This window comes from Agrobacterium sp. rho-8.1 (assembly GCF_033957725.1).
GTDB lineage: Bacteria > Pseudomonadota > Alphaproteobacteria > Rhizobiales > Rhizobiaceae > Agrobacterium.
Genome location: NZ_CP192789.1, coordinates 805,080 through 862,750 on the forward strand (window position 1 = coordinate 805,080; position 57,671 = coordinate 862,750).

At 55.8% G+C, this 57,671-nt stretch carries 52 protein-coding genes (2 of these 52 cut by a window edge); 29 read left to right on the forward strand and 23 right to left on the reverse strand.

Features of this window, described 5'->3' with window-relative positions:
- A protein-coding gene (hisC, locus tag RMR21_RS18615; RefSeq protein ID WP_498670924.1) for a histidinol-phosphate transaminase crosses the window boundary here: on the reverse strand, positions 1-887 show its 5' portion. The gene continues 220 nt to the left of window position 1, outside the view; only the first 887 of its 1,107 coding nucleotides appear in the window; its start codon is at positions 885-887; its stop codon lies beyond the left edge, outside the window.
- A gap of 83 nt (positions 888-970) precedes the next feature.
- Complete coding sequence (locus RMR21_RS18620; RefSeq protein WP_498671807.1) at positions 971-1,732, reverse strand: class I SAM-dependent methyltransferase; 762 nt, start codon at positions 1,730-1,732, stop codon at positions 971-973.
- A 93-nt stretch (positions 1,733-1,825) separates the two neighbouring features.
- On the opposite strand from RMR21_RS18620, the gene gloB reads away from it, so the two are divergent.
- Positions 1,826-2,596 carry a hydroxyacylglutathione hydrolase gene (gene gloB / locus RMR21_RS18625; protein ID WP_498670925.1) on the forward strand — a complete coding sequence of 257 codons (771 nt, stop codon included), beginning with the start codon at positions 1,826-1,828 and terminating at the stop codon, positions 2,594-2,596.
- A complete protein-coding gene (locus RMR21_RS18630; protein WP_498670926.1) occupies positions 2,596-3,027 on the forward strand; it encodes a cupin domain-containing protein in 432 nt (143 codons plus the stop codon). Before gloB ends, RMR21_RS18630 begins: the two co-directional genes overlap by 1 nt.
- 11 nt (positions 3,028-3,038) lie before the next feature.
- Here the strand turns inward: RMR21_RS18630 and RMR21_RS18635 are convergent, their stop codons facing one another.
- Positions 3,039-3,812 carry a DUF3108 domain-containing protein gene (locus tag RMR21_RS18635; RefSeq protein WP_498670927.1) on the reverse strand — a complete coding sequence of 258 codons (774 nt, stop codon included), beginning with the start codon at positions 3,810-3,812 and terminating at the stop codon, positions 3,039-3,041.
- A gap of 252 nt (positions 3,813-4,064) precedes the next feature.
- Here RMR21_RS18635 and rpmB point away from each other — a divergent pair, with 252 nt between their 5' ends.
- From rpmB to RMR21_RS18655, 4 genes are all read left to right on the forward strand, one after another.
- Positions 4,065-4,367, forward strand: coding sequence for a 50S ribosomal protein L28 (gene rpmB / locus RMR21_RS18640; RefSeq protein WP_498670928.1), 303 nt, complete (start codon positions 4,065-4,067; stop codon positions 4,365-4,367).
- Between the two features lie 111 nt (positions 4,368-4,478).
- Entirely contained in the window at positions 4,479-5,114 is a 636-nt protein-coding gene (locus RMR21_RS18645; RefSeq protein WP_498670929.1) for a queuosine precursor transporter, read from the forward strand.
- Between the two features lie 218 nt (positions 5,115-5,332).
- A complete protein-coding gene (locus RMR21_RS18650; protein ID WP_498670930.1) occupies positions 5,333-5,767 on the forward strand; it encodes a helix-turn-helix domain-containing protein in 435 nt (144 codons plus the stop codon).
- Positions 5,768-6,440: 673 nt separating this feature from the next.
- The gene (locus tag RMR21_RS18655) at positions 6,441-6,668 is read left to right on the forward strand and encodes a hypothetical protein (RefSeq protein ID WP_498670931.1); all 228 of its coding nucleotides are present in this window, start codon (positions 6,441-6,443) and stop codon (positions 6,666-6,668) included.
- A 40-nt stretch (positions 6,669-6,708) separates the two neighbouring features.
- On the opposite strand, the gene RMR21_RS18660 is transcribed toward RMR21_RS18655, so the two are convergent.
- The 4 genes from RMR21_RS18660 to RMR21_RS18675 form a co-directional block, all read right to left on the reverse strand.
- A complete protein-coding gene (locus RMR21_RS18660) occupies positions 6,709-8,541 on the reverse strand; it encodes an alpha/beta fold hydrolase (RefSeq protein ID WP_498670932.1) in 1,833 nt (610 codons plus the stop codon).
- Positions 8,542-8,673: 132 nt separating this feature from the next.
- Complete coding sequence (locus RMR21_RS18665) at positions 8,674-9,912, reverse strand: glycosyltransferase (RefSeq protein WP_498670933.1); 1,239 nt, start codon at positions 9,910-9,912, stop codon at positions 8,674-8,676.
- Between the two features lie 90 nt (positions 9,913-10,002).
- Positions 10,003-11,076 (reverse strand): glycosyltransferase family 4 protein, encoded by a 1,074-nt coding sequence (locus RMR21_RS18670; RefSeq protein ID WP_498670934.1) that lies wholly within the window; start codon positions 11,074-11,076, stop codon positions 10,003-10,005.
- Entirely contained in the window at positions 11,073-12,179 is a 1,107-nt protein-coding gene (locus RMR21_RS18675) for a glycosyltransferase (protein ID WP_498670935.1), read from the reverse strand. Before RMR21_RS18675 ends, RMR21_RS18670 begins: the two co-directional genes overlap by 4 nt.
- Positions 12,180-12,489: 310 nt before the next feature.
- Here RMR21_RS18675 and RMR21_RS18680 point away from each other — a divergent pair, with 310 nt between their 5' ends.
- Together RMR21_RS18680 and RMR21_RS18685 are read left to right on the forward strand one after the other, a co-directional pair.
- Entirely contained in the window at positions 12,490-13,725 is a 1,236-nt protein-coding gene (locus RMR21_RS18680; protein ID WP_498670936.1) for a glycosyltransferase, read from the forward strand.
- A gap of 123 nt (positions 13,726-13,848) precedes the next feature.
- Positions 13,849-15,147, forward strand: coding sequence for an O-antigen polymerase (locus RMR21_RS18685; RefSeq protein ID WP_498670937.1), 1,299 nt, complete (start codon positions 13,849-13,851; stop codon positions 15,145-15,147).
- Here RMR21_RS18685 and RMR21_RS18690 read toward each other — a convergent pair.
- From RMR21_RS18690 to RMR21_RS18730, 9 genes are all read right to left on the reverse strand, one after another.
- Positions 15,144-16,064, reverse strand: a complete 921-nt coding sequence (locus RMR21_RS18690; RefSeq protein ID WP_498670938.1) for an ATP-grasp fold amidoligase family protein — start codon at positions 16,062-16,064, stop codon at positions 15,144-15,146. The genes RMR21_RS18685 and RMR21_RS18690 overlap by 4 nt on opposite strands.
- A gap of 56 nt (positions 16,065-16,120) precedes the next feature.
- Entirely contained in the window at positions 16,121-17,413 is a 1,293-nt protein-coding gene (locus RMR21_RS18695) for a lipopolysaccharide biosynthesis protein (RefSeq protein ID WP_498670939.1), read from the reverse strand.
- 9 nt (positions 17,414-17,422) lie between these two features.
- Positions 17,423-19,483, reverse strand: a complete 2,061-nt coding sequence (locus tag RMR21_RS18700) for a Wzz/FepE/Etk N-terminal domain-containing protein (protein ID WP_498670940.1) — start codon at positions 19,481-19,483, stop codon at positions 17,423-17,425.
- Positions 19,464-19,640 carry a hypothetical protein gene (locus RMR21_RS18705; RefSeq protein ID WP_498670941.1) on the reverse strand — a complete coding sequence of 59 codons (177 nt, stop codon included), beginning with the start codon at positions 19,638-19,640 and terminating at the stop codon, positions 19,464-19,466. The genes RMR21_RS18700 and RMR21_RS18705 overlap by 20 nt, the downstream gene beginning before the upstream one ends.
- A gap of 93 nt (positions 19,641-19,733) precedes the next feature.
- Positions 19,734-20,693: a Csu type fimbrial protein gene (locus RMR21_RS18710; protein ID WP_498670942.1), complete on the reverse strand. Its 960-nt coding sequence runs from the start codon at positions 20,691-20,693 to the stop codon at positions 19,734-19,736.
- On the reverse strand, positions 20,690-23,140 hold the full coding sequence (locus RMR21_RS18715) for a fimbria/pilus outer membrane usher protein (protein ID WP_498670943.1): 2,451 nt from the start codon (positions 23,138-23,140) through the stop codon (positions 20,690-20,692). Before RMR21_RS18715 ends, RMR21_RS18710 begins: the two co-directional genes overlap by 4 nt.
- Positions 23,112-23,831, reverse strand: a complete 720-nt coding sequence (locus tag RMR21_RS18720; RefSeq protein ID WP_498670944.1) for a fimbrial biogenesis chaperone — start codon at positions 23,829-23,831, stop codon at positions 23,112-23,114. The genes RMR21_RS18715 and RMR21_RS18720 overlap by 29 nt, the downstream gene beginning before the upstream one ends.
- Before the next feature lie 20 nt (positions 23,832-23,851).
- Entirely contained in the window at positions 23,852-24,349 is a 498-nt protein-coding gene (locus tag RMR21_RS18725) for a Csu type fimbrial protein (RefSeq protein WP_498670945.1), read from the reverse strand.
- Positions 24,350-24,650: 301 nt separating this feature from the next.
- Positions 24,651-25,199, reverse strand: a complete 549-nt coding sequence (locus tag RMR21_RS18730) for a cupin domain-containing protein (protein ID WP_498670946.1) — start codon at positions 25,197-25,199, stop codon at positions 24,651-24,653.
- Between the two features lie 145 nt (positions 25,200-25,344).
- Between RMR21_RS18730 and aptA the strand changes: the two genes are divergently transcribed.
- Entirely contained in the window at positions 25,345-26,679 is a 1,335-nt protein-coding gene (gene aptA, locus RMR21_RS18735; RefSeq protein ID WP_498670947.1) for an omega-aminotransferase AptA, read from the forward strand.
- 159 nt (positions 26,680-26,838) lie between these two features.
- Here the strand turns inward: aptA and RMR21_RS18740 are convergent, their stop codons facing one another.
- Positions 26,839-28,221: an FAD/NAD(P)-binding protein gene (locus RMR21_RS18740; RefSeq protein ID WP_498670948.1), complete on the reverse strand. Its 1,383-nt coding sequence runs from the start codon at positions 28,219-28,221 to the stop codon at positions 26,839-26,841.
- A gap of 312 nt (positions 28,222-28,533) precedes the next feature.
- Here RMR21_RS18740 and repA point away from each other — a divergent pair, with 312 nt between their 5' ends.
- The 5 genes from repA (at position 28,534) to RMR21_RS18765 (ending at position 34,039) form a co-directional block, all read left to right on the forward strand.
- Positions 28,534-29,751, forward strand: a complete 1,218-nt coding sequence (gene repA, locus RMR21_RS18745) for a plasmid partitioning protein RepA (RefSeq protein ID WP_498670949.1) — start codon at positions 28,534-28,536, stop codon at positions 29,749-29,751.
- On the forward strand, positions 29,748-30,761 hold the full coding sequence (gene repB, locus RMR21_RS18750; protein WP_498670950.1) for a plasmid partitioning protein RepB: 1,014 nt from the start codon (positions 29,748-29,750) through the stop codon (positions 30,759-30,761). Before repA ends, repB begins: the two co-directional genes overlap by 4 nt.
- Before the next feature lie 192 nt (positions 30,762-30,953).
- Entirely contained in the window at positions 30,954-32,222 is a 1,269-nt protein-coding gene (repC, locus tag RMR21_RS18755) for a plasmid replication protein RepC (protein ID WP_498670951.1), read from the forward strand.
- Between the two features lie 97 nt (positions 32,223-32,319).
- Positions 32,320-32,934, forward strand: coding sequence for a biliverdin-producing heme oxygenase (locus RMR21_RS18760; RefSeq protein ID WP_498670952.1), 615 nt, complete (start codon positions 32,320-32,322; stop codon positions 32,932-32,934).
- Between the two features lie 115 nt (positions 32,935-33,049).
- A complete protein-coding gene (locus RMR21_RS18765) occupies positions 33,050-34,039 on the forward strand; it encodes a Bug family tripartite tricarboxylate transporter substrate binding protein (protein ID WP_498670953.1) in 990 nt (329 codons plus the stop codon).
- A 31-nt stretch (positions 34,040-34,070) separates the two neighbouring features.
- Here RMR21_RS18765 and RMR21_RS18770 read toward each other — a convergent pair whose 3' ends face one another.
- The 3 genes from RMR21_RS18770 to RMR21_RS18780 all read right to left on the reverse strand — a co-directional run bounded on the left by RMR21_RS18770 (position 34,071) and on the right by RMR21_RS18780 (position 38,186).
- Entirely contained in the window at positions 34,071-34,736 is a 666-nt protein-coding gene (locus RMR21_RS18770; protein ID WP_498670954.1) for a GntR family transcriptional regulator, read from the reverse strand.
- A 103-nt stretch (positions 34,737-34,839) separates the two neighbouring features.
- Positions 34,840-36,798, reverse strand: coding sequence for an acetate--CoA ligase (gene acs, locus RMR21_RS18775; RefSeq protein WP_498671809.1), 1,959 nt, complete (start codon positions 36,796-36,798; stop codon positions 34,840-34,842).
- A gap of 53 nt (positions 36,799-36,851) precedes the next feature.
- Entirely contained in the window at positions 36,852-38,186 is a 1,335-nt protein-coding gene (locus RMR21_RS18780) for an SLC13 family permease (protein ID WP_498670955.1), read from the reverse strand.
- Between the two features lie 193 nt (positions 38,187-38,379).
- Between RMR21_RS18780 and mdcA the strand changes: the two genes are divergently transcribed.
- The 11 genes from mdcA to RMR21_RS18835 all read left to right on the forward strand — a co-directional run bounded on the left by mdcA (position 38,380) and on the right by RMR21_RS18835 (position 49,181).
- Complete coding sequence (gene mdcA, locus RMR21_RS18785; RefSeq protein WP_498670956.1) at positions 38,380-40,011, forward strand: malonate decarboxylase subunit alpha; 1,632 nt, start codon at positions 38,380-38,382, stop codon at positions 40,009-40,011.
- A gap of 9 nt (positions 40,012-40,020) precedes the next feature.
- The gene (gene mdcC, locus RMR21_RS18790; RefSeq protein ID WP_498670957.1) at positions 40,021-40,350 is read left to right on the forward strand and encodes a malonate decarboxylase acyl carrier protein; all 330 of its coding nucleotides are present in this window, start codon (positions 40,021-40,023) and stop codon (positions 40,348-40,350) included.
- On the forward strand, positions 40,347-41,228 hold the full coding sequence (locus RMR21_RS18795; protein WP_498670958.1) for a biotin-independent malonate decarboxylase subunit beta: 882 nt from the start codon (positions 40,347-40,349) through the stop codon (positions 41,226-41,228). The genes mdcC and RMR21_RS18795 overlap by 4 nt, the downstream gene beginning before the upstream one ends.
- On the forward strand, positions 41,225-41,938 hold the full coding sequence (locus tag RMR21_RS18800) for a biotin-independent malonate decarboxylase subunit gamma (protein ID WP_498670959.1): 714 nt from the start codon (positions 41,225-41,227) through the stop codon (positions 41,936-41,938). Before RMR21_RS18795 ends, RMR21_RS18800 begins: the two co-directional genes overlap by 4 nt.
- Positions 41,925-42,572 carry a malonate decarboxylase holo-[acyl-carrier-protein] synthase gene (gene mdcG, locus RMR21_RS18805; protein WP_498670960.1) on the forward strand — a complete coding sequence of 216 codons (648 nt, stop codon included), beginning with the start codon at positions 41,925-41,927 and terminating at the stop codon, positions 42,570-42,572. Before RMR21_RS18800 ends, mdcG begins: the two co-directional genes overlap by 14 nt.
- A complete protein-coding gene (gene mdcB, locus RMR21_RS18810; RefSeq protein ID WP_498670961.1) occupies positions 42,569-43,435 on the forward strand; it encodes a triphosphoribosyl-dephospho-CoA synthase MdcB in 867 nt (288 codons plus the stop codon). Before mdcG ends, mdcB begins: the two co-directional genes overlap by 4 nt.
- A complete protein-coding gene (locus tag RMR21_RS18815) occupies positions 43,432-44,346 on the forward strand; it encodes an ACP S-malonyltransferase (protein ID WP_498670962.1) in 915 nt (304 codons plus the stop codon). The genes mdcB and RMR21_RS18815 overlap by 4 nt, the downstream gene beginning before the upstream one ends.
- A gap of 186 nt (positions 44,347-44,532) precedes the next feature.
- The gene (locus tag RMR21_RS18820; protein WP_498671813.1) at positions 44,533-46,716 is read left to right on the forward strand and encodes a TonB-dependent siderophore receptor; all 2,184 of its coding nucleotides are present in this window, start codon (positions 44,533-44,535) and stop codon (positions 46,714-46,716) included.
- A 125-nt stretch (positions 46,717-46,841) separates the two neighbouring features.
- Entirely contained in the window at positions 46,842-47,723 is an 882-nt protein-coding gene (locus RMR21_RS18825) for a helix-turn-helix transcriptional regulator (RefSeq protein WP_498670963.1), read from the forward strand.
- A 182-nt stretch (positions 47,724-47,905) separates the two neighbouring features.
- Positions 47,906-48,244, forward strand: coding sequence for a BON domain-containing protein (locus RMR21_RS18830; RefSeq protein WP_498670964.1), 339 nt, complete (start codon positions 47,906-47,908; stop codon positions 48,242-48,244).
- 301 nt (positions 48,245-48,545) lie between these two features.
- Complete coding sequence (locus tag RMR21_RS18835) at positions 48,546-49,181, forward strand: outer membrane protein (RefSeq protein ID WP_498670965.1); 636 nt, start codon at positions 48,546-48,548, stop codon at positions 49,179-49,181.
- A gap of 70 nt (positions 49,182-49,251) precedes the next feature.
- Here the strand turns inward: RMR21_RS18835 and RMR21_RS18840 are convergent, their stop codons facing one another.
- Positions 49,252-49,623, reverse strand: a complete 372-nt coding sequence (locus tag RMR21_RS18840) for an ArsR/SmtB family transcription factor (protein WP_498670966.1) — start codon at positions 49,621-49,623, stop codon at positions 49,252-49,254.
- A 518-nt stretch (positions 49,624-50,141) separates the two neighbouring features.
- Complete coding sequence (locus RMR21_RS18845; RefSeq protein WP_498670967.1) at positions 50,142-51,053, reverse strand: helix-turn-helix domain-containing protein; 912 nt, start codon at positions 51,051-51,053, stop codon at positions 50,142-50,144.
- A 501-nt stretch (positions 51,054-51,554) separates the two neighbouring features.
- Between RMR21_RS18845 and RMR21_RS18850 the strand changes: the two genes are divergently transcribed.
- Genes RMR21_RS18850 through RMR21_RS18865 form a run of 4 tightly spaced genes read left to right on the forward strand, consistent with a single transcriptional unit; the run spans position 51,555 to position 56,180 of the window.
- Entirely contained in the window at positions 51,555-52,559 is a 1,005-nt protein-coding gene (locus RMR21_RS18850) for a sugar ABC transporter substrate-binding protein (protein WP_498670968.1), read from the forward strand.
- A gap of 34 nt (positions 52,560-52,593) precedes the next feature.
- Positions 52,594-54,150, forward strand: coding sequence for a sugar ABC transporter ATP-binding protein (locus RMR21_RS18855; RefSeq protein ID WP_498670969.1), 1,557 nt, complete (start codon positions 52,594-52,596; stop codon positions 54,148-54,150).
- A complete protein-coding gene (locus tag RMR21_RS18860) occupies positions 54,140-55,174 on the forward strand; it encodes an ABC transporter permease (RefSeq protein WP_498670970.1) in 1,035 nt (344 codons plus the stop codon). The genes RMR21_RS18855 and RMR21_RS18860 overlap by 11 nt, the downstream gene beginning before the upstream one ends.
- A 1-nt stretch (position 55,175) precedes the next feature.
- Positions 55,176-56,180, forward strand: coding sequence for an ABC transporter permease (locus RMR21_RS18865; protein ID WP_498670971.1), 1,005 nt, complete (start codon positions 55,176-55,178; stop codon positions 56,178-56,180).
- A gap of 24 nt (positions 56,181-56,204) precedes the next feature.
- Here the strand turns inward: RMR21_RS18865 and RMR21_RS18870 are convergent, their stop codons facing one another.
- A protein-coding gene (locus tag RMR21_RS18870; RefSeq protein ID WP_498670972.1) for a primary-amine oxidase crosses the window boundary here: on the reverse strand, positions 56,205-57,671 show its 3' portion. The gene runs 528 nt beyond the window's last position; the window shows 1,467 of its 1,995 coding nt (coding positions 529-1,995); the start codon falls outside the window, past its right edge — the gene reads right to left on this strand; it ends in the stop codon at positions 56,205-56,207.

Consider the following 57,671-nt stretch of genomic DNA (forward strand, 5'->3'; position numbering starts at 1 on the left):
AGGCCAAGGTCAGTGAACGTCTGCGTCAGCTTTTCCAGCCATTCGAGATTGTGGGACACCGCCTTCTGCATGAAAGCCTGATCGCGGATGGCGGCGGCACCAGCTGCAATGGCGGGCGCGTTCATGTTGAAGGGACCACGCACGCGGTTCAATGCATCGATAATGGCAGCAGGGCCGTACATCCAGCCCACGCGCAGCGCCGCAAGACCGTAGACCTTGGAAAATGTGCGCGTCATGACGACGTTGGCATTGCCGGAAACCAGCTCCAGTCCTGCCTCGTAATCGTTCTTGCGAACATATTCGGCATAGGCCGCATCCAGCACCAGAATGACGTGCTTCGGCAAGCCAGCCTGAAGGCGGCGCACTTCGGAGACCGGAACATAGGTGCCTGTCGGATTGCCGGGATTGGCGATGAAAACCATCTTGGTCTTGGGCGTCACGGCGGCCAGGATTGCGTCCACGTCGATGGCGCAGTCTTTTTCCTTGACCGTGATGGCACTTGCCCCGGCACCCATGATCTGGATTTTGTAGACCAGAAAGCCGTGTTCCGTGATGATCGCCTCATCCCCTGCCCCCAGATAAACGTGGCACAACAAACCCAGCAGTTCATCGGAGCCGTTTCCGCACAGGATGTTGGAAATGTTCAGCCCATGCACGTCGGCAATGGCTTGGCGCAAGGCAGTCGCCTGTCCGTCCGGATATATCTCAAGGTTGGAAGCCGCTGCCTTGAAGGCGTCGATAGCCTTGGGGCTTGCACCTAGCGGCGTTTCGTTGGAGGAAAGCTTATAGACCTTGGCCACGCCGTCCACATGCTCTTTACCGGGAACGTAAGCGGCAATATCCAGAATACCTGGACGCGGGACAGGTTGGTTAAGCTCTGCACTCATTTCATCGACCCTTGGAACAGCGCCGGAAAACCCGGCCACACAATGCCGCAGGCATTAGACTGGAATGGGCCGTTTGTCGAGCGTCAGCGCGGCTTGCGCAGGTCCTTTCCCGTTCTGGCAGTCGGCATGCCTTGCGGCGCAAGCACCGGGACAAACACCCGGCGCGACGCCCTTTGGGTGACGGGCAGCCCCTGATAGAGTCGCTTTTGTGCCTCAACGACAATCACCCCAGAAAAGACCGGCCACAGCTTTCGTCCCGTGGTTTCCAAAAACCGGCGGAAGCGCAGGACGGACCTCACCTTGGAGGGGGGAAAAAACAAGGCTTCGGCAGATGCTCCCGGCGTAAAGTTCGTTTCCCGCAACAGTCCGGTGAGTTGCCCGCGCGAGTAAGGGCGACCGGAGCCGAAAGGCGTATGCTCCATCCGCGCCCATACGCCGCGCCGGTTCGGTACAACGATAATGAGCCGCCCGCCGGGAGCCAGAACGCGCCACAATTCTTTCAGTGTCTCACGCGGATTTTCCGCGAACTCCAGCGAATGCACCATCAGGATACGGTCTATGGACGAATCCGGCAACGGCAACTCCTCGTCAAACACAAGCGCCGTCGACGACCGTTCACCGGCGGGCCAGTTCACCGCCCCCTGCCCTGCCGGCATAAAAGCGAATGTTCTCTCGGTGTCATGGCGGAAGCGGTCGAGAAACGGAACGGCGTAGCCGATGCCCACCAACCGCTCATCCGGCAGGCTCGGCCACAGCGTCGATAGCGCCATGGTGATCGCCTGCTCGGCGGAGCGACCGAGGGGAGAATGATAAAATTCGCGCAGATCGACTATATCGGTGTTCATGAAGGGAATGTAGCAGGCCACGGTTGGACTTCAAGGCGCCAAGGCCTACATTGCAAAGCGGATGATCTGAACGCTGAAAAAGGAAGACGAAACATGAAGCCGTTGGAAATAGAGGTCTTTTCGTGCCGCAACGATAATTTCGGTGTTCTGCTGCATGATAGCGAAACAGGCGCTACCGTTTCGATCGACGCACCCGAGGAAGCACCCATCATTGATGCACTCGACCGGCGCGGATGGACGCTCAGCCATATCTTCACAACGCACCATCACCAGGACCACGTCGAAGCCAATCTCGCGCTGAAGGAAAAATTCGGCTGTACGATTTACGGGCCGCATGATGAGGCGATCGCCATACCAGGCCTCGACACATCTGCCGCAGATGGCGATGAGTTCAACTTCGCAGGCCACACGGTACAGATCATCGGCACGCCCGGGCATACCGCCGGACATATTTGCTACTACCTGCCCGACGACGCCCTGCTGTTTGCCGCAGACACATTGTTTGCAATGGGCTGTGGACGCCTGTTTGAGAGACCAGCTGCAGATATGTGGCAGTCGTTTCAGAAACTGATGGCGCTGCCGGATGACGTCAGCGTCTATTTCGGCCACGAATACACTCTGTCCAATGCCCGTTTCGCCGTGACCATAGATCCTGACAATTCCGTACTACGGGGCCGTGCCCGCGAGATCGAAGCCTTGCGAGCCAAGGGGCAATTCACCATTCCCACGACCATCCTGCTCGAAAAACAAACCAATCCCTATATGCGCGTCGCCGATCCTGCCATCCGGAAGCATCTTGGCCTCACAGGGGCCACGGATGCCGAAGTCTTTGCAGACATCCGAACGCGTAAGGATAATTTCTGATGCCCCAAGCCCTATCGGCGCAGGCGATCATTCATGAACTGAAACTCGAACCACACCCGGAAGGCGGATTCTACCGGCAAACCTTCCGGGATGCTGATGACAGTCACCGTGGATATTCGACAGCGATCTATTATTTGCTGGAAAAGGGGCAACGCTCCCACTGGCATCGCGTCATCGATGCTGCCGAGATCTGGCATTATTACGCCGGTGCGCCATTGATTCTTCACCTGAGCAAGGATGGGAAAACCATTGAGACAGTGACACTTGGAGCATCCCTGTTTGATGGAGAGAGGCCGCAAGCCATCGTTCCCGCCAATTGCTGGCAGGCGGCAGAAAGCCTGGGCGACTTTACGCTTGTCGGCTGCACCGTCGCACCCGGCTTCGTATTCGACAGCTTCGTGATGGCTCAGCCCGGCTGGTCGCCGGGCTGAAACGGCCAGGTTCATCCGCCGTATTTGGTCGCCGTGATGTAAACCTGTCCGACCCTGGTCGGTATGCGCGCATAGACAGGTGCGTACACATCCATGTTGCTGGCCTTGGCAAACCAGATTTCCATGGAAATCGACTTCAGATATTCGATGTCCTTACGACCCTTGCGAAAACCTGACCTCGGCACATAGCGGGCATTGCAGACGATCGCATCGCCTGTGAAACCGTCCGTGGTGAAAGGCTTCGTGCCGCCCGAGCTCAAGACCAGATCAAGCCGGGACTCACCGTCATAAATCGGCAGACGGCTGGGGCAAATACGCCCTCCGACAGGAAACAGCAGCCCGGAGATCGGATCAAGGACCGAACGTAAATCCCGATCTTTGACATCGACCCAGTTGTCGGGTCGCGGCTTCGGCTCCGGCTTCACCGTCGTCGATGTGACGTTTCCATTGCGATATTGGACATCATAGGTGCGAGTTCGCTTACCATCCTTATAGACCAGCGAATATTCGTTGGCCTGCATACGGTTTCCACGCTTTGCACCCGATACGTTGGTGTTTCCGGAAATATCTTTCAGAACGCTGGCAACGCCTGCAGAGCTGAAGGAACCGGTAATGGAATAGGCTGCGCCCGTCATACGGGTCGAGAAGTTCGCCCGGGCGATGGGCAAAATGCCCAGATTGATGCTGTACTCGCTGTCATGGCGTGTTTCTGCTGCCAGACTCGGCGAAATGCTTGCAAGTGTCACGACGACGGCCGTGAAAAACCTTTGTGCTTTGACATTCATTCGGGTAACACCTCGACAGGCAGGGAAGGCCGCCTTATACCGCGATGATATACGCCGAGTTATGGCAATAAAATAGCGGAGCGATAGGGAAATCCAGTGAATTTACTCACAAAAAAGCGTGGGCGGGTTGACTGATGATCCATGCCTGACTATAGAACCGCAACTTTCCAATCATTGCCAGTTGGATTGCTCACCGGATTTTGCCGGATAGCGAACCGCTGGTGAAACAGACGATAACAAATAGGTGTACCCATGTCCCGTGTATGCGAATTGACCGGCAAGGGCGTCCAGACGGGCAACAACGTCAGCCACGCCAACAACAGAACCAAGCGTCGGTTCCTTCCGAACCTCTGCCAGGTTACGTTGATTTCCGATTCTCTCGGCCAGCGCTTCCGTCTGCGTGTTTCCGCAGCTGCTCTGCGCTCCGTCGAGCATCGTGGTGGCCTCGACCTGTTCCTTCTCAAGTCCAGCGAAGGCGACCTTTCGATGCGCGCTCGTTTGCTGCGTCGCCAGATTGCCAAGAAGACTGTTGAAACAGCTGTTGCTGCTGCCTAATTAGCGGCGACGACATCACGAACTTTCAAAAGGCTTGAATGGCTGTTGCCGCTCAAGCCTTTTATTTGTTTTCATTTCGCTCCAACTGGTGGCATCACCCAGGATAAAAAAATGCCCTATCAGCGCTTTATGCTTGTCTATGTCCTGCTCATGACCGCCGTCGTCGTGGCATCGAACATCCTTGTCCAGTACCCGTTATCGGGAACGTTCCTCGGCATCAATCTCGGCGATCTTCTCACATGGGGCGCTTTTACCTATCCGGTTGCGTTCCTCATCACGGATCTGACCAACCGCCAGTTTGGTCCAGCCACTGCACGGCGGGTCGTCCTGGCGGGGTTCGTCGTCGGGGTTTGCCTGTCGTTCTGGACATCGATCCCGCGCATTGCGGTCGCATCCGGCACCGCCTATCTGATCGGCCAACTTCTCGATATCTCGGTCTTCAACCGGCTTCGACAGCAAAGCTGGTGGCGAGCGCCGTTGGCAGGTTCCATGCTGGGCTCGGTCCTCGACACCGCACTCTTCTTCTCCATCGCCTTTGCCGCAACCTTCTCGTTTGTCGGCCCCAACGATGCCTTCGCCATCGAGCAGGCACCGATCCTTGGCATCTTCGCCAGCGCAGCACCGCGTTGGGTTTCATGGGCGCTGGGCGATCTCACAGTGAAGATAATCGTCGGCCTTGTCATGCTTTTGCCCTACGGAGCATTGATGACGAGATTGAAGCCGATGCCAACGACGAAACTGCGCTAGTTGGCAAGACCCAAAATCTGGGGCTTGCCCGGCCTGATCTCAAGCCGTCATCTTCCCGCCCAAGAACAAGCTGATCAAATTTAAGCCGTCGTCTTCGTCCCAAGTAGGGCGATTGTTTTTGGAATACACCGCATGGGCCCAATTTTGCCGACCCTTTGCGCTCACTCAAGTTTCGGCAATCCCTGTACATAGCCTTAGGCTTCGGAGTTACGCATACCATGAAAAAATCCCCCAACGATATCGACATCCACGTGGGTTCTCGTATTCGCCTGCGCCGCGTCATGCTCGGGTTAAGTCAGGAGAAACTGGGCGATGGACTTGGCATCACATTCCAGCAAGTTCAAAAATATGAGAAGGGCACGAACCGGGTCGGCGCCAGCCGCCTGCAGCACATTTCCGAATTGCTGGATGTACACATCTCCTATTTCTTCGAGGGAAGCCCCGGCTCCGCGGACGATAAGCCACTGGCGGAACCCAGCCAGCTCTCGCAGTTCATGAATTCCAAGGAAGGCATATCGCTGGCGCGGGCGTTTTGCACGATAGAAGACGGCCGCGTTCGCAGGCGCGTTCTGGAGCTCGTCCAGTCGCTCGGAAACAGCAGCACATCCGATACGCAAAAGACTAGCGAGACCTCTGCATCCTCCCCACACTAGATGAGTTCGAAAGATTGGGGCTGGCCGCATGGCATGACCTCCAAGTGATTTTGACGGCTATCGAAGACCTCATCCGGGCCAAGCTTCTAAAATCTTTCCCCGTTACCATCGTAACGGGGAGCTAAGCTTGCGTGTGGCCAAGACAGCGTATTTCGCTGAGAAAGCCCTGTAGGAGTATGTGCTTTTTCAGAGGCTTCAAAGAAGCTCTGTCATGTCGGCCTTTTCATGTTCAGGTCGACGAAAACATTGGTGCGATGTCACGAGCCGCAACCATTGCCAACATGCTAGCGCCCCTTCGCAGATAGGTGATAAACCCGCCACAGCGGATTATCCTCTGTCTGACGAGGAGTGTCCGAAGCAGCTTGACAATTCTCGTCCAATACGTGCAGTATTTTTATAGACAACCTCAGGCTATGATTTGGAATTTTGGTCGACTGTCATCTCCAATCAGGAGTAATAGCGAAAGCGAATAGGCAGAATTTTGTCTTGAAGCCAAAATCATCGCTGAGAAACCGTCGGGATAACGTAAAAACGGCATCCCTCGTCGTTTTGGGCTTTTCACAGAACTGAAATTTAGATTAAAAACTTCAAGCATAACGTGTGTGATGATATTAAAACGCGCAGAAGGCGGCCTTGCTCTATAGATGTCGTCGAAACCGATAACGATGAGTGTATGATGACCGACGCCCAAATCAATGAACGCCAGGAAGAATTCCTCACCCTTATCAACATGCTGACCTATGCCGAGGGCGCCGCTGAAACGCTCGGCGCGGCATCAGCAACCTGGTATATCGATGTCGCAAAACAAGCTCTTCGGTCTGCCTTGCAAAACGAGATGGAGATGAACATGACCCATGCAGATATCGTCAATCTCGCATCGGTCCGTGCTGGCAACTGCTGATTTTCCCTCGGCACGTTCGGATTGCTGAGAGCGAAAGGTCCTAACTGGCGGGTGGAAACCGGAATGCGATCATTTCCACTTCCTGTGCCCACGCATGGCGCGCTTCTGCGGTGGTCAGGTTATGGTCGGAATCGGCAATGAATGCGATGCGGGGATTTCCATAGCGACAACTGAGCATACGTCCGCACGGACCGAAGTTCGTCTCCAACATCGCCGCGCCGATATCGCCTTCAGTAAAGACGACGGTCATTTGTGTGTTGTTTGCGGCGATCGACCTAAAATCTCTGGATATGGCTTGAAAGCGCGGAGACAGGAATGGAAAACGCACCATCAACGGCGTTGCAAATGAAATAGCCTTGCCGACGATCATCGCCCACAGATTGGTCACACCGTTCCTGATCCGAACTTTTCCGCTGAAAACCTTCAGCCAGAAGCCGCCACTTACCAGTTTTGCCCCATAGCTCGCCAATGGCTGTCGAGACGAGATCAGCAATGCCTCCACATCAGCGTGTGGCGGAATATAGAAATCAAAAACGTTGACAGCAACCACGCCGCTGAACCTTGGGTCACGCACACCGCTTTGGAACGCGGCCCATCCACCACTGCATCGACCCGTTACCACAACCGGGAAAAGATGGCGTTGCTCCAGAAAATCTGTCGCGGCCACCACATCTTCCAATTGGCCCTCGCTGTAAATGATCTGTTCCGGACGGGTGGGAACCATGGGGCTATCAGCAATATTGGCCATATCGAACCGCAAGCTGGCAATACCGGATTTTGCGAGCTCCCGGCAAAGCTGGGCGCTGATGCGTCCCCAGCCGGACGCCCGCTCATAGCCCGTGGGCAGGACCAGAACTGTCGCGCCCTTGCGTGGGCCGATCGGCTCTGCCAGCACGCCGTATAGGCGATCATCTTCACCAAAGCGAACAGGTGTCTCCGTAAAGCCGCTGCCTTTCAGGGCCAAGGGCGTTGGAACTGGCAGATTTCCCGCCCCAACATGATCGGTCGTTACCTTCTCTGCTACATCTTTCGCCCACCCGGCCAGCGTTTCGATCGCGGCTACTGGCGGTACGGAAAACAGAACGTCGCGGATAAAGTGATCATATCCTTCGAAATCGGTGGATCGAACTTCTACGCCCAGTGTGCGGATGTGTTCGGCAAAATCCATATCCGTATGGCGGTTTTTCTGCTTGAGCAGCAAAATATGGGGGGCGGGGGCTTTCGTCGTGGCCGAAATATTCACGTCTCGCAGCCCCTTGGCCACGTTTTCAGGAATGACCTGCTCACCCATGGCAGGGCCTGATGCCGAATGACGTCGGTGGAGCGCGCCCTGATTGGCAATCTTGCTCAAGGCGACGAATTCGCGGAGCCAGTGACGCCCCGACAGAGCCGGTGCAGCAAGTGCAACTCCTCGAATATCCGAAATGTGTTCCGCAGCCCGCCACGCAAGCGCGCCACCGATACCGTGTCCGATCACAATGAGATGCTTGGCGCCGGACAACTCCTTGAGCTTTTGAGCAGCAGCAGCAATGGTGTCGAGCCAGACGTCAAGCCCACTGGCATAGTCCGGGTGATCCAGTGCGTCACCCGTACCGGGATAATCGAATCGCATGCTCGCCATGCCCCGCCTGGATAGGTCGACGGCCAGTCGTTGCCAGAATTTGCGGGCGCACAATTCCTCAAAGCCCCACGAACCAACAAACAGAACGGATGTATTGGTCGACACCAGCGAACCGGACCGCGGGTTCTCTAGCAAAGTGCAAGCATCAGAGGGCCTGAAGAGGCCGACCGTGTCAGAAAAGGTGACTGGGTAGTCAGCAGAGATTTGCACGTGTTTCCCCTTTAGGCCGTGCATATCAAAACCGGCATTCATCTATCTCTCCCCCTCTTTACCGACACTCCCACAGCATATCAATTAGCTTATGATCACTTAAGCATTACTTGAGATTACATGTCGATCATGAGAAGTATCAGATAAATTTGGTGCAGCGGTCTGCTTTTTTGCTTACTCTTTCACGGCAGCGGCGACCAGAATATCGTTTAGCCTGCGATAATAACCGGATGATTCTGACGTACCTTTGAAACCCGCAATACCCGGGAAATGGATATTCCGCTCCTGCCACCAACGTGCATGACCGATGTTCAAAGCACGATCCATCACCTTGATGAGACTATCGTCCTCATCAGGATCGTAACACCAACCCGTGCCCAAGTCCCTCAAAATTTCGGGCGTCCCGCCGCGCTCGGTACCGATAACTGGCACGCCATAGGTGGCGGCTTCCATGAGGATCAGGCTTTGCGGTTCGTGCCAACGCGATGGCAAGACAATGACATCCGCCATTTTGTAAACGTCTTCCGGCGGCACAAAGCCCAGGAAGCGGATGGGCGATGTGCCGGCTAAAGACTTTAGATGCTGCACGTAGTCTTCACGCCCTCGCCCACCAATCAGAAGTGTTGCCTTTTCAGACTGCGGTAATCTGACGAATGCGCGGATCAAGTCCTCGATGCCCTTCTCTTCCGCCAGAGCGCCAAGATATCCGAAGGTAAAGTGCTCGCTTGTTCCACTTTTCCGGCCAAACAGGGATGCATCGAACGAAGCCTCGCTACGGTTGGCGTTGATAAGCACATGCCAGTCTGCTTTCGGCAAAACACTGTTTTGCAAAAACCGCTGCCGCAGAGCGTCACTCACTGAAATGGCCGTCACACCATTGCCATCGCTGGACTTGGTGCGGGCGGTCAGGACGCGACACTGCAGGCACGGCTTTTCGCAATTGCCCGATCCGCGAAACATGCTCGATTTGGGACATAATAGCGCGTAATCATGCAAATGCAGGCAAAGCGGAATGCCGAGCGCACTCGTGGCTTCAAAGAGAGCCGGCTGCATCCGTGCAGAATTGTGGGCGTAGACAAGATCGATCTGCTCCCGCACCAGCAACTCTTTGACATCCTTAGCCGACGTCGCACCGAGCGCGCTGCGGATGTGCCAGACCAGTTTGGTCATTGTGCCGACAGCGGGTTTGCGTGGGCCGGGAAGGTAACTGTTGTGCCAGTTGACGCGCAGAACACGGATACCATCGTCATTCACCGTTTCACCGGGTGGCGCGATCTCGTCGCCTTCCAGCCCCAAAGACAGGATGATGACATCGTGATGACGCGAAAGTTCGGCGGCGCAAACGCGGGCTACAATCTCTGCGCCCCCCTCTTCCTGGGGTGCGAATGTTTGAGCAACGATACAGATCTTCATCGGCTTCGCAGTTTCTCCACCACGCACCCATATTCGGCGGAGCCGAAACGCTGCTCGTGGCATATTGTATCATAACATGTGAACATAGCATCAAAGTCCTGAGACTGCGTGAATCAGGCATTGCGCACTTTTGTCCCACGAGAATTCCCTGGCACGCGCGTGGCCGCGCGCAATCAGTTCACTTCGCAGTCCAGCATTTGCGGCCAGATGGGAAACGGAATGCGCGATCTCCTGCACGCTTTCTGGATTGAAATAAACCGCGGCGTCGCCACACACCTCGCGCGCCGGCTCGATATTCGATGACAAAACCGGGCAGCCGAGAAGCATTGCTTCTAAAGGTGGAATGCCAAACCCTTCGTAGAGGCTGGGGAACAGCAATGCGGCAGCGTTGCTATAGAGTGCGACGATCTCTTCATCGGAAAGACGACCCGTGAAAACGACCCTGTCACTATTGACCGGCGCCGGGCCCTGTGGACCGTTATGAAAAACAGCGGACGCAGCGGCGCCGACGATGACGAAGCGTGGGGCAGCATTGCCAAGGGTCGCCATCGCCTCTATCGCGCGGACAAGGTTCTTGTTGGGTGTCGGTGAACCGACAAACAACACATAATTACACGGCGTCAGCCCCAGTCGCGCTACCACCGTCTCATCGGACGCTATGGCGGCCATGTGTTCACAGCTGTTGGAAATGATCGCAACGTTTTCCGCTCCAATTGTCTCGCTCAGCTCGCGCCGTGAAAACGCCGATACCGTTGCAATGCGTCCGCGACGGGCAAGGCACTTTCCCAAGGTACTATGAACCGTACGGTAGGAGCGGGAGAAATTCTCCGGTGTGCGAAATATCATCGCATCATGAATAACCGTCAGGCTTTTGCCGTGCAGCACAGGACCGCTGTTGCACAGATTGATCAACCGACCGTGACGGGACGCAGCAAAAAGCTGCGTCTGCTCCCATAAATGCCCCGAAAAAGAACCTATTTTCTTCTGGCGTATGGAAGACAGCGTCATATCGACGGTGGCCGTTTCGGGAGTAATCAGCGTCCACTCGTCCTTGCTTCCGGTCAACGTCAAATGGCGGTCCAGCGCTTTGACGATTTCGCGCGCGAAACGCTGCACACCACTGGTTTTCTGAGTGAGAAACCGGCCGTTGATAAAATGCTTCATGCGATTTTGCGACTTTCTGCCGGTGCTTCCTTCACAATGTCTCGGTAAAGCTGCATGAGTGTGCTGTTGGTCCGTTCGCTTCTATAGCGTTCAATAAAGCGTGCGTAGCCTGCAGATCCCATCCGCGTCCAGTCTTCTCGTCCATGCGATGCGATCGCGGTTGCAAGGGCATCGGCGTCGCCGGCTGGAAATAGGACTCCGGTCTGCCCGTCCAGCACCACAGATTGCAGGCCACCCACGCGCGATGCGATGACCGGTTTATGCGCGCGCATCGCTTCCAGCGCGACTAGGCCGAAACCTTCCCACCGAGACGGCATCGCCACCACATCGCAAACAGCCAGATGCCCCGCAATATCCTCCGACGACCTCCATCCCAACAACTCCACATTGGCGGGCAGTGCCTCGGTCAGATTATTCCTAGTCGTGACATGTGCCCCGATCACCCGGAAAACGGCCTTGTCCTTCAGCTTCGCTGCCGCTGTCAAAAGGATGTCGACGCCTTTTTGCCGATCCAGACGACCAACGAATAAAACTTTGGTACGCTGATCGTCCCATGTGGCAGCGTTCGTCACCGGTATTTGCGACGATATGCCGTTTTCGATGACGATCATACGATGAGCTGGAATGCCCGCCTTGATACCCTGATGGTACTCGTGATCGGATATGGCTACAATGGTATGGCACAGTGGCGAAAAAAGCCGTTCTACCCATAAAGCTGGCCGCCGCAACATTCCCAGCGTTTCCATGTCGAAGACCCAACCATGCGGGCAATAGACGATGGGCGGAAATGCGCCGGGTAACACACCAATGGCGCGGACGATCAAGCCTGCAAAGGTGGAGTGCGCATGAATGATATCGGGTTTGAACGCCTTGACCTCGCGCGAAACGGAACGCGCCAGAGCTGGCAGGGACCTTAGCCTACGCTGTCTTTTGAACGTGGCAACGCAGCGGAGCGGGGTGTTTTTTAAAAAACCCACATGTGCATCAGGCACGATGATTCTGACATTGTCAGCGCCTAATTCGCGGATTTGCGTGGGGATCGTTTCGTTGGAATAGGTCGCAGGTCCGCCGGGAAGCGTTTCGAATACGTGCAGAATCCTCATGATCCACCTCACCTGCGGCACTGGATCGAACGGCGACCTGCCCTGTGCAGTCGCACTTAAAGCGCAAATTCCTTAAACAAGATGGAATCTATAACGAAAAATATGGCAATCCGGATGTGTTTCGCACTTATTCTCCACCGTAAAAGAAAAAAACAACATGACCTTTCATGGGCAGCACATCTATTCGTGATCATGACGTAATTGACCGCTTATGCTGCCGGATTCATATTCAGTATATTTAAAGAGTTCTCGCAGCATAAATACAACTCAGGAAATGGCACAGCATATTGGCGTTTAAAGGTAAGCGGATTTGAAAATCTGCATTGTATCGCAAACTTTCGCCCCACAAGAGGAAGGCGGTGCAGAAATCTCTGCGCGCCTGGGTGCGATGGAACTCGGCAAGCGTCATGATGTCACCGTGCTGGCCCTGGGCCGTGAGGGCGACGCGATCGCGCCGCCTGGCGAGACACGTTTGCCAGGCGATATCAGGGTTATCCGGCTTCCGTGGATGAACAGCTATCTGCCCCTGCCCAGCAAATCTACCGCCGGGTTTCTGCGGCGCGCCCGCTGGCATCTGCGCACCGCAATGGGCGCGATTTGTCCCAGGGGACTGACCGATTTTTTCATGAGGGAAAAATTTGATCTCATCTATGCGCAGAATTCTGCCTTCATGCAGCCAGCTTTGTTTGTGGCTGCATGTGACGCCAACATACCCGTGTGCCTGCATTTGAGAGATTACGGGCTGCTCTGCGCCAAAACCAGCATGTTTCGCGGTGGCGACAATTGCGAGCGGCCCTGTCTGGACTGTTCCGTGCTCAACCGACGCATGCGAAAATTGGCGGACAGCGATATGAGCATCATCGCAGTGAGCGATGCCTTGCGCAAAAGGTTCATCAGCAACGGCGTGTTTAAGGATGCGCAGTGGCATGTGATGCACAACACCAACGCAACCGAAAACAGCTTCGACAGGTCGCTGATTGGCAGGCGTGAAGCCGCAACCCCGGTTTTCACCTTCGGTTATCTCGGGGCGATCACCAAGGAAAAGGGTGTCGAGGATCTGCTGCATGCTTTTCTGTCGCTGCCGAACCGCGACAATGCCAAGCTCGTCATCGCAGGCAGAGGCCGCGAGGAATTTCTGACGAAGTTGAAAACGATGTCAAAAGACGCGCCCGTCGAGTTCAAGGGCTTTATCAGGCCGGAAGACATCTACCGCGTGGCTGATGCCATCATCGTGCCGTCGCGCTGGCACGAACCGCAAAGTCGCATCCTCATCGAATCCCCGATTTACGGTGTGCCCGTCATCGCCACCGCTCGCGGCGGCACGCCTGAGATCGTGGACAAACAACAAACGGGCTGGTCCTACGACCCCGCAAAGCCCGATGCGCTCTTCAAGCTGCTGAATATGGCTCTTTCCACAGGCCAGAAACTATGGTGGGAGAAACGCGATGAAACTTTCCCCGGCTTCTTGAACTTCAAGGGCACGGCTGAAGACACAGGCTATTATGAGCGTCTCGAACAAATCTTGGTCTCTGCGGCGCAGCGATAGTTCTGCCTGAATACGCCGCGACGCCCAATATGGCTAACAACTTCTTAACTCGTTTCTGCGACGATCAACGAACCGGTTTTTCCGTGCCGCTTCATGCACAGTGCTTGGGCAATAAGGTTCGACATGTCCCATCTGGCTTGGCTCATACTCATCATCGGCTGGTTGGTTTTCCTCCTTTACTACGTCAGCTCGTTTTACAAATGGGGCGTGCTGACCTTTTCCTCCTATTTCTGGATACGCTACAACGTCCTGCCCATTCTGGTCATGTCGCCCTTTGCTGCATCCGACCAGAACGTGGAAGCGGTCGGCGATTCCATCTACATCATCCGCGACTACATCAATGAAGCCTTCTACCTGTCTGTTCTGGGCGTGATCTTCGTGATCGTCGGTATGGGACTGGCGACGTTCAGCTCGGGCAAAAGCGCCGTCTTCACCTTTGTCGAAAAAGGCTACGCCTTCTGGCAGACGAAGCCAGGCGTCTGGATATCCCTAGGGGTCATCATCGTTGCCACGCTTGGGCTTGTCGCACTTGGCGTCAGGCCATTCCAAGGAAGACAGTTTTCATTCGAGAACACGTCACTGCGCCCGGCGATCAATCTCTACTCGGTTATCTTGCCGACGATCACCCTCAGCCTGCTGGTCTATGGGTTCGGTTACAGCCGCTTCTTTGTGTTCGCCGGCTTCATGTGCAGCGCGCTTGGCCTGATGATCGGCACGCGCGGTGCCAGCATCGAAGTGCTGTTCATGTTCGTCGTGTGCCTCATCATCACCTATCGCTATCGAAACCTCGCAGCTTTCACACTGTCGATCTTCGGCTTCGTGACCATAGCGATCGCGATCGGTATCTTGCGATCCACAGCCGATGGCAATGATGGCGTGGATGTGTTGCAGGTGGTCACTTTCCAGATCTTCTACGGCAACAATTTCTCGGACTTTCGCGATTACGCCTGGATATTGAGTGGCTTCGGCGGACGGTTCTACCATGGCATGACCTATCTCGCGGGCTATATGGCGCTCATTCCATCCTTCATCAGCGATTTCCGTGGTGATTTTCGCATGGGCGTCGTCACCGCCACGCTTGCGGGTCTCGACCCGCAATTCCACGCAGGTCTGCGCCCGACCCTTTTCGGTGAGGCCTATTTGAACTTCGGCATTCCCGGCGTCGTCATCATCGCCACGTTGTTCGGATACTACTTCGGCAAGCTGCAAATGTGGGTTCATGACAATTTGCAGCCCAGTCGTTTGGGCCTGCGCAAAGTTGCCTGCGGCTACATCGCCTTCCTGTTTTTGTTCAACGCCGTTTTCACGCCTGGCTTCTATTATGTCTACGTCGTTGTCGCGTGGCTAACAGGCGGCATAATCCTGTCCTATCTGTTCGACAGGCCTGTTGTGAGCGGCAAGGCACAAGCCGCTGAAACCTAGGGTGTTTCCGGGCCGGTTCGGAACGTCCCTTGCGGACTATCTTTCCAGAAAGTCCCCAGCCATGCATCCGTCGATGGTGGCCGGAAAGCGCCAAAGCCGGATGTCGGGCTGAAGGTCATCTCCCCAAACAGCGGGCCGGATGGCGTATCGTAAAAGTCTATTCGAACGAATTCGAAGCCCTGAGCGAGCGAGCGGGCCGCTTCAAGGATCTCATCCAGATGTGCTGGACGGGGGAGATCTTCGGTTTCGAGCGGATAATAGTGTCCGAAATCCAGCTTATTCCAATGTTCATCGTAAAAGCATCGGCGATGGTCCGTAAACCGCGCGGTGTCGATCTGAATGCAGGGAATATCGTTTTCGAAGCAGAAAAGCTTGTAATCGACAGGCGCTTCGCCATCGTGGCCGATAAAGGGTTCGATGAAAATTTCCGGCTTGATGTGGTTGTACCACTCTTCCGCCAAGCGCCACGCGGTGCGCCCGGCAAGCCAGGCATCACACGTCTCTTTCGCGCCGATCAGATCGTCCGGCCCGTAGACGAAGATATTGCGATCTGAACCGTGGTTGACCTTGATGACATAGGGAAACGGCAGAGCAGGGCATTCATCGAGATTTTTTCCATGCCAAAGGGTTGGCGTCACCCACTGCTGGCCAAGGACTGCCGCAACATGCGCTTTTACCGCAATCTTGTCGCTCAGCATGATCAGGCGCGGGTCAGACTGGGGTCCGATCCAGGCAATCTTGCGAGCGCAGAGATGTTCGTTCAGTGTCTTGGGATGATCAAGATCGGCCCATAATTTGTGATAGCGATAATATTGCAATTGCGTTGCCCGCTTGATCGGCAGGCTTTGAATCGCCGCATGGTACAGTTTCTTGAAAAGGCGCCGCCCAAGCGAGTGCTGCGGTTGATCCGCTCCCATGTTTCACGCACCTCTTTTGCGACGATATTTGAGATGAAAACGATGGCCGGAACGGGTCATGACCGGGAAGCCCGCCAGAGCAATGTGCTGGAAATCGATGCCGTCACAAGCGCCGTAAAGAAAGCAGAAAGGCCAGCGCCGATAAAACCGAAGGTGCTGATAAGCAGAAAACTCATGCTGATCGATAGCAGAACGCTCGACAGGTTGACGAAGGCGTAGTGGCCATCTTTTCGGAGGCTGTTGAGACCCAGCCCCATGAGATCGGTGCAGGACCGAACCACCGCGGTCAGTAGCAAGAGTGCAAACATGCCCTGATGCTGGCCAAGCTCCGGCATGTTCATGAGATGCACGAGAACATTACCGGCGATGAAGATCGCGACGCCAAGCCCGAAAGCGACCGCCGCGGTCTTGCTGAACTGCCAGATCATCACCTGGCGCCATTCCTTCATGGAGCCGGTATTGTACGCTTTGAAAAGTGCCGGGATCGCCACTTGCAGCACGGCTGTCGAAATCAGCGTCTGCAGCGCATTGGCCAGCGACCAATAGAACGTATAGACCCCCGTGAGCGACAGGGTGAGCAGCAGGGATACGACATAGCGATCGGCGTAAACAAGCCCGACATTGCTCATATCGCTAATATAGATCAGCCATGCCCTGCGCATCCGCTTTTTCACCCAGCGCATCCGCATCGGCATGCCGAGAATCCGTCGGATCGGCCAGTTGCGCAGGAAAAATCCCAGCCCAGCGAACATCAAAATATAGCCAAGGCTCCACGCCACCATGATGGCCTCGATGGTGCGAAAGGCTTCGAACGCCAGGCCGAGGCCAATGACGGGCAAAATCCATGAGGATGTTCTCAAAAAGAACAGGACATTGGCCTGGCTCGACATTTCCTGAGCGATCAAGGGCACGTGGATGTCGCAGGCTATGGTTTCCAGCCAAACCACCAGAAGGATCAGGAAATAGAGCGGGATGACGTGATGCCCCATGAAATAGGCAGCGACCAGTGCAACCGCCGTCATGGCGACAAGCGAGGTAACCGTCACCAGCAATCGCGTTTTCATGTAAAGGCCCGCGACACCCGTGGTTTTGCCACTGACATCCCGAGCGATGAAGTAGTTCAAGCCCCAGCCCAGGATCGCAGGCGCGGCATTGACGACGCCGAGTGCCAAACCATAGACACCTGCCGCTTCCAGACCGATGAATTTGACGATGTAGAACGACAACGCGAAGCGAAGAACAAGCGTCGAGCCGCGCAGGCCCATATTGAAGATGACATTCAGACCCGAGATGGACCGACCCTGCAGAAATGGGAAGCGAATGGCTGCACGATTGTTGTTTTCAGCCAAGATGTGTCCTCAATATTGCAAACCGGACCGTGTCATCCGCACGACTTTTGTGTCTTCAAGGCCGCTCTCTTCCAGAGTGACGAGAGCAATCACAACGCTGCCGGTGTCGTCTTCATGCTGCATGAGAAACACTTCGTCCAGCTTATTCCGAAGCGCGGGACTGATCCTTGATTTGGCCGCCACCCCGCCATCGATGACGATAAGATCGAAGGGCTCTTCATTTTCGTCTTTGGCGTTGGTTATATCGCCTTCCGCATGGCTATGCTCGATCGTTGCGAAATGCAAAAACGGGATGCCTTCAAAGGTGTAAAAGCCGTCCTCGTTTGCGACCTCGGCGTCTTTACCAGGCTCGTGCGGCAACAGCATGCCTGTCAGAAGCGGATCTTGAGGCGCGCAATCCACCAGCAAAACGCGGCGTCCCAGTCTGGCCGTTTCAGCCGCCAGATTGAAGGCGCTGTAGGAAGCGCGGTTTTTGGGTCCGGTGGACACCACCAGGATGGAATGATTGTTGGCGGGCGCAACGGCGGAAGAAACATACCCGGCCAAACCATCGAAGCCCTCGTCGCCGGACGCCTTCAGCTCTTTTGTGTCGGCTTCGCTGATAACGCGACCAACGGGCCGAGCTGTCTTGGATGCCTGCAGGAGAGCGACGGTGTTGTTGCCTTCCCCTCCTTCAACCGGAAGGGGTTCGTCAGACGAACGGGCAAGCGGTTGAGGCTCATTGCCCGTACCGCGAAACTGATCACGCAGGATCAACAGGCCCGCAGCCAGAATGAGTCCGAAAATACCGCCGCCGGCCATCATCAATGTGCGAGGCGGTCCGGCCTTACGCAGGGGCGGCTCGGCACTGGAAATGATCTGCGGATTTTCGCTCGATGTGCCCTGCTGCTCGGAAAGCTGCTTGGTTCGCAACAGGAACGCTTCGTAAACCGCACGGTCGCTTTCGAGCTTGCGCTGCAATTCACGCAGACGAACCATGGTTTGTTCGTCACTGTTGAGGCTGGTCTTCAACGTATTGGCATTGGTTTTCGAGATCGCCAACTGGTTCTTCAGCCGCGCCAGATTGCTCGATGTGGCAGAGGAGAAATTGCGCAGTTGCTCATCGAGAATATTGGAGAGCGACTGCGTGCGTGCCCGTGCTGCCTGCAAGGAAGGATGCTGGGAACCCAGTGATGTGGCCTGAACGGATTCCTCCTCGCGGCTTTCCTGATACCGCGCCCGAAGCGAAATAATCGCAGGCGTCAACGATGTATCAGGGATCGAACGCAGATACTGCCTGTCGTTTCGGGCACGATTGAGTTCTGTAACCAGCGCTTCGTTTTCAGCAACCGTGGCAGACAATCTGGATATCTCGGTATTTGCGTCTGCAATACGCTGTTCGATATCAGGGCGTCCCTGAATGTCGGCCAGATTGTGCTCGGCACGATAGGCCTGTACGGCCCGGTCGCCATCTTCGACGGCTTTTCTCAACTGGTCCAGTTGTGCCGCCAACCCGCCACCGGTCCGGCGCAGAACATCGCTGTTCATTTCAATTCGGACCTGCGTATAGGTCACAGCGATGAGATTGGCGAGTTCCGCCGCCCGCTGCGGGCTGTCCGACGTCACCGAAACATTGACGATGAAGCTTTTGCCCACGGCTGCGACCGACGTCACCCTGCGCAGGGCATCGAGCGCCAGATTGCTCCGGCTTTCCTTATCGGGATAGACCGGAGACGCTGCGCCAAACTTCGGATCGTCGTAGAGCTTCTCGCTTTCCACGATGCGTGACAGAACCTGGGCAGACGTGATGATGTATTGCTGGTTGAGAACGTGCGAATCCACAGCACGCGGCTGGCCCGGGAGATCGCTTTCCAGAACCCGCGACCCCTCGGGGTCAAGCAGGATTTGGGACGTGGCGACATAGTAATTGGGCATCAACAACGAAACGCCAAAAGCGAGTGCTGCGCAAATAATGCCGATCAGCACGATGAACAGTGCATTTCGCCACAGCAAAGCGGCCAGCCTGAACAGATTGGCTGGACCTTTGGCAGGTTCATTATAGTGCCGCGTGTCAGATGCGGTGCCGCTCATCGCCATATCGGTTCACGATCCCATAGTCTTGGCGCAAATCGCGCGCTGCGATATCATCGACATCGCCCTGTTCTATACGTTCGTTCGCGGCAGTCGGATTGAAGGCCAGACATATGCCCTGATCATATCCACCTGCGGTATTGCGAATGCTGGACATGACTGTGCCAGTCCTGCACAGCGCCCAGTCTAGGGGTTAGGCGTTAATATACCGTTTTTCAGCACGATCGCTAAAACGGCGAACAAAGGCTGCTCAGTAATTCACCGTTACGACAACGGTATCGGAATACAAACCCGTCATAGGCGTTGTCTGCGCTGGCACGCGTCCATAAACCGACAAGGACTGTGCAGTCCCGTTTCCCGTGCCGCTGACCGTTTGCCCAGCTCCGCTTCCCCAAGGGTTGCTGCGCGCTGCGTTTGTATACAAACCATAGGTTATCGATCCGTTGGGCCTCACCATCTTGCGGGATGCGGGACTGGCATTGCTCAAGCCACCATTCAGGGAAACGGTATAGGGAAGGTTCGCGGTACATGTCAGCGAGATGGCACCCGTCGCATCCACAGCCGTCACAAGATTTGTGTGGGTACCAAAATTAAGTGTTTGTGCGGAGACAACACATGTTGGCTCGACCGTTGCAGTCACATTGAAAGGGACAGTTGTGGGGTTTAGCGTCATGGCCGAGCAAAGCGGCGCTATAACGGTATAAGGCGCATAGTTGACCCGTGTTTCAGCGCCTGCAAAGCTCGAACTGTATTGCCCCTTCACGGCAGACGCCTGGGACGCGGAAATCCTGCCGTAGACGGTCATGGTCGCGGTTCCCAGCAACGGCTCAAGCGGCAAAACCATATCTATGGCCATGGGGGAGCCCAACTCCGGCTGTAGTGCAGACCCCCATCGTATGGACCTCAAGGCATCTTGATGGAGCTGAAATTTGAGTGGGGCGTTGCCGAACTTCATCTCCCGCTCGCCGCTCGTCTGCCCACCCGTGCCGGCATTGATATTCACGCAGATGCGGATCGAGAGATTGTTACCACCGCTCAAGGGGTTGGAGCACGTTGCCTTCATCGTTCCTGTCGTGTTGACCGCCGCATTATTCGCCAGATTGACCCATCCGAAATTCATGTCGGTCATGGTGAAGCTGCATGTCACCGCAAATGCCGGGGACGAAGACAGGAAAGTAATGAAGGCAATAAAAATGCCTATGAGCTTCATGGTTGAGCACCTTTGCATATGAGATCGACAGTTGCGCGCGTCTCACCGCCCGCAGGAAGCAGAAGTTCGGCGGAACACGGTGCTTTGGTTGGTTGTCGAACGTTTAGGCGACTTTTATCAGCAATATCGTCCACATAGGCCTGCCCGTCATATCCGACCAGAAAATCACGGCCATCATCCAGCGTGACGGTCGATCCCGTTTCGATGACGTCTCCGCTCTCATCCTTTAGCATGACGAGCGCCACGCGACCTTCCGTCTTCACTTGGAAATTCACGACCGCGGCACCCTTGTCAGATGGCGTCACGGTCTGCTTCGTCCGGTCGATCCGGGCATCGACAGGAAGATTGCTCGGATCGAGCGTAATATTGTTGGCGTCATGCGAACGAAGGTTGGGAAGGAGTATCTTTCCCCGGCGGTTGGTCTGGCCCATGGGCCGGTTTTCCAGAAAAATATCAACACCAGGCGCACCTGCATCCACCACCGCAAAGGCATCATCGATCCGATTTCCAATGAAAACATCACCACCCGCGGCGGCGATTGAACCGTCCAGTTGCAAGGTAGCCTGCGTGCTGCTGCCAAAGTGATCGACGCTTGCTGCGACACGTGCAAGGCTGCCACGATAGCTGCCAGATGCCGACACGGCATCGCCGCGCCCTTGCGAGCCGCGCACACGCCAGCCATAACTGCCCTCTTCCTGTTCCTCGGCCTTGGAAACATCTCCCATGAATGTGTATCCATCCGCGTCGGATGACATGCTGGCGGTCGAGGAGATACCGCCGCCAAAAGTCCAGGAGATGCCGGCGAATATGCCGTATGAATCGTCATCTCCAAGGTCTTTATAGGCCGTGGCGTAGGCATTGCCATTCTGCCCGAAGGGACGCGTGGCAGACAGACCGAGCAGCCTGGACGTCTTGTCCTCGAAGGTCTCATACTGCGTGAAGGTCAAGTTCAGGCTTGTCTCGGCAAAACCCAGACTGGTGGATGCCGAAATCTGATCGATCGCGCGCGGCGTCCGCACGCTCATCAATCCCGCTGCCATAGCGTTTGCTTCCACATTTGCCGTGACGGAGGCAAGATCGTGATAATCACCAAATGTCCTCTGCGACCGCGCCATGACCTGGACACCGAACACTTCCGCTTCAACGCTTGCGGCAACCTGATGGCCGGTATCAGCGCCAAAGTGGCTGGTCGCGGCAGAGAGGCTGCCCAATCCACGGGTGCCCAGCGAAAATACGCCTCCCATACCGACATTATAGAAATCCTCACCACATTCGGCATGCCCTTCAAACGTCAGTCTGTCCGAAAAGCCGTATCTGACTGTGGCAGATCCCAACGGTGCGTCGTCGTAGTCGAAAGACTCCAGTCCGTAATTGTGCCGCGCAAAGCCAAGCTCTGCGGAAAAATCGAGAAGGCCCGGAGCCAAGAGGTCACCAGACGCAAAAAAAGCCGTTTCCGTCACGGTTTCCCTGCCCAGAACGTCGCGAACGACCAGCCTTGCACTGCCTGCGCCGCTGACCACGGGTAGGTTGGTGATGGAAAACGGTCCCTCCGGCACATCGCGTGAAATGCGTCTGACATTGTCGATGTAAACGTCGACCGTGGACGGGACTGCGGCGGAGCCCGCAAATTCCGGCAGGGGCATGGTCACGATGTCCGCGCGCAAATCGAAATTTCTGCGTATCTGCACGCCACCCAATCGCGTTGGACGTGTCCAGCTCAACCTGCCCGTGATCAGGTCACCCGCGCGATACGTTGTCAGGTTTTCCTCATCGGAATAGGTCCAGTAGCTATCCAGTCGTTTGGAATCGAACTGCTGTAACGGCGATGTGCTCAGTACCTGAGACGACGACACCACACCGAAACCACCGAAGATGCGGTTTTCCAGAAGGGCCGACGCGCCGCTGAAGTCTGCGATATCTGAAAATTCTCTCCCCCCGGACGATCCGAAGACCGAATAATTGACAATTGCTCCGAGATCCTTGGTCGCTTTCGGTTTATCCACGTCCTCATCGTCTTCATCAGCCGTTTCGGCCTTGCCCGCGACATCGATCACCTTGGTGGCACGCGCCTCCAGTGGCAGATCGAAATGAACCGACTGCGTGGCTTCATCATAGCGGACTGTGACATCCGGCAACTTTGAAATATCGATCCAGCCATCCCTCGAGATCTCAATGTCCATCGGAGAAATGCCAACATTGGCCAATTGCTTTGGCTCAATGAGCAGAAACCCTGCGCTGTCCTGACGAAATGTGGCGATCAGATTGGTAGATACATCGTTGATGTAGACTTCGAGCTGTAACGGCGCCTGCTCAAGGACAGGCGAGGCCCCTGGCAGCGCAGGTGGTAAGTCCTGCGCCATCGCATGATGATAGCTCGATGAAATGATCGTCAGACCTGTAATCGTCAAAACAGCAAGGCTAACCGCCGGTGACGCGTGCCGTCGCATTAACGGTACCGCCTTCGCTGTCTGCAGAAATCTTGAGCACGCCACCCAGTCGTTTGCTGCCCGATGCCGGAACGACCCAGGTCGCAACCGACCCACCCAGTACGTAACCCACCAGGCCATTATGCTCAGCCACGGCCTTACCGCTTCCGGCCGATAGCCTGAGATTGGCGATCCGCAATCTCTTTGCCCCTGTATTGGAAACCGAGACCTTGTAACCATCTGCCTGCGGGCTTACCGACCAGACGGGCTGCGCGTCACTGATCGATGGCGCAGCAAAGAAGACCGGTATGGAATGGCGAATTACGAGATTGACCGTTCCCGATGGCCGTGTTCCCGTCGGTGGCAATTCATCAACGATGACGCGGTAGCTTTCCTCGGCATTAACTGCCTTTTTGGAAAGTCTCACGATGCGGACCAGATTTTCGGCACCGGGTTTCAACTGCGTCATCGGCGGACTGGCGACGACATCGCTGACCGGCGTGTAGACATCGGCACCGTTTTGCTGCGTCCAACGAAATATTCTGACCTGAACGTTGATCGGACTTTGTGCGTCATTCCATATCCGCAAGCTTGAAGACGCCGTGGGCGCCGTCAGATCAAGGAGGACGGGGGCCACGCGCAGTGACGCCGCATGGGATGGCGAGAGATACAAACCGGCAAATAACGCAGCCGCTAAGGTGAAAAGGCGCATGTGCATTCTTCCTTGGCAGGTCAGTAATTGATCGTGACAGTCACGGTGTCGTTGTAAGTCCCGATGACGGGTGTGGTCTGAGCCGCAACGCGCCCAAAGACGGTGAAGTTTTGGGCTGCGCCGGTTCCGGTGCTTGCCTGTCGATCAACGCCTACCGTGTTTCCCCAAACACTCGTGCGAGCAGAATTGGTGTAGAGCGAATATCCGATCGTCGCGCCGCCGGCGGATGTCAGCAGACGGTTTGAGACCGTGGCATTTGCTCCAGAGCCAGCGCTCAATCCGATTGTAAACGGCGTGCTGGCTGTGCATAGAACGACAATGTCGCTCGTCTGATCCACGTTGCTGTCGAGCAGAACGCGGTTACCGAAATTCAGTGTGCCCGCCGAATTGATCTTGCACTCGCCTTGGATCGTCATCTGCACGGCAAAAGTGGTTGTTGCAACCTGAGCAAGAGATAGACTCGGCCCGAATAAAAACCCCGCTACAATCAACAGACCTCGAGATACCCTGAACGCCATACGCTTATCCCCTGTTTCACGCGTAACTGACGCCTCAGGCCGAGTGCTATCCGCTACTCGAATAGCGCGCATCAGAATATTCTAATTCTCGCTTGACGAGGGTTAATGCTTTATGAATTTTGGAATGAAAAAACTCACGGACGAAACATGGTAGAGAACGCAACCCGAGGGCAAGATTGAACAAGACCGTCACGGCGGCTAGCCAACCGTCAGCGGAGCCACTCATGGAGTGTCATCAATCCATATTATTAGTCGGCTAATCTTTTTAACAAATAGATATCCGTGTCACAGAATACGGTGTTCAGAAGCTGGGCGGCGTACAGGCGCTGATCACCTCGCAGGCAACAGGTCCAACGCAACGGAATGTATGGGGACGTCTGCTTTCAAAATAATACGCATCTCCTGGTCCAAGAATTCGGCGCTCATCTTCCACCGTGACTTCCAAACGTCCCGACAGGACAATACCGCCCTCCTCTCCCTCATGAACCAGCGGAACCCGCCCGGTGCCTGCGCCCGGTTGGTAACACTCCTTCAGGATCTGCAAGCTTCGACCGAAGAGATTGTCACCAATCTGGCGATAGGAAATGGCCCCTTTGCCGATCTCGACCAGTTCTTCGGCGGCGTAGAACGCCTTCCGGGGCGTGTCGGGCTCGAAAGCAAAGAATTCAGCAAGACCGATGGGAATGCCATCCAGGATCCGTTTCAGTGCACCAACAGAAGGATTGGTCGAGTTCGACTCGATGAGAGAAATCGTCGAGTTTGTGACGCCTGCACGCTTGGCCAACTCGCGCTGCGACAATTTATGGATTGCGCGCAACTGGCGCAACCGGGTTCCGATATCGACAACCATTTCCACCTCCGTCTTTCATGTGTTCGATATATCGAAAATTTATCCAACCGTCTTAGTTATATCAATGCCTTAGCGCGCGAAAGAAAAGGACTTGTTCGAAGCGATGAAGTGCAGGAATGATGCACAATCTGAACAGGGGAACCTCATGGACCACAGCAACAAATCCAACATGCCAAACCTTGAAAACTTCTGGATGCCATTTACGGCCAACAGACAGTTCAAGGCAGCACCACGTCTCCTGGCCAGCGCGCAAGGCATGTATTACACCGATGTAGATGGCAATACCATTTTGGATGGCACTGCCGGACTGTGGTGTGTCAACGCAGGCCATGGCCGCAAGCGGATCACACAAGCTGTCGAGCGGCAACTCTCGACAATGGATTTCGCTCCCACGTTCCAGATGGGCCATCCCATCGCCTTCGAGTTCGCAGAGAAGCTGGCTGCCATCGCCCCCGGCGGTCCAGCTGCAAAACTTGATCGCGTGTTCTTTACTGGCTCTGGTTCAGAATCCGTCGACACGGCGCTCAAGATTGCCATCGCCTATCAACGATCCATCGGACAAGGTACGCGCAGCCGCATCATCGGTCGGGAAAAGGGATATCATGGTGTCGGCTTCGGCGGCATATCCGTTGGCGGCCTCGTTAATAACCGCCGCGTGTTCCCGCAAATTCCCGCCGACCATATGCGCCACACGCTGGATGTGGAGCACAATGCCTTTTCGAAAGGTTTGCCACAACACGGCGTGGAGTTAGCCGACGATCTCGAACGGCTTGTTGCTCTTCACGGCGCAGAAACAATCGCGGCTGTCATCGTTGAACCCATGTCTGGGTCGGCCGGCGTAATTCTGCCGCCGCATGGCTACCTCGAGCGGTTGCGCGCCATTGCAGACAAGCACGGTATTCTTTTGATTTACGATGAGGTCATCACCGGTTTCGGACGCCTCGGCAAACCTTTCGCCACTGATTACTTTGGCGTGGTGCCGGACCTCGTGACCACCGCCAAGGGCATCACCAATGGTGCCATCCCGATGGGCGCAGTGTTTGCCAAGCGCTTTGTTTATGACGCCATGATGCACGGCCCGGACAATCAGATCGAGCTTTTCCACGGCTACACCTATTCCGGCCACCCCGTGGCTTGCGCTGCAGGCATCGCGACGCTGGAAATCTATCAGGAAGAAGGGTTGCTCTACCGCGCCGCGGAATTGGAAACCATCTGGCAGGACGCGCTCCACTCGCTTAAAGGAATGCCACATGTCGTCGACATCAGAAACCTCGGTCTCGTCGGCGCGATCGAACTGGCGCCTCGCGACGGCGCACCGGGCACCCGCGCCTATGACATCTTCGTTGAGTGCTTCAAGAAGGGTCTGCTGGTCAGAGTAACGGGCGATATCATCGCCTTGTCCCCACCTCTCATCATCAGCGAGGAAGAGATCGGAAAGATTGTCTCCACACTTGGCGATGCACTTAAGCGGATCGGCTAATCGCTGGAAAACCCGGAGCGGCTCGCCCGCTCCGGTTCATGATTCCGATCAATTCTTCTGAATTTTCATTCGATTTATGTGACTGTTTTTAAACAGCAAAAAACGTCAAAAGAAATCTATCTCGAGTTTTGGTTTCGCCACTCGGTATGATCGAATTGGCTATAAGGCAGAGGATTGAGAACCTGTCGTATCAATGCGTTTGGCAATGTTTTCAGCAACATTACGAGTCTGTACGCGAATGTCAGGCACAGCAGTAATTTCCCAAAACTGCCCGGCTGTCAAGGCGCCCACTGCAAACATTCCCGGTGACGCGAGACCATCACCGGAAACGATACGGGACTCTCTGTCGACCCGGATACCCAATCCAAGCGGGTCAGTCTCGATCATATGCTGACCAAGCATGTCTTGAAGCAAGGGTGAATGGCCAATGCCCGCACGCTCCATTCCCGTGCAATTGACCAACCAGTCAAACGACAATGAAATCTCGTTGCTAACGCCGCGGCCTCGATAGGTGAGCACGTTATCGCCATCCGTCCGCGCAATCTTCGAAACAAATCCGGCGTGAACCCTCACCGTGCCATTCTTTATCAGTTCGTCAAAGACGTCATGAACTTGTGGTGCAATCCGGTGCCGGTGGATGCTCCACCACGCCAGTGCATGCCTGAGAAATCGCGCCCGTTGCGGCAACCCCAATTGCTGCCATAGAGACTGCGTTTTAGGCCTGAGCCCGTCCATGACGCCACGCCAGTCATCACCACCCCTTACCTGCTGGCGCAGACACGCAAGAATCTCGCTAACCTCGGTCGCGCCCGTGAGGTTTGGCTCAACGGGTTTGAGTGGTGTTTTGCTATGGCCGTGTGGAACAAGTCCTCGTCGCGATAAAACATGGATCGGTCCCCGATGCCCTTTGTTGCGCAGGGACAAGACCTGATCAATCATCGTCAGACCGGAACCGAGAATAACGACGGAGTCATTTCTCTTTACCCGCGATAACCACCCCAGCTTCCAAGGATTACGAACGACGCGTCGTAACAGCGCGACGTCGGAATCAGCAGTTAGCCGCGGCAAACTTGCTGTGCCCACACCAAGACACAGTGCTACGTTCGATGCGTGGAGTTGGCGCCCATCGTTCAAACGAAAGGCAACGCCTTCTTTTGTGCAGGAAACACAGGAAACCGCTTTCGCCTTGACGAAATCAACGCGGGCTCGTTGCTGCTGGTTACGCAGAAGTGAGGCGAGCCTGTCACGCAGATACAGGCCGTAATCATTCCGAGGAGCGAAACTCATACCGTCCACCGCCTCACCGCGTTTTTCCAACCACTCCTGAAAATCGTTTGGTCTATCGGCGAACACGCTCATGCGGGCCGCTGGCACGTTCAATCGATGAAGATGCAATTCGGTCCGATAGGCCGTGCCACGGCCGAAAGCGGAGTCGTCACCCACAATGGCAATAGACGTGGTGGCCGGAAGCTGCTCGAGCAAATTGGTCACCAAACTGATCGCCGAAAAACCAGAACCGACAACGGCTACATCATAAAACATTCGGCACCTCATTGGGACTCACTGCGGCGCAGAAAACCTCAACGGCGCGCAAAACGCAAATCTGAAAGATCCATTTCCCTGCCGTTGGTACCTCGTGTTGAAAAGTTTGCCGCGGCTAACCCGCATCGCCGACTGCGCCAACTGAAAGCAAAAGCCAATTTTTATTGGTTAGGCGGCTGAAAAGATTCATGTTTAGCCACGGCGAATGCCTATTGCACCGAAAAGAGAATCGGCGCTTATATCTCAGTTGCGGAAAAAACCGATTTCAGCGAAAAAAACCGCAACTGATCCAACAAGCGGAAAAGACAAGAGATGACCCAAAACGCCGATTTGAAATCTGCTGAGAAGGCGCCCGATCTCACGGCGCTTATTCTACAGCATTCGGCTGCGTTGTCAGCACAGCTACAGGCACATAATGCCAGCACCTTTGCGCCGCTTGCTGAAAAAAGCATGAGAACCTTCTCGCCGTCCGAAACCGCAAAGCTGATTGGCATCGGCGAAGCCTATCTCCGGCAGATCGCCGCAGAGCAGCCTGACCTCAGCGCATCGCACGGCGCCGGGGGACGGCGGAGCTATTCCGTCGAAGACATCCATGACATTCGCAAGTATCTTGACCAGGGTGCACGCGGTACACGTCGCTACCTTCCGCATCGGCGGGAAGGAGAGGACCTGCAAGTCATTGCCGTGATGAACTTCAAGGGCGGCTCAGGCAAGACAACGACATCCGCCCATCTGGCGCAGTATCTTGCTTTGCGCGGCTACCGCGTCCTAGCGATCGACCTCGATCCGCAGGCCAGTCTTTCCGCCCTCTTCGGCCATCAGCCGGAACTTGATGTCGGACCCAACGAAACGCTTTATGGCGCGATCCGATATGACGCGGAACAGCGCCCGATCGCGGAGATCGTTCGCGGCACCTATATTCCGAACCTTCACATCATTCCGGGCAATCTCGAGCTGATGGAATTTGAACACGACACGCCTCGTGCGCTGATGCGTCGCGCGCCAGGTGACACCTTGTTTTTTGCCCGCATCGGTCAAGCCATCGCTCAGGCGCAGAACTTCTATGATGTCGTCGTAATCGATTGCCCGCCACAGCTCGGCTACCTCACGCTCTCGGCGCTGACAGCTGCGACGTCTGTGCTTGTCACCGTTCACCCGCAAATGCTCGACGTGATGTCGATGAACCAGTTCCTGGCCATGACCGGTGATCTCCTTGCAGAAATCGGTAGAGCAGGCGCGCGCTCGGATTATCACTGGATGCGCTATCTCGTTACGCGCTTCGAGCCCAGCGATGGTCCACAGAACCAGATGGTGGCCTTTTTACGCTCGATCTTCGGAGAGCATGTTCTCAACCATCCGATGTTGAAGACAACAGCCGTTTCCGACGCAGGATTGACAAATCAGACATTGTTTGAGGTCGAGCGTACGCAGTTCACGCGGTCCACCTATGACCGCGCACTGGAATCCATGACAAACGTAAATGCCGAAATTGAAGGCTTGATCAAGAAAGCCTGGGGTAGAGCCGTATGAGCAGAAAAGAAATCTTCGCAAATCTGACAACGAAGTCGGCGGAAACTGCAGAGGCTCCGGTTGAGCGTTCACGCCCGCGTATTCGTCCCATTCTCGGATCACCCGATCTCGTCACCGACGTCATCAATTCACCGGTCGGCATGATCGGGCAATCCTTGAATGAGGTGTCTGAACGCTCAAAGCGGGCAGAGGAAATCGAACGGCGCCTGGCTGAAGGTCTGACAATCGTCGCGCTCGATCCTTCAGAGGTCGATCCATCCTTCATACCCGATCGGATGCCCGCATCATTGGAAGCTGATGCCGGTCTTGTTGACGCCATCAGAGAGCAGGGACAGCAGGTTCCGATCCTTGTACGCCCTCATCCTGAACAACCGGGCCGCTATCAGGTAGCCTTCGGTCATCGTCGTCTGCGCGCCGTTGCAGCCGTCGGTATTCCTGTTCGTGCTGTTGTTCGTGATCTGTCAGATGAACAGCTCGTCGTAGCCCAAGGCCAGGAAAACAACGAGCGCCGGGACCTCAGCTATATCGAAAAAGCAAGGTTTGCTCAAAAACTCCAGATGCGCTTCTCGCGGGAAACCATCATGGCCGCCATGTCGCTCCACAAGGGTGATTTGTCCAACATGCTGTCTGTGGTGGGACGTATACCCGATGACATCGTTGACAGTGTGGGTCCAGCTCCAGGCGTCGGAAGACGCAACTGGATGGATCTTGCAGACCAACTGTCCTCGTCCAAGGTCAACGAAGCGGCACGTGCTTATCTGAACGATGAGAGCGTCTCGAACTTGCCATCCGAGGAACGGTTCAAGTCTCTTCTGGAGTTTCTGAAGCCAAAGCCAGAACCGAAGAAAACAGGTGTTCTTTCATCGATGACCGGCCAGAAGCTGGCAAAAATCATCGAAACTGACCACAGAATCGATATTTCCATTGATCGTCGTCAGGCACCAGAGTTTGCCGACTTCGTCATGGAACATCTCCAATCACTGTTCGAAGAGCATCGCTCCAAGCAGTGATTTTCATTTTTCGTTCCAACAATCAACAGGAGCACTAAGTACAAAAGAAAAAAGCCCCCGAACGTTACCGCACGGAAGCTTTCTTTGATCTAAGCACCCAAAGAATCTCATTTCCGCGAATCATAGTCAAGAGTCTTGGCATCGATTTTTTTCGGTGAGCGATTTTCTTTTGCCTTTTTGAAGGTGAGAGACATGAATAGCGATATTGTAGCGACGTCCTTTGGGCGGCGAGGGGTTTCACTTGGCCTTATCGCCAACCAGTTTGCGTCAAGAAAGATTGACCATTCCAAATCAATCGATAAATGGAAACTGTTTCGCGCGATCTGCGAAGCCAAACCTTCGCTTGGGGTTTCAGACCGATCACTGGCTGTTCTTAACGCTCTGATCAGTTTTTATCCCAAGGCCGAATTGTCCGAAGAAAACGGTTTGGTGGTCTTTCCGTCAAATCAGCAGCTCTCTCTTCGTGCACACGGAATGACAGAGCAGACATTGCGGCGCCATCTTGCAGCCCTCGTGGATGCTGGACTTATCCTTCGCAAAGACAGCCCCAATGGAAAGCGATACGCACGCAAGGACAGAACCGGCGGGATCAGCGATGCTTACGGGTTTTCCCTCGCACCACTCATCACGCGTTCAAACGAAATCAACGATTTGGCAGAAAAGGTCATCGAAGATCGTCTGCACTTGCAGCGGCTTCGCGAAAAGATCAGCCTGTGCAGACGCGACGTCATCAAGTTCAGAGAAATAGCACTGACAGAAGGGATTGATGGACCGTGGGACCTCTATCAGCAGAGATATCTCACAATCACATCATCGCTCGATCGCAAATCCAAGGCTCCCCATCTGGCTCTTGTGCTCGATGACATGACCAATCTACACAACGATATGGCTAAGAGATTGGAAAAACACATCGAAAAGCAAAATTTAAGCGCCAATGCCTATCAAAATGAGCGGCATATACAGAGTTCAGAATCCGAATCCCTATTTGAAAAAAGAGAGATGGATAACGAACCGAAAACGGCGGAAGTTCAAACCGTGGTAGAGGTCGCAGCAAAGGAAGACTTGAAAAGAAAGCCAGCGATCAGCGGTGCCAGATCACACGAAACCGAGAATTTCAATCTCCAGACGGTGCTCAACGCATGCCCCGATATCTCGCTGTACGGCCCCAACGGCGCTGTCAGGGATTGGAATGACCTGAAACAGGCTGCCAGGGTCGTGCGCTCAATGCTGTCTATCAGCCAATCTGCATACGATGAAGCCGAAAAAGCTATGGGAACCCATAGGGTAAATACAATCATAGCGTGTATATTGGAAAAAGCTCAAGTCATAAACTCCGCCGGCGGATACCTCAGAAGCTTGACCGACAGAGCCAATGAAAAACAATTCTCCATCCAACCAATGCTCAACGCACTGATGCGGGCACGACTGACAGACCAACGAAGCTCTGAGAGCCGGACGTGAAGACATCAAGATGCTTACGGAATGCAGAAGAAATGAATTTGACTCCGAAAGGAAAGATTTTTATCTGCGGTTCAGGGATTATAAAAGGGACTGGTACATGGCAGACATCGACCCGAGCACCGCGACATCACAGGCAGAAACAAGCCGTACAAAGCGCTTGAAGGCTGCGACAAGAGGCGCGCACGAAGCGCTCGACACATTTATTACCACCGCCAAACCCTTTGAAAGTCGGAGCAATTTCGCAAAGTACGTTCAAAGCCAATATCTGTTTCACCACGACGTGGATGCTTTCTACCAGAACGAAAGGCTCCATCGGCTGCTACCCGATCTCCAAGGCCGCAGACGGCTGGGCCTCATCGAACAGGACCTCGTGGATTTGGAAACATCGGTACCCACGCCCGGCGAGGTCCACTTTCATGATGCTCCCGCCACCTTTGACGTCGCGCAGGCCATGGGCTGGCTATACGTGGTGGAAGGATCCAATCTGGGTGCGGCATTTCTCCTGAAGGATGCAGCAAAGCTCGGCCTGGATGAAACCTTCGGTGCGCGACATCTTGCAGGCGCTCCTGAAGGCCGAGGTCTTCACTGGCGCACCTTCGTCGCAGCGCTCGACGCAATCGATTTGAGTGAGGATGAAGAATATCGAGTTATCGCCGGCGCTGAAGCGGCGTTCCATGCCGTACACAAGCACGCCATGCAGATGATGGCATGAGTGAAAAGCCCAGCCATGCTGACCCTCGGAAACGAGAGTGCGACCTCTGTTGCCCTTGCCCAAGATTACGGTAGAGTGAACCCCGTGGCGAGGAGGCCACAACACAGGAGGTTCAATGAGACATCAGCTTTTCAAGCGGCGTGCCGCGATCGCACTGGCCGCATCCGCAGTATCGGCTCTCGCATTGGGTGGCACAGCACAGGCACAAAGCTATCCCGCCAGAGCAATTACGCTTGTTGTTCCTTTTGCGGCTGGCGGCTCCACTGATGTGGTAGCACGTGTCATTGCACAGAAGATGGGCGAAGATTTGGGCCAACAGGTGATCGTCGAGAACATTGCCGGTGCCGGTGGTAATCTCGGCGCTGACCGGGTGGCACGGGCTGAACCGGATGGCTACACAATCCTCATGGGTACGGTGGCGACACATGCGCTCAACCCACTCATTCTCAAGACAAAACCCTATGATCCTGAAAAGGATTTCGCCCCTATTTCACTGCTTGTGGTCGTTCCCAATGTCCTCGTGGTCAATCCGCAGCTGCCGGTAAAGAACGTTGCGGAACTGATAGCTCTTTTGAAGGCCGAGCCCGACAAATACGCTTACGCTTCGTCCGGCAATGGCACACCTCTTCATCTCTCAGGCGAATTGTTCAAAAGCATGACGGGCGTAAGCATGCAGCACGTTCCCTACAAGGGTTCCGGCCCTGCCTTGAATGATCTACTCGGAAACCAGGTTTCGATCATGTTCGACAATCTGCCGTCTTCTTCCGGTCATATCAAATCTGGCACATTGCGGGCTTTGGGCGTGACCACCGCTGAACGGGCATCGTCCTTCCCGGATGTTCCGACAATTGCCGAGACGGTACCGGGTTATGAAACCTACACTTGGAATGCATTGTTTGCACCAAAAGACACACCAAAGGAAGCCGTAGACAGGTTGAATGCCGCTGCGAAAAAAGCTCTGGCAGACCCAGCCGTTTCCGCCCGTATGGCTGATTTCAGCGCCAAGATTGTCGGCTCTACGCCGGATGAGCTAAAAACCCATGTTGCGACAGAAATCGCCAAATGGGAACCTGTCGTCAAAAACGCCAATGTACAGATGGATTGACGCGTTCTGCAGCCACGGTCAGCTTGTCGATCTACTCTTGCTCGTTTTCGTCAGATGTCTGCATGAAACGGGCAAGGGCGACGCTCGCATTCAACATATGTTCACGCATCAGCAAGCTGGCCTGCGTAGCGTCACCTCGCATGATCGCTTTGATAATACCTTCATGTTCGTGGTTCGATGAGCGTAAACGCTCGGGGTAGCGTAATTGCGTCCGGCGAAATGGCAAAAGGCGGGCGCGCAGACGCATCAGCTCTTCAAACAGAAAATCATTGTGGGCGCTGCGATATAGCAATTCGTGGAAGGTAAGATTGAGCTCGTCATATTGGTCGAAATCGGCGTTATTTGCCGCTTCTGAGGCTCTCTGGTGGATATGAAAAAGCTTGGCACGCTCAACACCTGTTATGCGATAGGTCGCAAGACCAACGCACATGGCCTCCATCTCGGCGGTGACCTCAAACATCTGCATGAGGCGCGGCAAGGTCAGGGGCAGAACGAAAGCGCCCTTGCGGGGACGTATCTCCACAAGGCCGCTTGCCTCCAATTGTCGCAGAGCTTCTCTGACAGGCGTTCGCGACGCGGAAAAGCGCGCACCAAGCGATCCTTCCTCGAGAACGGAGCCGGGTTTGATGACGCCGGTCGAAATCTCATCCGACAGCACAACGCGAATATGTTCACTGATCGAGCTGGCTGATGTCATCAGGCTTTTTCTCCCTTGTCGAATGTTTCGTGCACGACGGCTTTGACCGAGGTCCCTAACATTCTTCGTGGAACGGCAACAGTTCTAATACCCCCCGCGGTCCTTACGCTGCCTCCACCTTATTCTGCCTGTTTTCGATGAGGTCATCGACGACGGCTGGGTCTGCGAGTGTGGATGTGTCGCCGAGCGCTCCGAAGTCGTCCTCTGCGATCTTGCGCAGGATGCGGCGCATGATCTTGCCCGAGCGGGTTTTGGGCAGGCCCGGCGAGAACTGGATCTTGTCAGGCGTGGCGACAGGGCCGATTTCGTTGCGGACATGCTTGACGAGTTCGGCGCGCAGCGCATCGTCGCCGGTCTGGCCCGCCATCAGCGTGACGTAGCAGTAGATGCCCTGTCCCTTGATGGTGTGCGGATAGCCGACGACCGCGGCTTCCGAGACCTTAGCGTGGGACACGAGCGCCGATTCCACCTCCGCCGTGCCTAAGCGGTGGCCGGAGACGTTCAGCACGTCATCGACACGACCGGTAATCCAGTAATAGCCGTCCTCGTCGCGGCGGCAGCCATCGCCGGTGAAGTATTTGCCCTTGTAGGTCGAGAAGTAGGTCTCGATGAAGCGCTGGTGATCGCCGTAGACCGAGCGGGACTGTCCCGGCCAGCTATCGGCGATGCACAGGTTACCATTGGCGGCCCCTTCCAGAACCTTGCCTTCGGCATCGACCAGTTGCGGCTGAACGCCAAAGAAAGGCCGTGTGGCCGAGCCGGGTTTCAGGTCCGTCGCACCCGGCAGCGGCGTGATCAGAATACCGCCGGTTTCCGTCTGCCACCAGGTGTCGACGATCGGGCTCTTATCCTCGCCGACGATATGGTAATACCACTCCCAGGCTTCCGGGTTGATCGGCTCTCCGACCGTGCCGAGAAGCCTCAAGGAGGAGCGCGAGGAGCGTTTGACGAACTCGTCGCCCGCCCCCATCAGCGAGCGAAGCGCCGTGGGTGCCGTGTAGAAGATGTTGACCTGATGCTTGTCGATAACTTCCCAGAAGCGGCCCTGATCGGGAAAGTTCGGCACGCCCTCGAACATCACGGTCGTCGCGCAATTGGAAAGCGGCCCGTAGACGATATAGGAATGGCCCGTCACCCAGCCGACATCGGCGGTGCACCAGTAGATATCGCCGTCGTGATAATCGAATACGTATTCATGCGTCATCGACACATAGACCAGATAGCCGCCTGTCGTGTGCAGCACGCCCTTGGGCTTGCCGGTGGAGCCTGATGTGTAGAGGATGAACAGCGGGTCTTCCGCCTTCATCTTTGCCGGTTCGCAATGGGCTTTGACGCTGGCGACTTCCTGATGGTACCAGAGGTCGCGCTCGGGTGACCAGCTGGTCTTGCCGCCGGTGCGGCGCACGACCAGCACCTTGTCGACCTTAACATTCTGCCTGGCCGCGATGTCGACCGCCTTGTCTGTATTGTCCTTGAGCGGGATCGGCTTGCCACCGCGCACGCCCTCGTCGCAGGTGATGACGAAGGTGGACTGACAATCGACGATGCGGCCAGCCAGCGCATCCGGCGAGAAACCACCGAAGACGACGGAATGGACAGCACCGATGCGGGCGCAGGCGAGCATCGCATAGGTCGCCTCCGGCACCATCGGCATGTAGATGGTGACGCGGTCGCCCTTCCTGACGCCGTGCTTCTTCATCACATTGGCCAGACGACACACCGCATCGTAAAGCTGGTTGTAGGTGATCTTCTTGTCGATATAGGGATTGTCGCCTTCCCAGATGATCGCGGTGCGCTCGCCATGGGTCTTCAGGTGACGGTCGATGCAATTATACGAGACATTCGTCAGCCCGTCCTCGAACCACTTGATCGGCACCTTGCCCGTAAACGACGTGTTCTTCACCTTCGTATACGGCTTGAACCAGTCGATCCGCTTGCCGTGCTTGCCCCAGAACCTGTCAGGGTCATCAACGCTCTCCTCGTACCATTTCAGGTAACGGGCGTTGTCGATCAGCGTGCTCGTCTTCGCAGATTGCAGAACAGGATAGATTTTCTGGGACACTGTGACCTCAATCTTCAAAAAGATGATGGGCTGGCGGTGGGGAAGGGGCCGTATCAGATCCAGCCAGGCGCCACGAAGACGAGCCATGCAAGCAGCGGACCCAGCGCCACGACCAGCGTGCTATAAAACAGCAGGATGCGGAAGAAGGCCGTTTGATCGATGTTCTGGGCGTTTGCTACCACAAGCGCACCATTTGTCGAAAAAGGTGAGACATCGACGATGGTGGCGGAAATCGCGAGTGCTGCAATCATGCCCGGCGTGCTGAGGTCACCTTGCATCAGCATGGGTACCGCAAGCGGGATCATGGCCCCCATGACGCCGACAGACGATGCGAATGCCGAGACAATGCCGCCGATGTAGCACAGCAGCAATGCGGCAAGCAGCGGCATGGCAAGGCTGGACACGCCGTTGCCGACAAAGGCGATGGCGCCGGATTTTTCGAGCACGCCGATATACGTGATGACGCCTGCTATCAGAAGCACAGTGGACCACGCGATCTTGTCCACAGCACCTTTTTGGCCGCGCGGGCAAACCAGAGCAAGGACCACGGCCACGCACATGGCGACCAGACCGACATTGAGGCTGAAGACGAGGGAAAGCGTTGCAAGCGCGGCGAGGCCCGCCAGCGTCAACGCCTGCTCGAGGTCCAGCTTGCCCGTGGTCGTAACTTCTGTCAGTTCACTTTCACGCTGACGTGGATCAACCGCCATGTGTCCACCGCTGCCGCGCACATCCACCGACACGCCCGGCATGAAGACATTGCCCGTGCCAATGGCGCCCGCCGCCGCCTTCGATTTTCTGCCGAGAACGAAGAAAGCACAAATGGCAATCAACAGGTTGAAGCCGAGACTTGCGAGGAAGAGAACGGTCTCATCCCCCGGCAGACCTGCACGCGCCACCACCTGGTTGGTGATGCCACCGTAAATGCTGATCGGCGAGAAACCTCCGCCCTGTGCGCCATGGATGACCATGATGCCCATGAGCAACGGATTGATACCGTATTTGGCTGAAAAACGCAGTGCAATCGGCGCAATGATGGCAACGGCGGCGGGGCTGACAGCGCCGATTGCCGTCAAAAGTGCCGAGACGAAAAACATGACCCAGGGAATGGCCGATATCCGACCCCGAACGGCACGAACGCAGGCCTGCACCAGCCAGTCCACCGTGCCGTTATTCTGCGCGATGGCGAAGAGATAGGTGATGCCGACAAGCGTGACGAAAAGATCACCCGGAAAACCTTCGAAAATCTGTTTGACGCTCATGCCCACGACGAGCGTGCCGATGATGAACGAGAGCGCGAAACCCAGCGCACCCATATTGATAGGCAAGGCGGTCGCCACGATGAACATGACGGCGAGCCCGAGTATTGTAATGACTTCTGATGACATGACAGCTCCTCCCAAAGCCAGGGGTCAAGTGGAAGCGGCACCCTCATGCCGTCTGCCATCGTATGCGGCGTCCCCGCACAACCCATGCGCTTATGTATGCGCAAAAAATCACAATACGCAATAATGAATTTATAAGTTGATATAATTTCGCCTTGAGAATACATATGAGCGTAAATGCAGTGGAGGCGCATTCATGTGGAATAAACGTGCGACGAACCGCGCAAGCCGACTGGAGCGAGCATCACAGCTTGCCAGCGGCAAGGTGGTCAAAGCAGATGCCATCACGGCGCTGCTGGAAGCGATGATCGAGCCGGGTGACCGGCTCTGCATTGAAGGGAATAACCAGAAACAAGCTGATTTTCTGGCGAAGGCTTTGGCAAATGTGAACCCGCAGGTGGTTCATGACCTGCATATCGTGCAGTCTGTACTGGCGCTGCCTGAACATCTCGATGTGTTCGAAAAGGGCGTAGCGTCCAAGCTCGACTTCTCCTTTTCAGGGCCGCAGGCGGCACGTCTGGCCCGTTTGTTGAGCGCCGGTCAGTTGCGTATCGGCGCGATCCACACCTATCTTGAACTCTTCGGCCGTTACTTTACCGATCTGACGCCACGTGTGAGCCTGATATGCGCGCAAATGGCCGACCGTGCGGGCAATCTCTATACGGGCGGCAATACCGAAGACACGCCTGTCATCGTAGAGGCAACGGCGTTTCGGCAGGGCATCGTCATCGCTCAGGTCAACGAGATCGTGGACGTCTTGCCACGCGTCGATATTCCGACCGACTGGGTGGATTTCGTCGTTCAGAGTCCGAAGCCGCATTATATCGAGCCGCTCTTTACCCGCGATCCGGCGCAGATTTCCGAAATTCAGGTGTTGATGGCGATGATGGCCATCAAGGGCATCTATGCCGAATATGGCGTGACACGGTTGAACCACGGCATCGGCTTCGATACCGCAGCCATCGAGCTCATTCTGCCGACCTATGCCGAAAGTTTGGGATTGAAGGGCAAGATCGCCACCCACTGGGCGCTTAACCCGCACCCGGCGCTGATCCCAGCCATCGAGGCGGGCTTTGTCGAGAGTGTGCATTCCTTCGGCTCGGAACTGGGGATGGAAGACTATATTCGTGCCCGGTCCGACGTGTTCTTCACCGGGCGCGATGGTTCGATGCGCTCCAACCGGGCGATGAGCCAGACCGCGGGCCTTTATGCCTGCGACATGTTCATCGGATCGACGCTTCAGATTGATCTGGAGGGCAATAGCTCCACCGCAACGCTTGGCCGTATCGCCGGCTTTGGTGGTGCACCCAATATGGGCTCGGATGCGCGGGGCCGCAGGCACGGCTCCAAAGCCTGGCTGAAGGCAGGCGAAGAGGCATCCACGGGCGGCATACCGCGTGGTCGCAAGCTCGTTGTGCAGATTGTGGAAACGTTTCGCGAGCATATGGCTCCTGCCTTCGTCGAAAAGCTGGATGCATGGCAATTGGCCGAATCCGCCGGTCTCGAACTGCCGCCGGTGATGATTTACGGCGACGATGTCACGCATGTTTTGACAGAAGAGGGCATCGCCAATCTGCTGTTGTGCCGCACGCGGCAAGAACGTGAGCAAGCCATTCGCGGCGTAGCTGGCTATACGGCGGTCGGGCTTGGTCGTGACAAGCGGATGGTGGAAAACCTGCGTGACCGCGGCATCATAAAACGGCCAGCCGATCTCGGTGTCGATGTTTCACTGGCAAGTCGCGACCTGCTGGCCGCCAAATCGATGAAAGATCTCGTGCATGCATCGGGTGGTCTTTATCGCCCGCCTGCGCGTTTCAGGAACTGGTGAGGTTCTAAAATGGAAAAACTGGAATATGAATTCGAGGGTGGCACCGTTCTGGCGGCACGCAACAAGCCCATTCTATCAGGCGTTCTGGGCTCCGGAAATCTGGAGGTTCTGGTTGAAGCCTGCGACCTCTCGGGCAAATGCCGGGTGGAAGTCGAGACGGCGGCGGTCGGTTTCGGCACGGTCTGGCAGGCCGTCCTTTCGGATGTGTTCGATCGCTGGAAGATCGGTGACGTGAAAGTGTCCATCAACGATGCGGGCGCGACACCTGCCGTTGTGGCACTGCGTCTGGATCAGGCGCTACACGCCTACTCAGGCAGAGGCAGCGAGGCAACGTCATGAGCAAGAGCTGGTACGAAGCAACCGCGCGCGCGCGTATCGACGGTCTGCTCGATGCAGGCAGCTTCATCGAACTTCTGCCACCGGAAGACCGGATGATGAGCCCGCATTTGCGCGTTCTCGGCTTTCCTGCTGCCTTCGATGATGGTGTTGCGGTTGGCAAAGGCACGCTAGATGGCAAGGCGGTGCTGGTTGCCGCTCAGGAAGGCGCCTTCATGGGGGGGGCCGTGGGCGAGGTTCACGGTGCCAAAATCACTGGATTGTTGGAACGTGCGTGCGACGAAAAGCCAAGCGCCGTCTTGCTTCTGCTGGAATCCGGCGGTGTGAGACTGCATGAGGCCAATGCTGGCCTTATCGCAGTCTCCGAAATCATGCGGGCCATTCTGAGCCTCAGAGCAGCAGGCATTCCGGTGATTGTGCTGGACGGAGGGCGCTACGGCGTCTTTGGCGGCATGGGCATCGCGTCCCGGCTTTGCTCCTCCATCATCATGTCGGAAGAAGGCCGACTCGGTCTGTCCGGGCCTGAAGTGATTGAGACGACGATGGGTGTCGAGGAGTTCGATGCGTCCGACAAGGCTCTGGTCTGGCGCACGGTGGGCGGCAAGCATCGCTATATCCTGGGTGAAACCGCAGAGTTGGTTTCGGATGACATGAATGCATTTCGCAAGGCGGCGATTGCGCATCTGGGCAAGGCGAAGCCTCTTGATCTCGATGCCATCGAGGCGGAGCATGAAGCTCTTGCCGTGCGCCTGAAGCGTTTTGGTGACGTGCAAGATGCGAACGAGATCTGGGCGGCACTCGAGATTGCCGATTCGGAGCGAATTCCGTTGATGACGACAGAGGAATTTCACAAAGCCGTCGACGGGAGCAGGAGCGCATGATCACGCCCGAAGCATTGTTCGACAGGCTGTTTCCGCAGGGATACGATATCACCTCCGAAGGCCTCTTTTTCGCGGGAACGGCCAAGGCCGGTTCCGATCTCGTATCGATTATCGGCACGCGGGAAAAGGCGCATATTGGTATCGATCTCGCCATGCGCATGGCAGCGGAAATCATCCGCGTCATGAAGGAGCGTCCGGGAAGCCCGATCCTGCTTTTGGTGGATACTGCTGGGCAGAAGATGGCCCGACGCGATGAGCTGCTCGGCCTCAACGGCTATATCGCCCATCTGGCCAAGACCATCGATGTGGCGCGCAGGCGCGGACACCGCATCATCGGTCTCGTCTATGGGGAAGCGGTAAGCGCCGGTTTCCTGTCCTCCAGCCTTCTGGCAGATGTGTGTTACGCCCTTCCGGAAGCAGAGGTCCGCGTCATGAACCTTCCCGCCATGTCGCGTGTCACGAAAATTCCTGTCGAGTGGTTGGAGGAGCTGTCGAAAGACAGCGCGGTCTTTGCACCCGGCGTTGCCAATTACGTCGCCATGGGCGCGGTCCGCGAGATCTGGGATGGTGATCTCGCGGTAGCCCTGGTGAAAGCGCTGGAGGAAAAGCAGCACCCGAACAGCGATGCCCGCCGCGACTATGGCGAACAGCGCAAAGGGCGCATGCTTGCCCGCTCTGTGTCTCAACGGGTGCGGCATGACGCGGCCTGACAGGCATCGCTTCGTCACGCTAAAGCCGTCATGGCGCGACGGTGCAGATGTCTCTCCCTGCGGCATGGCGGGGGGTGATAGGCTCTTCGACTGGATCGATGCGGGCCGCCCGCTGGTCGTGGCCTCCTCTGCCGCTGGTGATGAGGTAGAAACGGTGCGCCTTGGCTTGTCCACACCGCAAAAGCAGCGCTTCGGACTTCGCGTGCCGTTGCATGCCATCGACCGGATTTTGCCGCCGGTCCGCCTTAACGAGGCGGCTGCCAGTGCGCCACCGTCGTGGAGGCCAACGATCGACGCGATCTTGAAGGTGGTGGAACAGCATGAGCTGGAGCTGTCCGTCTTCGGATCTCTGGCATGGTCGCATCTGTCTGGCGAAAGCCACTTGCGGCCAACCTCGGATCTTGATCTTTTGATCCTCGCGCAGGGCGAGGCAACGGCTCTTCCAGCTATTCGTATGGTGCTGAATATCGAAGGTATTCCCAGCCTGGATGGTGAACTGGTGCTAGCCAATGGCGCTGGCGTCAGTCTGCGCGAATTTGCCCGGCAACCGGAGCATATTCTGACCAAGCAGCACGGCGGCCCGCAACTCGTGTCACTCGCCACACTGACGGGTGTCGCAGGGATGGCTGCATGAACATGATACCGCAGCCTCTTGCAGAACAACCAAGCTTCGGTCCGCGCGATATCAGCCGCACCATCGGCAGGCTGGCTGTTCGTGCACTTTACACGGAACTCGCGCTCTATCCCAAGCCTGGCCTTGTCAGTCCTATCGACAATGGTGCCCATGACGACATGACCATGACAACCTTCATGCGCAGCCTGTTTTCTCTGAGATGCTATTTCCCGCAGATAGCCTTGGCTGGCGGCGCAACGAGCGAATTCCCAGAGCTTCGGAAACTGGGACTGGGTGCCGAGCACCGAATGATGGTGGCAACACGTGGGGTCAACACGCATCGGGGAGCGATCTTCAATCTCGGCCTGCTCTCTGCTGCTGCTGGCTATCACGTTTCAAACCATCTGCGGATTGATGCCAATGCTGTCTGCATGACAGTAGCCAACCTGTGGGGCAAAGACATTCTGATCGATGAGCCGGTCGACTCCCATGGGTCTCGCGCACTTGCCCGGCATGGCGGTGGTGGTGCGCGCCAGCAGGCTGCCTCAGGCTACGCGGTTCTTCGTGACGTCGCGCTGCCAGCTTTTCAGGACGCGTTGGTAAAAGGAGCCACCCGCAACTCTGCGGCACTTCAAACTTTCTTCGCCATTATGGCTGTGCTGAACGACACCAACATATTGCACAGAGCCGGTCGTGACGGCCTCGATTATGCACAGGGACAATCGCGGGCTTTTCTTTCCAGCGGCGGCGTGTTCGCGCCGGACCATCTGGCGAGAGCAACCGATCTTCACCGTACTTTTTGCACGCGCCGGATTTCACCCGGTGGAGCGGCCGATCTCCTCTCCTGCACCCTTTTTCTGCATGATCTGGAGGTCATGTCATGACACTCGGCATCCTCTGCCCCGGTCAGAGCGCCCAGGCACCCGATATGATCGACCGTTTGCGAGCCGCACCCGAAGCGGCCGTCGTGTTTGATGCCTTTCACCAGATCATGGGGTCAACGATCGATGCCGTCCTGAGCGAGGGGCGGCTGCACGACAACGCCATCGCGCAGCCGGTGATCTGCGCCGTCGAGCTCGCCGCCTTTAATGCGATTAAACCCTCCATACCCGAGCCCTCCTATTTTGCTGGCTACAGCATTGGTGAACTCGCGGCCTATGGCTGCGCCGGTTCGATCAGCGCGGCAGACATCATTCGATTGGCCAGCCTCAGGGCCACGTTGATGGATGCCGCCTGTTCCGAACCGACCGGGATGATTGCCATCCGTGGTTTGCGCGAAACGACACTGGCACCAATCTGCGAACGCAACGCGGTCTACCTCGCCATCCGCAATGGTGATGATCGTTTCGTTGTGGCGGGTCCCCTTCGAAACATTGCATTCACAACGGCGGACGCTGAACGGCGTGGTGCCCATATCACGCGTCTTCCCGTAAAGATCGCGTCGCACACGCCACTGATGCATTCCGCTGTTGCGACTTTTGCGAAGGCCTTGGGGAACACGGAATTCAAGAGCCCGACCGCAGCGGTTCTGGCAGGTATCGATGGCGCATCCGTTCGCTCTCATGACATGGCGGTGCAGCGGCTTTCGGCGCAGTTGGAAACGCGTATCGACTGGCAGGGCTGTATGGAAAGTCTGAAGGAGGCGGGATGCACGACATTGCTGGAACTGCTCCCTGGCGGCGATCTCTCCTCGATGGCGAAAGACCGTCTGCCCACGGTTTCGTCACGATCGATGATCGAGTTCAAATCGGTTGATGCCGCTGCCGACTGGGTTTCCCGCAAGGAAACGCTCTAGCACGTTGTTTGCGCGCAACAGGCCTTAACAAAACCCCGGACAAGGCCAAGAAGCTTCAAACGTTGCCCGTTTCCGACAAGCATTAAAGCTTAAACTTGATGTAGATGCTCATCTTAGTTTAAGGGTGGTGGCTCGTCTGGGGACCGGACCGTGCTGCCCGGGTATTTGGGGCATATCTTGAAAAAAATGAACCACGCTATCGTCTCCCGTCTGTTGATGGGAACGGCGCTGTTTGCAGCGATCATGCCACTCGACGCTCGTGCGCAGGATGCTGGGAATGGCACCGTGCTGGAGCCGATTGTCGTACAGGGACAGGGAGGCGATAGCGCCACAGGACCTGTGGATGGTTATGTCGCCAAAAAGACGGGCACGGGCTCCAAAACCGAGACGCCGGTTAAAGATATACCCCAGTCTGTTTCGATCGTCGGACGACAGGAAATGGACGACCGTGGTGCCGTCACCAAAATCGACGAGGTTCTTCGCTATACGCCTGGTGTCAATACGGAACCCTTTGGTGTGGATGCCGATACGGACTGGTTTTATATTCGCGGTTTTGACGCCACGCAAACGGGTGTCTTTCTCGATGGTCTCAATCTCTTCGCTTACGGCTTTGGCGGTTTCCAGATCGACGCCTACGGGTTGGAGCGCGTCGAAGTGCTCAAGGGTCCGGCATCTGTGCTGTATGGTGGCGCAAACCCCGGTGGCATCGTTCAACTGGTTAGCAAGCGACCGCAGGACAAACCCATTCGCGAAACTGAGATTGGCATCAATAATTTCGGCAACGCGTTTCTCGGCTTTGACCTCGGCGATAAGGTCGATGAAGACGGTATCTGGACGTATCGTGTCACGGGTAAAGTGTCCGGCGGCGATAATTATTCCGATTACTCGGAGGACCTGCGCGGTTTCGTGATGCCGCAGATCACCTTCGAGCCGGACGCCCAGACCAGCGCGACAGTTTACGGCTATCTCTCTGCGCTCGACCAGGTGCACGTTGGTAATGGGTTCCTGCCCTATGTCGGTACGGTTGTCGATGCGCCCTACGGCAAGATAGACCGTGATGCGTTTTTCGGTGAGCCCGATATCGACAACGGTCGCGTTTACCAGACAATGTTGGGATATGAGTTCAAGCAGGCGCTGGAAAACGGCATAGAGTTTCGTCAGAATGCGCGCTACGGGCATCTGTACAAGCACGAAGTCGGCCCTTACCCATTTGGATATGAGGGCTTTGGTGCTCCGGTAGCGCCTGATTATAACCTGTATCGTATCGGTTTCGAGGGCACTTCGAAGCTCGACTCCTTCAACGTCGATAATCGGTTGACCGGTGAGTTCGACACAGGTCCTGCTGATCATCAAATTCTGGCTGGTCTGGATTATAAATTCTATCGTCTGAGCAATGTTCAGAAATTTCCCGACTTCCGGACACCGACGTCGCCGATCAGCGCAGACAATCCTGTCTATGGTCTGCCCCAGTCTGAAAACATCCTCCAAACTGACGAACTGGTGACACAACAGCAACTCGGTCTTTACGTTCAGGACCAAATCCGGTTTGGAAACGGTTGGCTAGCCACCCTCAATGGACGGTACGATTATGTTGACACCGACCTCAAAAGCGCAATTGCAACGAACCCGTCCAGGCGTTCACACGATCAGGCGATGAGTGGCCGTGCCGGGCTTGCTTATGAGTTTGCGAATGGGCTGACGCCCTATGTGTCTGCTGCAACTTTCTTCAATCCTTTGATTGCGAGGCTCGCAGATGGACGTACCGCCGAGCCGGAGGAAGGTTATCAGTTCGAAGGTGGCATTAAATATGAGCCCACTTTCTTCGATGGATCGTTGACCGCGTCCGTCTTCAAACTCGTGAAGCAGAAAGCCGTCGTATCTTATACCGACCTGGTGTTGGGCCCGATCAGCGGACAATATGGAGAAGTGGAATCTCAAGGCGTTGAACTGGAAGCGAAGGCCAACCTCAGTGAGAATTGGAAAATGCTGGCCTCCTATTCCTACACCGATATCGAAGTGACGCAGGATGCAAATCCGAACTTCATTGGTAGATCACCTTGGGTCGTACCCAATCAAACGGCGTCTCTGTGGCTGGACTACGCCTTTACCAATGAAGGCCTTGAGGGCCTGAGCATCGGCGCGGGCGTGCGTTATCAGGGCCGGTCGTTCGCGGATCAGCTGAACGAGTTCAAGGTCCCATCCGCAGCCGTGATCGATGCAGCCATCCGATATGAGAAGAACGATTGGACCGCCTCGGTCAACGTCGCCAACCTGTTCGACAAGGACTATGTCAAAGGCTGCCAGGGCGTGAGTGTGTGCGGGTATGGTGACCAGAGAACCATCACCTTCAAGCTGTCCAAGAAGTGGTAGCAGACGTTGAATTGGTGCCCTTCCTGTATTTGAGAGGCCGTTGCGGCTCCTGAGGCTTTGGTGTAAAACATGATCATTAAATTCATGTTTTTGGCGCTGTTGCGCCTCGCTTCCGGATGTTTGGGATGGCCTTTCGACCCCGCATGGACAATGAGATCAGTGGCTTTTCCGTTATCGGAGGGCCGCGGTCGCGCGCGTGGCATGGTGTCGTCGCCGATCTGTGGGATGTGACATGCGCGCCGAACGCCGGCGGACACTATGTTGGTAAAGATCCGCGCTTCGTCTTTATGCTGGATATGCGCGGAAACGAAGATAGTCGTTTTCTGATCGATGAACGTCAGCGCCAGACGAAAATGCTGAGGGATGTCGAGCGCATTTCTTTTGTACCGGCGGATGTCGATATCTGGGCGCAATTGTCTGGCGTCCAGTTCGTTCGCCATCTCGACCTCCATTTCGACGCTGCAGCCCTGAGCAAACGACTGATGCAGGATCTCGACGACGATGCACTGCTCAATCCTCGCCTGATGTTTCATGATGAGCGTCTGCTATCGTTGGCGAGCCTGATTGCCGCCGAGTGCGATAATCCCGACCCGTTGCACAATCTCTATGGCGAAAGCCTTGTTCTCGCGCTCTTGACGGATTTTCTCAAGGTTCGGGAGCAGACACAGAAAAAGCGCAGCAAGTTGGCGGCATGGCAGTTGAGGGCCTCGACCGACTATATTCGCGAATATTGCCTGCGTGCCATCCGTCTGCAGGAACTGGCGCAACTCACGAACCTGTCGCAATCCCATTTCAGTCATGCGTTCAAGGCGTCCACCGGCGTGCCGCCACATCAATGGCAGATGCAGGCTAGATTGGAGCGCGTAAAGACATTGCTTGTCGAAACCGACATGCCATTGACGCAGATAGCAATGATGACGGGTTTTTCAGATCAGGCCCATTTTTCCCGAGTTTTTCGCAAAATAGTCGGTGTATCGCCGTCGGTATGGCGGCGACATCGACAATGAACAGAGAGCATCAGGTCGTTCCGGCAGGCGGTGAAGATCACGGTAACAATGTCCGGGCCATCCTGAACAGTCTTGTTTTAACAACATCGCGCTTAAGTCGGAGCACTCAAAAAGTGCGTTGGAACAGCTTTTTTCCACGCGCGGTAGCTTTCTTCGAAAACTGACAAAATTCGACATGGCAAATGGAACATGAACCTCAAATGACCACTTATTCATCGTATGTTCATGTTCGGATGGAGCAAACCATGTTTTTAAGCAGCGCGTATGACAGCAATAGCTTCAGTTTCGGTTTTGGTAGCAGCTGCGTTGCGCGCTGTGCAGCGATAGAGGCCGAGCTTCGATACCTCCCGAACTATTCCGGTCGCGAAATTTCGGTTCAGTCAGAGGGCCAGTGCGTTCTCGTAACAGGTATTGTCGAGACCGAACGTGATTTTTACCGCACGCTCAACGTCGCAAACGACATCGCCGGCGCCGACAAAGTCATCCTTCGCCTCAGCCTGGATCGCGGAATGCGCGCCTAACAGACATTTTTGTGGCATCTGAAAGCAGACATGTGGTCTTCCACATCGTCTGCTTTTTTCGTTCGGATATCATGTTTCATCGTCGCCGTCCGTTGATACCGCTCGGACGCCGCGCCTGTTAACTGTTTGTTATCTATACGGTTAAAGTTTTAGTCAATTTTGAATGAATTAGGGCAACTGACCTTATCTTGGTGACATTATTGGGCGAGACCGCAAACAGACGGGCGATACCGATGGTTCGCTCAGAAATTCAATAACCCCTTCGAGCCCACTCGCGGGACTATGGTGTGGAGTAAAGTTTATGTCGAAAGCCCTAAAATCCCTGACAGCCGTTTCAGTTGTTTGCCTTGCTGCGTCTTCAGCAGTGTCGGCGGACCTGACGTCCTCCTATGAGGCACCTCCCGCTTACAACGACGCACCAGCCAGCACATCCTGGACGGGCGCTTATGTTGGTGGTCACCTCGGTGCCGCCATGCCGCACATCAACCCCTTCAGAAACGGCAAGGGCTTGGCAGTCGGCGCACAGGCCGGTTACGATTATGATCTCGGCTCCGTCGTCGTTGGTGGCGAAGTCGAAGCGACGCATCTGGGTGACGCTGAAATGAAGGTACCCGATGGTGCCCTCAAGGAGCGCTGGCGTGCTGCTGCAAAAGCGAAAGCCGGCTACAAGGTCGAAGACAACACACTGGTCTACGGTACCGCCGGTCTGACGGTCACGAGCCTGCGGGATGGCAACGGTGTGACCGGTCCGGACGGAATGAAAGAAGGCTATCTGCTGGGCGCGGGTGCTGAACACCGCTTCACACCCCAGGTTTCCGCAAAAGTCGAATACAACTACGTCGCAACGGACGACGTTCGCACATTTTCCAATGGTGTTGCATCCCACACAGATCTTAGCGACCACGTCGTCAAGGGTGGCGTCAACTATCGCTTCTAAGATGTTGACGGGGCGGCGTGAAACCACACTGCCCCGTCAAACGACAATACAGATAGACGGAAATGAGATGTCAGGCGGACGCTGCCGACAATCGTCTTTGGGTGTCGCCGGTTGACGAAGCCTTTTCAAAGAGCATGGGTCGGAACGGCAATCCGGATATGTCCTGCACCGCTCCCAGAAGGCGGTAGGCGCGGTCGCCATGACAGGAATAGTAGATGGTCTGTGCGTCGCGTCGCGTGTCCACCAGTTTGGCACCGCGCAGCTTCGCCAGATGCTGGGAAAGCGCGGACTGGCTCAGGCCCACTTGCTCTGCCAACGACCCTACGGACGTTTCCTGTTTGCTGAGAATACTCAAAATGACCAGGCGTTTCGCATTTGCGACCGCAGATAACAGTTTCGCCGCCTGGACCGCGACTTTCTCCGTGGAAAGCAATGTAGGCATCAGTACCTCCAAGAGAAATGCAGATAATTTCTGCCTTCAGGATCAATAATCTCGGCTAAAAACGCAGGCGATATTTCAATTCAATTGCTGACGTTGCCAGGCAGTAAGTGACACTTTGGCACTATCGACACTTTCCTGCAATAGACGCCGCGATGCATTTGTAAAATATCGGATAAGTATAAGAAAACTCTTGTCCTTCTTTTCAGTTCGCTGGGTGCGCCCATAACGTCAAAAACACAGAAATCCATGCGGAGCGTGGTGAGCGACTGCCGACCTTAACGGGAACGTCTCTGGTCAAGGGTGATCGGAGTTACGCTCGATCTCGGCAAAGATCTCACAGTCATCCCGTACCTCGCCAAAAGGCGCGATCAGGCGCTTCATGGCGACCATCTGCCGGTCACGGTCTGACGCGTCGATGTCGTCATGCTCAAGCGTGGCTGTCGCGAGTGATATGAATCCACGTCATTGCCAAGCGCGCCGAGGGAACAGGAGAAGTCGCAACAGGCCAGACCCAGTGTTCAGCCAGAGCCCGGTATCACGTTCCGTTGTTGCATTCGACGCCATGCGGCAGGTGTTTCTCCGGCAACCTGACGAAAGGTCTTGGTGAGGTGGGCCTGATCAGAGAAACCCAGCTGGGCTGCAATAGCCGCAACGCTGAGGGTGCTTTCGGTCAACAGGCTTTGTGCAACACCGATACGCTTTCCGAGTTGCCACTGAATGGGCGTCTTGCCGGTCGTCTGTTTAAAGACGTTGGCGAACCAGCTTTCCGACAAGCCAACCGTTTCAGCCATCTCGCTGATTGTCATGCGGTAATCGGCGCGCTGGTTCACGACTGAGATCAGCTTGTTCATCTGCGCCTGCGTCAACCGGGCATTGGTGTGTTCACCCTCGTCATCGGTGATGTCAAGCAGACCTGCGATGATACTGCCAACCAGGCTTTCGGCGTAGATGGAGTGCTTGGACGGGTTCGCGACTTCGCTGACCAGAAGACTTGCAAGCGCCTCGATGGCGCCCACATCCTGTATCTCCACAGGTCGCCGCAACGCCGACCTCGCCACTGACTGTCCAACCGAAGGCGCCAGATACCGCATCATCTTGTCTTTATGCAGATGAATGTCGAGATGAGAGAAGCGGTGGAAGGCGGTAAACGTTGTCCACAGGGGAACACCGGCCGGGACGTATATTGCCTGTTTCATAGGGCGAAAACGCCCTGGAACGCTACTGTGGCAGTTCGTCATGTGAATATGTGACGAGACATCGTTGAAGAAGATGACGATGCGCGGATCGGGCGAAAGATAATATCCCGATGCCCCAGCCAGGCCCTCGGCATCCCAAAACACACTCACAAACCCGTCGAGTGCGCGCCATTTGGCAGGCCCGACCGCCCGGATGCCGTCCGTAAAGGATGTCATGGAATGGAGATACGCCACTGCCAAAAGCCTGTTTTATACGTTTGATGAGCACATCCGTTCAGCACTATACGTACTCCGGATCATCGCGCAATTCTCGGTCACCGTGAACCGATGATTATTATGATTAACTTTATCATGTTTTCCCCATATGGCAAGTTTCGAGCGCGTTACCAAAGAAGAGGCACGTCAAACGGATGCAGCCAGCAATCGTATAGAACAGCGGTGGAGACCATCGATTGTTCCTATGGGTTTGAAACGTTGAGGCCTCAAACCCTTCGTACGAAGATCTCGTGCCGGAATAGCGGCGGCTATTTATGCTGCCAATACCGCGTAACAGAATTGTCCTGGGCAGAGATGTGTCTGGAGCGGGGATCTAACGGTTGAGATCGCATGGGCGCGCCTTGCCTCCCAAACTGTTCTAGAATTTTCTCCGAGTGTTGTTCTTTTGGAAAATCCTGCCTGTCCGTATGCGATTAGTTGATCTTAATTATGGATTATATCAATTAATAGGGGTGTGCCATGCCGAACGACCTTCTTTCCGGTCTAAACCGCCGCAATCTTCTCAAGCTCACGACGGTCGCTGGTGTTGCAGCGGGTGTCGCAATGACGCTGAAAACGGGTGCCCTTGCTGATGATGGGCTTTCTTTGAAAGGCAAGCGTATCGGCATCAGTGCGACGGGTACTGATCACTTTTTTGACCTACAGGCTTATAACGCCCAGATCGATGAGGTGAAGAAGCTGGGTGGGGAGCCCATCGCAGTCGACGCCGGGCGCAATGATGGCAAGCTTGTTTCGCAGTTGCAGACCTTGATTGCGCAAAAGCCTGACGCCATCGTACAGTTACTGGGTACGTTGAGCGTGATCGACCCCTGGCTGAAAAGGGCGCGGGACGCGGGTATTCCTGTGTTTACCATCGATGTTAGTTCCACCAACTCGTTGAACAACTCGACGTCGGATAATTGGGGGATCGGTAAGGATCTGGCGCTGCAACTCGTCTCCGATATCGGCGGCGAAGGCAATATCGTCGTCTTCAACGGTTTCTATGGCGTGACGCCCTGCGCGATCCGTTATGATCAGCTTGTCAACGTCACCAAGTATTTCCCCAAGGTCAAGATCCTTCAGCCGGAGTTGCGTGACGTCATACCCAACACGGTACAGGATGCCTTTACGCAGATCACCGCCATTTTGAACAAGTACCCGGAAAAAGGCTCCATCAAGGCTATCTGGTCTGCTTGGGATATTCCGCAGCTGGGTGCGACGCAGGCCCTGACTGCTGCAGGTCGGACGGAGATCAAGACCTACGGAGTCGATGGCAGCCCCGAAGTTCTTCAACTGGTCGCGGACCCCAACTCGCCAGCTGCAGCCGATGTCGCTCAGCAACCGGCCGAACTCGGCAGGATAGCAATCCGCAATGTAGCGCGTCATCTGGCGGGACAGCCTGTTGCCCATGAGACCTACGTCCCGGCACTGCTTGCCAACAAGGCGAATGTTGCCGAGGTCACGAAGAAGCTTGGCATCGGTTAACGGTCATCGTGCGTGATTTTCGGGGAGACTTGTCATGGCTTTTGCTCTTGATACGAACAATGATGCGCTCGCACCAGACGCTGCGATCATCCGCTTTGAAAATATCTGCAAGGCGTTTGGTGGCGCCCGAGCGCTCGATCATGCTTCGCTCAGCGTCAAGCCGGGCACGGTGCACGGGTTGGTCGGACAAAACGGGGCGGGTAAGTCCACACTCATCAAGCTGCTTGCCGGGCTCCACTCGGTCGACAGCGGTGTGATCGAAATCGATGGCAGGGCCTATGATCGGCTCTCCCCGCATCTGGTGGAAATCCTCGGCATCCATTTCATCCATCAGGATCGGCTTCTGGTGCCTACTTTCACCGTCGGCGAAACACTTTTTCTCGGTCGGGAACCACGCATCGCCGGCACGCCGTTTCTTGACCGGGGATTGATGCGACGCCGGGCAGCGGAGACACTGGAACGCTATTTCGGGGTAAGATTACAGACCTCCGCCTTGATCTCCGATCTCACGACGGCTGAAAAGCAGATTGTTCAGATCACGCGTGCGCTCATGGATAACCCCAAGGTTCTGGTTTTCGACGAGCCGACAGCAGCGCTGGTGCGGCAGGAGGCCGACCTACTCTTCGCCCTCATTCGTAGACTGTCCGCCGATGGGATCACCGTCATCTACATCTCCCATTATCTCGGTGAAATCATCGACATCTGCGACACGGTTACCGTGTTGCGCAACGGCCGCGATGTCGCGACATTGCCCGTTTCAGAGACGTCTGCCTCTCACATCGGCACACTCATGGTGAACCGGACAATCGATGAACTGTACCCCAAGGCAAAGGTGGTCCCGGGGGAAACACTCCTTGATATCGAAGCACTGGGGCTTGCAGGCAAGTATCGCGATGTCAGTTTTCAATTGAGGCGAGGGGAGGTTGTCGGTTTGACCGGTCTCGTCGGATCTGGTGCGAAGGAACTGATCCGCTCGCTGTTTGGCCTTGAACGTCCATCGGCTGGGTCTGTCCAGGTGCTGGGAGAACGTGTGTCACTACCGTCGCCTGCAGCAGCCACCACCCGCAGGCTTGCGCTTGTCCCGGAGGATCGAAGGCGCGACGGTGTTGCACTGGATATGACGGTTGGCGAAAACATGACGCTGGCAAGCCTAGGGCGTTTTTCACATCTGGGCTTTCTGGATAAACGGAGGGAACGCGAACATTCCGATGATCTCATAGCGCGGTTACACGTCAAGGCCGATGGTCACGATGCACTGGTCCGCACGCTCTCGGGCGGCAATCAGCAAAAGGTCGCCCTGGCCAAATGGCTCAGCCGTCAATCGGAAATATATCTGCTCGACGAGCCCTCGGTGGGCGTCGATATTGCCGCCAAGGTCGAGATTTACACTCTGATCAGCGAGCTTGTGGGGCGCGGGGCAGGCGTGATTGTTCTGTCGTCGGATATCGAAGAACTTCTGGGCATCACGGATCGAATTCTGGTGTTCTATCGCGGTCGGATCTCGCGTGAGTTTCACTCATCGCAGGCAACCCAGCAGCAGGTGTTGGCGCAGGTTACAGGTGCCTTGGAAGGACATGACTATGGTCGCTGATGCATCCTATTCAGACGTTGCCGCGTTCGATGGCTCCAGCACCGTCGATCCGAAGAGAATTGACCTGCCGAAGCGTTTCGAAATTCTGTTTCTGCGTGGTGGGGCGCTGGCTGTCTTCGGGCTTGTCTTCGGATATTTCTCAATGGCAACGCCGTTTTTCTTGTCGGTCGGAAATCTTGGTAATGTTCTTTCGCAATCGGCTATCGCGGGTGTGCTTGCCATCGGGTTGACCGTTGTTTTGATCGCGGGAGGATCGAACGTCATCAAAGGCGGCATTGATCTGTCGCTTGCTGCCAATATGGGGCTGAGTGCGGCCGTATACGCCACGCTTTTGCAGGCCGGTCATGGTGATGGTACGGCTGCTGCGGGCGCTCTGGGTGTTGGTCTGCTGATCGGCTTGGTCAATGCGGTCGCGGTGACGGTCGCCGGGATCGCACCTTTGCTTACGACATTGGCGGTGATGAATATCGTTGCGGGCCTTGAACTCGTGCTCACACAAAACACTGTGATATCAGCGTCCTCGGATGTTCTGTCGGTCTTTTCCGGCTACGGTCCTCTCGACGTTCCAATCCTGGCCTACGTACTTGTGATCGTTACCTTTTTTGTAGCAGCGATCGTGCAATATACACCTCTTGGTTTGCGGCTTTACGCGGTGGGAGAGTTTCCCGAAGCGGCAAGGGCGTCGGGCTTGCGAGTCAAACGCTTCATTGCCGGCGCGTTTCTTGCCAGCGGCGTTTGCGGCGGTATGGCGGGTATTCTATCGGTATCGTACCTGAGCGGAAGCACGACCGGTGCAGGCGAAATGTTATTGCCGGTGGTCGTCATTGCGCTGTTGGGTTCAGTATTTTCACGACGGCTCGTGCCGACAATCACTGGCACGTTTCTGTCAGCGATCTTCATCGGATGCCTCGTCAACGGCTTCCAGCTCCTCAACATTTCCAGCACCTTGGTGAACGGTATCCAGGGCGTCCTGATCCTGCTGGTGGTCTCGGCCACAACCATTCTGCGCAGGGAGAACCGCTAAAATGGCATTTCAATCCCCATCACGTCCAAAGACGGCAACACGGGCGCGAGCCCAGTCTTCCGTCGTCACGCGATACGCATTGCCGATCCTCCTCCTGGCTGTGTTCATCCTGTTCTCCTATGGAGCACCAGGGTTTTTGACATCGGCCAATTTGACGAGCCTGCTTGTCAACAACTTTACGCTCCTGGCTATCACGGCAATTGCGATGACGTTCGTGGTCGCATCGGGTGGCATCGACCTTTCCGTTGGTACATCCATCGACTTTGCAAGCTTCTTTTTTGTTTCCCTCGTCCTCGCCGGTCAGTCTGTCTGGATTGCTGCCTTGGGCGGGCTTTTGGGCGGCGGGCTGGTTGGTGTATTGAATGCGGTTTTGATCTCGGGAATTGGCATTTCGCCGTTTCTGGCAACGCTCGGCACGCTGTTTGTGGGGCGCAGCATCCAACAGCTTCTGACCAATGGCGGAAACCCGGTGTATCTGCCGCCTTCAACGATTCCGGATGCTTTCAAGGCTCTCGGCCATGGTAATCTTCTAGGCGTTCCTGCTCCGCTTGTCATAGCCTTCGTCGTTATCGTGGGGGCATGGGCTCTCCTGTCTCAAAGCCGGTTTGGCAGGGTCATGATCGCCTCGGGCATTCAGGCGAGTGTCGTGCGCTATTCGGGAATTCGCTGGTCGATGCAGATTGCCATAACATATATCGTCGCAGCTTTGATTGCCGCATTGGCTGGGTTGATCGTCACCTCGACGGTCACCGTCTATATCCCCTCATCCGGCAATGCGTTTCTGCTCAACGCCATCGGCGCGACCTTCATTGGCACCACCCTCAATCCTCATGGCCGCCCGAATGTGGTTGGAACAGTGCTGGGTGTGCTGCTGCTCAGCATCGTTGCCAACGGCCTCCTGCTGTCTGGCCTCAATTTCTACTGGCAACAGGTGGCCACCGGCGTGCTTATCTTTCTCGTGCTGGTTGCCGGTGCGGCCAACCGTCGGGCTTTGGAACGTCACTAGCAACTTGAACACAGTTGCTAGACCTCAGTGGCAGCCACCGCTTTTCGTTGCGTCCTTTGGTACACAGCAATCTGCCGTGCGATTGTCCTTGCTCTGACCTTTCCTCTCTGCCGGCAGGTCCATTGCAATATTGGCGTCGAAGAAGCCGTTCGGCTTCAGCGTGAAACCGGCATATTCGACCGGCATGATAGGAAAATCCTCCGGCTTGCAGACATGGGTGTGGCCGAAGGAATGCCAGAGCACAAGGTCGGCATTCTCGATGTTTCGGTTCTGCTGAACATACTTTGGCAGGCCATCGCCGCCAGCATGGACGTTGGGATAGTCGCCGGATGCATACTTTTCAGTCGGATCGAAGGCCGTCACCCAGATGTGCTTCTTGGCGAACCCGCCGCGCTGGGCAACCGTCGAGCCCTCCTGCGCCAGCATTAGCGGACTCGGCATGACCACCATCTTGTAGCCCGGCGCCTTGCCAACGGAATTCTTGATGTTCGGGTTTTGCACCTTCCAATAGCGACCGGTCTCGCCATTGGCTATGGCGGGTGAATCAAGCTCGCGCTTCAGTACCTTGGTCTTCGTGTCGAAGACATTGCCATAGGGGTTGTCGTCACCCCAAGGCCGGGGCACGAATTCATGTTCGGTAACGGTATTGCCGCCGCCGTCGACATCCATGTGCAAGCGTGCATTGAAGAAGTGCTGGTGGGTCGGGCCGCCGAGATTGTCGTCGACCATACCGCCCCATTGATAGGTTTCGCCGGGGGCGACGGCCGCCGTCTGGATGATGCCGGTCAGCTTGGCTTCGAGCTGGATCGTGCCATCCTGGTAGAGATACCAGTAGAAGCCGTAGTCGTAATTGCCGACCGTGGCGAAGAACGAGATGACGAGACGGCGCGAGCGGCGGACTTCGAAGATCCCGTTGCGAAACTCATAGTGCTTCCACAGAATACCGAAATCCTCCTCATGCATGCAGATGGCGTTTTTCATCACCATTGGCTGGCCGAAATCATCGGCAGAGGGCACATCGAAATAGTGGATGTGGCCGAGGCAGTCGCAGCCCAGTTCCAGGCAATTGGCCAGACGCCCGAGACCATATTCGCCGGCGTCGAAGGCGCTTTTCCAGAAGTGGTTCGCGGTCGGGTCCGCATAGGGCACGACCATTTCGGTGACCGAGGCACGGAATACGATCGGGCGGATTTTTCCGCCATCCCGGATTCCCAGTTCGTGCAGGACGAGCCCCTCGCGCGGCGTGAAACCGACGCGGAAGGACCAGTTCTGCCATTCGACCTTCCAGCCGTCGACGGTGAAGCTCGGCCCCTCCGGCTGCACAATGTCGAGTGGCTTCACGCCAGCCCGTGTCTCCGGAAAGGCCTCCCGGCCGTAATTGCGCTTCTTCTTCGGAATTGGAATGATCAGACCGTCATCGACGAGATCGACCACTTTGTTTTTGACAAGATCGACCACCGCGACAACGCCCTCTATCGGGTGCGAATAGCC

Excerpts from the sequence above, each read along its gene's own strand:
- RMR21_RS18620 (WP_498671807.1), bottom strand. The coding sequence starts at position 1,732 with ATGAACACCGATATAGTCGATCTGCGCGAATTTTATCATTCTCCCCTC.
- gloB (WP_498670925.1), top strand. The coding sequence starts at position 1,826 with ATGAAGCCGTTGGAAATAGAGGTCTTTTCGTGCCGCAACGATAATTTC.
- RMR21_RS18630 (WP_498670926.1), top strand. The coding sequence starts at position 2,596 with ATGCCCCAAGCCCTATCGGCGCAGGCGATCATTCATGAACTGAAACTC.
- RMR21_RS18635 (WP_498670927.1), bottom strand. The coding sequence starts at position 3,812 with ATGAATGTCAAAGCACAAAGGTTTTTCACGGCCGTCGTCGTGACACTT.
- rpmB (WP_498670928.1), top strand. The coding sequence starts at position 4,065 with ATGTCCCGTGTATGCGAATTGACCGGCAAGGGCGTCCAGACGGGCAAC.
- RMR21_RS18645 (WP_498670929.1), top strand. The coding sequence starts at position 4,479 with ATGCCCTATCAGCGCTTTATGCTTGTCTATGTCCTGCTCATGACCGCC.
- RMR21_RS18650 (WP_498670930.1), top strand. The coding sequence starts at position 5,333 with ATGAAAAAATCCCCCAACGATATCGACATCCACGTGGGTTCTCGTATT.
- RMR21_RS18655 (WP_498670931.1), top strand. The coding sequence starts at position 6,441 with ATGATGACCGACGCCCAAATCAATGAACGCCAGGAAGAATTCCTCACC.
- RMR21_RS18660 (WP_498670932.1), bottom strand. The coding sequence starts at position 8,541 with ATGAATGCCGGTTTTGATATGCACGGCCTAAAGGGGAAACACGTGCAA.
- RMR21_RS18665 (WP_498670933.1), bottom strand. The coding sequence starts at position 9,912 with ATGAAGATCTGTATCGTTGCTCAAACATTCGCACCCCAGGAAGAGGGG.
- RMR21_RS18670 (WP_498670934.1), bottom strand. The coding sequence starts at position 11,076 with ATGAAGCATTTTATCAACGGCCGGTTTCTCACTCAGAAAACCAGTGGT.
- RMR21_RS18675 (WP_498670935.1), bottom strand. The coding sequence starts at position 12,179 with ATGAGGATTCTGCACGTATTCGAAACGCTTCCCGGCGGACCTGCGACC.
- RMR21_RS18685 (WP_498670937.1), top strand. The coding sequence starts at position 13,849 with ATGTCCCATCTGGCTTGGCTCATACTCATCATCGGCTGGTTGGTTTTC.
- RMR21_RS18690 (WP_498670938.1), bottom strand. The coding sequence starts at position 16,064 with ATGGGAGCGGATCAACCGCAGCACTCGCTTGGGCGGCGCCTTTTCAAG.
- RMR21_RS18700 (WP_498670940.1), bottom strand. The coding sequence starts at position 19,483 with ATGAGCGGCACCGCATCTGACACGCGGCACTATAATGAACCTGCCAAA.
- RMR21_RS18705 (WP_498670941.1), bottom strand. The coding sequence starts at position 19,640 with ATGTCCAGCATTCGCAATACCGCAGGTGGATATGATCAGGGCATATGT.
- RMR21_RS18710 (WP_498670942.1), bottom strand. The coding sequence starts at position 20,693 with ATGAAGCTCATAGGCATTTTTATTGCCTTCATTACTTTCCTGTCTTCG.
- RMR21_RS18715 (WP_498670943.1), bottom strand. The coding sequence starts at position 23,140 with ATGCGACGGCACGCGTCACCGGCGGTTAGCCTTGCTGTTTTGACGATT.
- RMR21_RS18720 (WP_498670944.1), bottom strand. The coding sequence starts at position 23,831 with ATGCGCCTTTTCACCTTAGCGGCTGCGTTATTTGCCGGTTTGTATCTC.
- RMR21_RS18725 (WP_498670945.1), bottom strand. The coding sequence starts at position 24,349 with ATGGCGTTCAGGGTATCTCGAGGTCTGTTGATTGTAGCGGGGTTTTTA.
- RMR21_RS18730 (WP_498670946.1), bottom strand. The coding sequence starts at position 25,199 with ATGGTTGTCGATATCGGAACCCGGTTGCGCCAGTTGCGCGCAATCCAT.
- aptA (WP_498670947.1), top strand. The coding sequence starts at position 25,345 with ATGGACCACAGCAACAAATCCAACATGCCAAACCTTGAAAACTTCTGG.
- RMR21_RS18740 (WP_498670948.1), bottom strand. The coding sequence starts at position 28,221 with ATGTTTTATGATGTAGCCGTTGTCGGTTCTGGTTTTTCGGCGATCAGT.
- repA (WP_498670949.1), top strand. The coding sequence starts at position 28,534 with ATGACCCAAAACGCCGATTTGAAATCTGCTGAGAAGGCGCCCGATCTC.
- repB (WP_498670950.1), top strand. The coding sequence starts at position 29,748 with ATGAGCAGAAAAGAAATCTTCGCAAATCTGACAACGAAGTCGGCGGAA.
- repC (WP_498670951.1), top strand. The coding sequence starts at position 30,954 with ATGAATAGCGATATTGTAGCGACGTCCTTTGGGCGGCGAGGGGTTTCA.
- RMR21_RS18760 (WP_498670952.1), top strand. The coding sequence starts at position 32,320 with ATGGCAGACATCGACCCGAGCACCGCGACATCACAGGCAGAAACAAGC.
- RMR21_RS18765 (WP_498670953.1), top strand. The coding sequence starts at position 33,050 with ATGAGACATCAGCTTTTCAAGCGGCGTGCCGCGATCGCACTGGCCGCA.
- RMR21_RS18770 (WP_498670954.1), bottom strand. The coding sequence starts at position 34,736 with ATGACATCAGCCAGCTCGATCAGTGAACATATTCGCGTTGTGCTGTCG.
- RMR21_RS18780 (WP_498670955.1), bottom strand. The coding sequence starts at position 38,186 with ATGTCATCAGAAGTCATTACAATACTCGGGCTCGCCGTCATGTTCATC.
- mdcA (WP_498670956.1), top strand. The coding sequence starts at position 38,380 with ATGTGGAATAAACGTGCGACGAACCGCGCAAGCCGACTGGAGCGAGCA.
- mdcC (WP_498670957.1), top strand. The coding sequence starts at position 40,021 with ATGGAAAAACTGGAATATGAATTCGAGGGTGGCACCGTTCTGGCGGCA.
- RMR21_RS18795 (WP_498670958.1), top strand. The coding sequence starts at position 40,347 with ATGAGCAAGAGCTGGTACGAAGCAACCGCGCGCGCGCGTATCGACGGT.
- RMR21_RS18800 (WP_498670959.1), top strand. The coding sequence starts at position 41,225 with ATGATCACGCCCGAAGCATTGTTCGACAGGCTGTTTCCGCAGGGATAC.
- mdcG (WP_498670960.1), top strand. The coding sequence starts at position 41,925 with ATGACGCGGCCTGACAGGCATCGCTTCGTCACGCTAAAGCCGTCATGG.
- mdcB (WP_498670961.1), top strand. The coding sequence starts at position 42,569 with ATGAACATGATACCGCAGCCTCTTGCAGAACAACCAAGCTTCGGTCCG.
- RMR21_RS18815 (WP_498670962.1), top strand. The coding sequence starts at position 43,432 with ATGACACTCGGCATCCTCTGCCCCGGTCAGAGCGCCCAGGCACCCGAT.
- RMR21_RS18820 (WP_498671813.1), top strand. The coding sequence starts at position 44,533 with ATGAACCACGCTATCGTCTCCCGTCTGTTGATGGGAACGGCGCTGTTT.
- RMR21_RS18825 (WP_498670963.1), top strand. The coding sequence starts at position 46,842 with ATGGCCTTTCGACCCCGCATGGACAATGAGATCAGTGGCTTTTCCGTT.
- RMR21_RS18830 (WP_498670964.1), top strand. The coding sequence starts at position 47,906 with ATGGAACATGAACCTCAAATGACCACTTATTCATCGTATGTTCATGTT.
- RMR21_RS18835 (WP_498670965.1), top strand. The coding sequence starts at position 48,546 with ATGTCGAAAGCCCTAAAATCCCTGACAGCCGTTTCAGTTGTTTGCCTT.
- RMR21_RS18840 (WP_498670966.1), bottom strand. The coding sequence starts at position 49,623 with ATGCCTACATTGCTTTCCACGGAGAAAGTCGCGGTCCAGGCGGCGAAA.
- RMR21_RS18850 (WP_498670968.1), top strand. The coding sequence starts at position 51,555 with ATGCCGAACGACCTTCTTTCCGGTCTAAACCGCCGCAATCTTCTCAAG.
- RMR21_RS18855 (WP_498670969.1), top strand. The coding sequence starts at position 52,594 with ATGGCTTTTGCTCTTGATACGAACAATGATGCGCTCGCACCAGACGCT.
- RMR21_RS18860 (WP_498670970.1), top strand. The coding sequence starts at position 54,140 with ATGGTCGCTGATGCATCCTATTCAGACGTTGCCGCGTTCGATGGCTCC.
- RMR21_RS18865 (WP_498670971.1), top strand. The coding sequence starts at position 55,176 with ATGGCATTTCAATCCCCATCACGTCCAAAGACGGCAACACGGGCGCGA.